Origin of the sequence: Pedobacter frigoris (assembly GCF_032678645.1) — a bacterium.
Classification (GTDB): domain Bacteria; phylum Bacteroidota; class Bacteroidia; order Sphingobacteriales; family Sphingobacteriaceae; genus Pedobacter; species Pedobacter frigoris_A.
Genome location: NZ_JAVTSP010000001.1, coordinates 173015 through 230685, shown reverse-complemented (window position 1 = coordinate 230685; position 57671 = coordinate 173015). Strand labels below are relative to the sequence as shown.

At 39.0% G+C, this 57671-nt stretch carries 50 protein-coding genes, 1 pseudogene and 1 riboswitch (1 of these 52 cut by a window edge); of the genes and pseudogenes, 17 read left to right on the top strand and 34 right to left on the bottom strand.

Annotation, left to right across the window (positions count from 1 at the left end; translation table 11 throughout):
- Positions 1 to 91: 91 nt before the first annotated feature.
- Together R2Q78_RS01105 and R2Q78_RS01100 are read right to left on the bottom strand one after the other, a co-directional pair.
- Positions 92 to 568 (bottom strand): YMGG-like glycine zipper-containing protein, encoded by a 477-nt coding sequence (locus R2Q78_RS01105; RefSeq protein WP_316788078.1) that lies wholly within the window; start codon positions 566 to 568, stop codon positions 92 to 94.
- Between the two features lie 53 nt (positions 569 to 621).
- Positions 622 to 834 carry a hypothetical protein gene (locus R2Q78_RS01100; RefSeq protein ID WP_316788076.1) on the bottom strand — a complete coding sequence of 71 codons (213 nt, stop codon included), beginning with the start codon at positions 832 to 834 and terminating at the stop codon, positions 622 to 624.
- Positions 835 to 1036: 202 nt separating this feature from the next.
- Here R2Q78_RS01100 and R2Q78_RS01095 point away from each other — a divergent pair, with 202 nt between their 5' ends.
- From R2Q78_RS01095 to R2Q78_RS01080, 4 genes are all read left to right on the top strand, one after another.
- Positions 1037 to 1243: a cold-shock protein gene (locus R2Q78_RS01095; protein WP_410478462.1), complete on the top strand. Its 207-nt coding sequence runs from the start codon at positions 1037 to 1039 to the stop codon at positions 1241 to 1243.
- Positions 1244 to 1311: 68 nt separating this feature from the next.
- A complete protein-coding gene (locus R2Q78_RS01090) occupies positions 1312 to 2130 on the top strand; it encodes an SDR family NAD(P)-dependent oxidoreductase (protein ID WP_410478461.1) in 819 nt (272 codons plus the stop codon).
- Positions 2131 to 2182: 52 nt separating this feature from the next.
- Positions 2183 to 3568 carry an MBL fold metallo-hydrolase gene (locus R2Q78_RS01085; RefSeq protein WP_316788072.1) on the top strand — a complete coding sequence of 462 codons (1386 nt, stop codon included), beginning with the start codon at positions 2183 to 2185 and terminating at the stop codon, positions 3566 to 3568.
- 230 nt (positions 3569 to 3798) lie between these two features.
- Complete coding sequence (locus R2Q78_RS01080; protein WP_316788070.1) at positions 3799 to 5115, top strand: OmpA family protein; 1317 nt, start codon at positions 3799 to 3801, stop codon at positions 5113 to 5115.
- 84 nt (positions 5116 to 5199) lie between these two features.
- On the opposite strand, the gene R2Q78_RS01075 is transcribed toward R2Q78_RS01080, so the two are convergent.
- From R2Q78_RS01075 to R2Q78_RS01025, 11 genes are all read right to left on the bottom strand, one after another.
- Complete coding sequence (locus tag R2Q78_RS01075; protein ID WP_316788068.1) at positions 5200 to 6192, bottom strand: TerC/Alx family metal homeostasis membrane protein; 993 nt, start codon at positions 6190 to 6192, stop codon at positions 5200 to 5202.
- A gap of 45 nt (positions 6193 to 6237) precedes the next feature.
- Positions 6238 to 7200 (bottom strand): hypothetical protein, encoded by a 963-nt coding sequence (locus tag R2Q78_RS01070; RefSeq protein WP_316788066.1) that lies wholly within the window; start codon positions 7198 to 7200, stop codon positions 6238 to 6240.
- A gap of 9 nt (positions 7201 to 7209) precedes the next feature.
- Positions 7210 to 8307 (bottom strand): toxic anion resistance protein, encoded by a 1098-nt coding sequence (locus tag R2Q78_RS01065; protein ID WP_316788064.1) that lies wholly within the window; start codon positions 8305 to 8307, stop codon positions 7210 to 7212.
- 20 nt (positions 8308 to 8327) lie between these two features.
- Positions 8328 to 8942 carry a TerD family protein gene (locus R2Q78_RS01060; protein WP_316788063.1) on the bottom strand — a complete coding sequence of 205 codons (615 nt, stop codon included), beginning with the start codon at positions 8940 to 8942 and terminating at the stop codon, positions 8328 to 8330.
- A 6-nt stretch (positions 8943 to 8948) separates the two neighbouring features.
- On the bottom strand, positions 8949 to 9503 hold the full coding sequence (locus R2Q78_RS01055) for a TerD family protein (protein ID WP_316788061.1): 555 nt from the start codon (positions 9501 to 9503) through the stop codon (positions 8949 to 8951).
- Between the two features lie 4 nt (positions 9504 to 9507).
- Positions 9508 to 10344, bottom strand: a complete 837-nt coding sequence (locus R2Q78_RS01050; protein ID WP_316788059.1) for a phosphoribosyltransferase family protein — start codon at positions 10342 to 10344, stop codon at positions 9508 to 9510.
- Positions 10341 to 11036: an HAD family hydrolase gene (locus R2Q78_RS01045; protein WP_316788058.1), complete on the bottom strand. Its 696-nt coding sequence runs from the start codon at positions 11034 to 11036 to the stop codon at positions 10341 to 10343. Before R2Q78_RS01045 ends, R2Q78_RS01050 begins: the two co-directional genes overlap by 4 nt.
- Before the next feature lie 62 nt (positions 11037 to 11098).
- Positions 11099 to 12637, bottom strand: a complete 1539-nt coding sequence (locus tag R2Q78_RS01040; protein WP_316788056.1) for a SulP family inorganic anion transporter — start codon at positions 12635 to 12637, stop codon at positions 11099 to 11101.
- Positions 12638 to 12661: 24 nt separating this feature from the next.
- Entirely contained in the window at positions 12662 to 13225 is a 564-nt protein-coding gene (locus R2Q78_RS01035) for a helix-turn-helix transcriptional regulator (protein ID WP_316788054.1), read from the bottom strand.
- A complete protein-coding gene (locus R2Q78_RS01030) occupies positions 13222 to 13434 on the bottom strand; it encodes a heavy-metal-associated domain-containing protein (protein ID WP_316788053.1) in 213 nt (70 codons plus the stop codon). The genes R2Q78_RS01035 and R2Q78_RS01030 overlap by 4 nt, the downstream gene beginning before the upstream one ends.
- A gap of 18 nt (positions 13435 to 13452) precedes the next feature.
- Positions 13453 to 15687: a heavy metal translocating P-type ATPase gene (locus tag R2Q78_RS01025; protein WP_316788051.1), complete on the bottom strand. Its 2235-nt coding sequence runs from the start codon at positions 15685 to 15687 to the stop codon at positions 13453 to 13455.
- Positions 15688 to 15887: 200 nt separating this feature from the next.
- Between R2Q78_RS01025 and R2Q78_RS01020 the strand changes: the two are divergent.
- From R2Q78_RS01020 to R2Q78_RS00995, 6 genes and pseudogenes are all read left to right on the top strand, one after another.
- Positions 15888 to 16985: pseudogene (locus R2Q78_RS01020) on the top strand (multidrug effflux MFS transporter); the annotation flags it as partial.
- Between the two features lie 44 nt (positions 16986 to 17029).
- Positions 17030 to 18058, top strand: a complete 1029-nt coding sequence (locus R2Q78_RS01015; protein WP_316788049.1) for a hypothetical protein — start codon at positions 17030 to 17032, stop codon at positions 18056 to 18058.
- Between the two features lie 44 nt (positions 18059 to 18102).
- The gene (locus R2Q78_RS01010) at positions 18103 to 18753 is read left to right on the top strand and encodes a head GIN domain-containing protein (RefSeq protein WP_316788047.1); all 651 of its coding nucleotides are present in this window, start codon (positions 18103 to 18105) and stop codon (positions 18751 to 18753) included.
- A gap of 53 nt (positions 18754 to 18806) precedes the next feature.
- The gene (locus tag R2Q78_RS01005) at positions 18807 to 19391 is read left to right on the top strand and encodes an RNA polymerase sigma-70 factor (RefSeq protein WP_316788045.1); all 585 of its coding nucleotides are present in this window, start codon (positions 18807 to 18809) and stop codon (positions 19389 to 19391) included.
- 8 nt (positions 19392 to 19399) lie between these two features.
- Positions 19400 to 20392: a FecR family protein gene (locus tag R2Q78_RS01000; protein WP_316788044.1), complete on the top strand. Its 993-nt coding sequence runs from the start codon at positions 19400 to 19402 to the stop codon at positions 20390 to 20392.
- A complete protein-coding gene (locus R2Q78_RS00995) occupies positions 20389 to 22125 on the top strand; it encodes an LA_2272 family surface repeat-containing protein (RefSeq protein ID WP_316788042.1) in 1737 nt (578 codons plus the stop codon). Before R2Q78_RS01000 ends, R2Q78_RS00995 begins: the two co-directional genes overlap by 4 nt.
- A 16-nt stretch (positions 22126 to 22141) precedes the next feature.
- Here the strand turns inward: R2Q78_RS00995 and R2Q78_RS00990 are convergent, their stop codons facing one another.
- The 9 genes from R2Q78_RS00990 to R2Q78_RS00950 all read right to left on the bottom strand — a co-directional run bounded on the left by R2Q78_RS00990 (position 22142) and on the right by R2Q78_RS00950 (position 32404).
- Complete coding sequence (locus R2Q78_RS00990) at positions 22142 to 22492, bottom strand: heavy-metal-associated domain-containing protein (protein WP_316788041.1); 351 nt, start codon at positions 22490 to 22492, stop codon at positions 22142 to 22144.
- A gap of 140 nt (positions 22493 to 22632) precedes the next feature.
- Positions 22633 to 23214, bottom strand: coding sequence for a DUF6580 family putative transport protein (locus tag R2Q78_RS00985; protein WP_316788039.1), 582 nt, complete (start codon positions 23212 to 23214; stop codon positions 22633 to 22635).
- A 78-nt stretch (positions 23215 to 23292) separates the two neighbouring features.
- The gene (locus tag R2Q78_RS00980; RefSeq protein ID WP_316788038.1) at positions 23293 to 24387 is read right to left on the bottom strand and encodes a cell surface protein; all 1095 of its coding nucleotides are present in this window, start codon (positions 24385 to 24387) and stop codon (positions 23293 to 23295) included.
- A 15-nt stretch (positions 24388 to 24402) separates the two neighbouring features.
- Positions 24403 to 25524: a YncE family protein gene (locus R2Q78_RS00975; protein WP_316788037.1), complete on the bottom strand. Its 1122-nt coding sequence runs from the start codon at positions 25522 to 25524 to the stop codon at positions 24403 to 24405.
- 59 nt (positions 25525 to 25583) lie between these two features.
- Positions 25584 to 26726 (bottom strand): DUF5074 domain-containing protein, encoded by a 1143-nt coding sequence (locus tag R2Q78_RS00970; protein ID WP_316788036.1) that lies wholly within the window; start codon positions 26724 to 26726, stop codon positions 25584 to 25586.
- A 32-nt stretch (positions 26727 to 26758) separates the two neighbouring features.
- Positions 26759 to 27742: a PKD domain-containing protein gene (locus tag R2Q78_RS00965; protein WP_316788035.1), complete on the bottom strand. Its 984-nt coding sequence runs from the start codon at positions 27740 to 27742 to the stop codon at positions 26759 to 26761.
- Positions 27743 to 27757: 15 nt separating this feature from the next.
- Positions 27758 to 28882, bottom strand: a complete 1125-nt coding sequence (locus R2Q78_RS00960) for a YncE family protein (RefSeq protein WP_316788033.1) — start codon at positions 28880 to 28882, stop codon at positions 27758 to 27760.
- A gap of 5 nt (positions 28883 to 28887) precedes the next feature.
- Entirely contained in the window at positions 28888 to 30948 is a 2061-nt protein-coding gene (locus R2Q78_RS00955) for a TonB-dependent receptor (protein WP_316788031.1), read from the bottom strand.
- A 96-nt stretch (positions 30949 to 31044) separates the two neighbouring features.
- A riboswitch (cobalamin riboswitch) is annotated at positions 31045 to 31245 on the bottom strand.
- A gap of 280 nt (positions 31246 to 31525) precedes the next feature.
- Entirely contained in the window at positions 31526 to 32404 is an 879-nt protein-coding gene (locus tag R2Q78_RS00950) for a polyphosphate kinase 2 family protein (protein ID WP_316788030.1), read from the bottom strand.
- A gap of 168 nt (positions 32405 to 32572) precedes the next feature.
- Here R2Q78_RS00950 and R2Q78_RS00945 point away from each other — a divergent pair, with 168 nt between their 5' ends.
- Together R2Q78_RS00945 and R2Q78_RS00940 are read left to right on the top strand one after the other, a co-directional pair.
- Positions 32573 to 35026, top strand: coding sequence for a transglycosylase domain-containing protein (locus R2Q78_RS00945; RefSeq protein ID WP_316788029.1), 2454 nt, complete (start codon positions 32573 to 32575; stop codon positions 35024 to 35026).
- A 105-nt stretch (positions 35027 to 35131) separates the two neighbouring features.
- Positions 35132 to 38260, top strand: coding sequence for a basic secretory protein-like protein (locus R2Q78_RS00940; protein ID WP_316788027.1), 3129 nt, complete (start codon positions 35132 to 35134; stop codon positions 38258 to 38260).
- Between the two features lie 52 nt (positions 38261 to 38312).
- Here the strand turns inward: R2Q78_RS00940 and R2Q78_RS00935 are convergent, their stop codons facing one another.
- The gene (locus tag R2Q78_RS00935; protein ID WP_316788025.1) at positions 38313 to 38663 is read right to left on the bottom strand and encodes a GIY-YIG nuclease family protein; all 351 of its coding nucleotides are present in this window, start codon (positions 38661 to 38663) and stop codon (positions 38313 to 38315) included.
- 135 nt (positions 38664 to 38798) lie between these two features.
- Here R2Q78_RS00935 and R2Q78_RS00930 point away from each other — a divergent pair, with 135 nt between their 5' ends.
- The 3 genes from R2Q78_RS00930 (at position 38799) to bioD (ending at position 41411) form a co-directional block, all read left to right on the top strand.
- Entirely contained in the window at positions 38799 to 39575 is a 777-nt protein-coding gene (locus tag R2Q78_RS00930; protein ID WP_136834693.1) for an XRE family transcriptional regulator, read from the top strand.
- A gap of 98 nt (positions 39576 to 39673) precedes the next feature.
- The gene (locus R2Q78_RS00925; protein WP_316788022.1) at positions 39674 to 40795 is read left to right on the top strand and encodes a pyridoxal phosphate-dependent aminotransferase family protein; all 1122 of its coding nucleotides are present in this window, start codon (positions 39674 to 39676) and stop codon (positions 40793 to 40795) included.
- A 4-nt stretch (positions 40796 to 40799) separates the two neighbouring features.
- Positions 40800 to 41411 (top strand): dethiobiotin synthase, encoded by a 612-nt coding sequence (bioD, locus tag R2Q78_RS00920; RefSeq protein WP_316788020.1) that lies wholly within the window; start codon positions 40800 to 40802, stop codon positions 41409 to 41411.
- 78 nt (positions 41412 to 41489) lie between these two features.
- Here bioD and rplT read toward each other — a convergent pair whose 3' ends face one another.
- The 8 genes from rplT to R2Q78_RS00880 all read right to left on the bottom strand — a co-directional run bounded on the left by rplT (position 41490) and on the right by R2Q78_RS00880 (position 49530).
- Positions 41490 to 41834, bottom strand: a complete 345-nt coding sequence (gene rplT, locus R2Q78_RS00915; RefSeq protein ID WP_008238152.1) for a 50S ribosomal protein L20 — start codon at positions 41832 to 41834, stop codon at positions 41490 to 41492.
- Between the two features lie 75 nt (positions 41835 to 41909).
- Complete coding sequence (gene rpmI / locus R2Q78_RS00910) at positions 41910 to 42110, bottom strand: 50S ribosomal protein L35 (RefSeq protein ID WP_048905002.1); 201 nt, start codon at positions 42108 to 42110, stop codon at positions 41910 to 41912.
- A 26-nt stretch (positions 42111 to 42136) separates the two neighbouring features.
- Entirely contained in the window at positions 42137 to 42706 is a 570-nt protein-coding gene (infC, locus tag R2Q78_RS00905; RefSeq protein WP_316788010.1) for a translation initiation factor IF-3, read from the bottom strand.
- Positions 42707 to 42719: 13 nt separating this feature from the next.
- Positions 42720 to 44645: a threonine--tRNA ligase gene (gene thrS, locus R2Q78_RS00900; RefSeq protein ID WP_316788008.1), complete on the bottom strand. Its 1926-nt coding sequence runs from the start codon at positions 44643 to 44645 to the stop codon at positions 42720 to 42722.
- 110 nt (positions 44646 to 44755) lie between these two features.
- Positions 44756 to 45493 carry a (Fe-S)-binding protein gene (locus R2Q78_RS00895; protein ID WP_316788006.1) on the bottom strand — a complete coding sequence of 246 codons (738 nt, stop codon included), beginning with the start codon at positions 45491 to 45493 and terminating at the stop codon, positions 44756 to 44758.
- A gap of 56 nt (positions 45494 to 45549) precedes the next feature.
- A complete protein-coding gene (locus R2Q78_RS00890; protein ID WP_316788004.1) occupies positions 45550 to 46857 on the bottom strand; it encodes an MFS transporter in 1308 nt (435 codons plus the stop codon).
- 45 nt (positions 46858 to 46902) lie between these two features.
- Positions 46903 to 47613, bottom strand: coding sequence for a head GIN domain-containing protein (locus tag R2Q78_RS00885; RefSeq protein WP_316788003.1), 711 nt, complete (start codon positions 47611 to 47613; stop codon positions 46903 to 46905).
- A gap of 24 nt (positions 47614 to 47637) precedes the next feature.
- Positions 47638 to 49530: an ATP-dependent DNA helicase RecQ gene (locus R2Q78_RS00880; protein ID WP_316788001.1), complete on the bottom strand. Its 1893-nt coding sequence runs from the start codon at positions 49528 to 49530 to the stop codon at positions 47638 to 47640.
- Between the two features lie 278 nt (positions 49531 to 49808).
- Between R2Q78_RS00880 and R2Q78_RS00875 the strand changes: the two genes are divergently transcribed.
- Positions 49809 to 53051: an amidohydrolase family protein gene (locus R2Q78_RS00875; protein ID WP_316788000.1), complete on the top strand. Its 3243-nt coding sequence runs from the start codon at positions 49809 to 49811 to the stop codon at positions 53049 to 53051.
- Positions 53052 to 53110: 59 nt separating this feature from the next.
- Here R2Q78_RS00875 and R2Q78_RS00870 read toward each other — a convergent pair whose 3' ends face one another.
- The 3 genes from R2Q78_RS00870 to R2Q78_RS00860 form a co-directional block, all read right to left on the bottom strand.
- The gene (locus R2Q78_RS00870; RefSeq protein WP_316787998.1) at positions 53111 to 54805 is read right to left on the bottom strand and encodes a hypothetical protein; all 1695 of its coding nucleotides are present in this window, start codon (positions 54803 to 54805) and stop codon (positions 53111 to 53113) included.
- Positions 54806 to 54819: 14 nt separating this feature from the next.
- Positions 54820 to 55599 (bottom strand): ABC transporter ATP-binding protein, encoded by a 780-nt coding sequence (locus tag R2Q78_RS00865; RefSeq protein WP_316787996.1) that lies wholly within the window; start codon positions 55597 to 55599, stop codon positions 54820 to 54822.
- Between the two features lie 296 nt (positions 55600 to 55895).
- On the bottom strand, positions 55896 to 57125 hold the full coding sequence (locus R2Q78_RS00860; RefSeq protein ID WP_316787994.1) for an aminoacetone oxidase family FAD-binding enzyme: 1230 nt from the start codon (positions 57123 to 57125) through the stop codon (positions 55896 to 55898).
- 17 nt (positions 57126 to 57142) lie between these two features.
- On the opposite strand from R2Q78_RS00860, the gene R2Q78_RS00855 reads away from it, so the two are divergent.
- Positions 57143 to 57671, top strand: the 5' end (the start) of a protein-coding gene (locus tag R2Q78_RS00855) for a 5-(carboxyamino)imidazole ribonucleotide synthase (protein WP_316787993.1). 611 nt of this gene lie beyond the right edge of the window; only the first 529 of its 1140 coding nucleotides appear in the window; its start codon is at positions 57143 to 57145; its stop codon lies beyond the right edge, outside the window.

Below are 57671 nucleotides of genomic sequence, written 5' to 3'. Positions count from 1 at the left end.
GCTAAAATCCCCAAAAAAAAACTGCAGCCAAACCCCATATATAAAAGTTTTGGCTGCAGTTTACCTTAAATTCCTAATTTACAATACCTAATTAATTTTTAGGTTGTACTCTACCAGATTTTTTGTCTTTATCTCTTCCGATCAAATAACCTGCACCCGCACCGACTACACCACCTATGATCGCTCCCCTGCCATCTTTTTTATCTATCAGCACACCACCTAAAGCACCTGCTCCTGCTCCAATAACTGCTCCCTTGGCAGCAGAACTCCATCCTTTTTTCTTGGTCTGAGTTTCGCTATACTGTCTTGGAGCTGGTGCCGCATCATTTTGCTCGGAAAGCAGTAAAGTTCTTTTCTCTTCTCTGGCCTGCGCAGCTAAACGTTCCTTTTCCTGCTGTTGCACCAAAACTGCCTTCTGTGTGGCTTCTGCTCTTTTAAAACTATCTAATTTCAGACTATCTTTTACAGCCGCGATAGCTTGCTGTTTTACTAGCTCTTGTTCTTTTGAACTATTGTTACAGGCAGATAAACCAATAACAACTGCCAATATTGAAAATACGTATTTCATAATCTTAGAATTAAGTTTAAAACATTACTATAGAAAAAATAGTGCCAAAGTAATTATTTATCATCAAGTGGACTATAACCTCCGGTCTGTTGCGTATCCTCTTCCCCATCTTTATTGGAGGAAATCCTGTCGTTATCGTTATTAAGCCCGGGATATAGTGTTGAATCTGAGGATGAGTGATCTGCATCTAACCCAGGATTATTCTTATCGTTCAATAAATCCTCCTTACTGACCTGATTTTTACCAGAATTGATTTTCCTTTTCATCGATTTACAATTAATTGTATTCAAATGGACTTCGACATCATTTGTCATTTATTTAACATTTACTGACGTTAACAACAAATAAACATCTTGCAGGTTTTCTGATTTAACCTAAATGCAACAATTTGATATTTTCACTTCAAAGCATACATTTTGATTTTACTGTTCAATTGCCTACTTTCACATTGAAATATATAATAATATTATGCGTACAACAGGAAAAGTTAAGTGGTTTAATTCTGCAAAAGGATTTGGATTTATAACTCCAGAAGATGGAGGAAAAGATATTTTCGTGCATTTTTCTGCTATTGCAGGCGATTCTTTCAGAGAACTTAGTGAAGGAGATAGTGTTGAATTTGAATTAAACGACGGTAAAAAAGGACCTGAAGCTTCAAATGTAACAGTTCTTTAATCGATCAATAAATTCTAAAAAGGGGGATTTGCCGCAGGCATGGCCCCCTTTTTATTTTACACAGAAAAATGATTAGCGTGAACACAACGATAAGCATCCTGGGATGTGGATGGTACGGACTACCCCTTGCAAAAAAGCTGGCGGAACTAAAATATAATGTAAAGGGATCGACGACTTCAGTTGAAAAACTACCTGTCCTTAAAGAATTAGGTATTATCCCGTATATAGTAGATTTTCAAGAAGAAAAGGAGAGCTTTGACACCGATTTTTTCGATACAGATTTACTGATCATCTGTATTCCTCCAAAAAGAAGCACTGCGGAACAGGGAAACTTCACAAAAAAGATAGGAAAAGTCATCAACGCTGCCGAACAAAAAGTAAAGAACATCATCTTTATTAGTTCAACTTCTGTTTATGGGGATCACAATACACACGTTAATGAATTTAGTATCCCAATGCCGGATACTATTTCGGGAAAAGTGATGTTAGCGGCAGAAACAATGCTCAACAACAACAACAACTTTAAAACAACAATCATTAGGTTTGCCGGATTGATTGGGCCGAACAGGGATCCAGGAAGATTTTTCGCCGGAAAAACAAATGTTCCCAATGGACTTGCCCCCATAAATCTCATCATACTTGAAGACTGCATCAATCTGACCATAAAAATAATTGAATTAAAGGCATTCGGAAACCTATATAATGCCTGCATTCCTGATCACCCAGCAAAACAATCCTTTTACATGAAAGCATCTGAAAATTCAGGCTTGACAATCCCCGGCTTTATAAACGAGCTTAACCAATGGAAGGTTGTAGATTCCCAAAATGTTCCTAAACTTTTGAATTATCAATATTCTATTTCGAAGTGGTCAGATTGGTTAACCTAATACATTTATTAATTCCCTTAAATTGTTAACTTACTCTCATTACTAAAAAAATATGAAACTTACTATCTGTGGAGCTGCACAACAGGTGACTGGAAGCATGCACTTACTACAATTGGCAGACTATAATATACTAATCGATTGCGGACTGGATTATGAAAAAGATACTTATCAGGAAGAAAATCAGTATTTCCCGTTTGATCCGGCATCCATTGATGTTGTCATACTCACACACGCACATATAGATCATTCAGGAAACCTCCCTACCCTTGTAAGGCTGGGGTTTCAGGGTCAGATATTATGTACACCACCGACTGCTGACTTAACCGAAATTCTCTTAATGGATTCCGTCAACATCTTTATCAGCAAACAGCACAAACATTCAAAAGGAAAAAGAGGCAGATCCGGGCCTAAGCCTCTCTACTTACAAAAACACGTAATGGATACTATGGACAGGATGGTGACTGTGAGTTTCCATAAAGCATTTTCCATAAATGAGAACGTAAGTATGACGTTTATTCCTGTAGGGCATTTATTAGGTGCTGCAGCAATTGTTTTAACAATAAAAGAAAATGGAATAGAAAAACGAATTGCTTTTACCGGTGATGTAGGCAGAAGTAACTACCCTGTTTTAGTTGATCCTGAAGAGCTACCACAAGTTGATTATCTCGTTTGCGAAGCAACATATGGGGGCAAATTTCATAGTACGGAGCGTACACTTGAGGACACACTTATAGAAACGATTAATGAGACCTGCATTAAATTTCCGGGAAGACTAATCATACCCGCTTTTAGCATCGGCAGAACACAGGCGTTAGTCTATACGCTTAATAAAATATTCAGCAGAGGATTACTCCCTCCGGTAAAAATATTTGTAGATAGCCCTCTTGCCAATTTTGCCACCGATGTGTATAAGAAACATCACCACCTCCTTAATTCGGAATCTCAGCAATTTTATAATACAGAAGGTGATGAATTTGAATTCGAAGAATTGTCATACGTACATGACAAAAAGGAAAGCATGTCTATTTCAAACTACCATGAACCATGCATTATCATTTCATCAGCAGGTATGCTTGAGGGAGGAAGAATACAGGACCATCTTTATTACAATATTCAAAACTATTATTGCACCATATTATTTATCGGATACTGTGCTAAAGGAACTCTGGGAGATAGATTGTTGAGAGGTGATCCCATCATAAGGCTAAGAAACCGTGATCTAATGGTATACGCAACTGTAAAAAAAACAGACTTGCTAAGCGGTCATGGAGACCATCACGACCTCATGAAGCTAATAAAACAGCAGAATGCAGGGAAACTAAAGAAAATATTCTTAGTCCATGGAGATTTAAACCGGATGAACAGCCTTAAAGAATCTGCACAAGAAGCAGGATATCAGGTTGAAACCCCATTTAAAGGAGAAACATTTATCCTGTAAGATCTCATTTTTTCCTGTAAAATGTAGTGTAAACTATACACAATTATTATCATTAAAACAGATTTTCGATTTTTAATATCAATTAAAGAAATATGATTAATTAACTGATTATTAAGAGATTCAAAATAAAAAATATGATAATAGGGCTTTGGCAGGATTATTACAATGGTATAGATATTCGGCATAAAATTAACCATGTTGAATCGAACGAATATCTAATTATAGAAAAAATGAAATCAAAAATTACAAAAGCAGCAATGATACTATCCTTGGTAGGATTATCATCGCAATTGTTCGCTCAGGATGCTGACTCTCAAACATCTGAATCGTTTTCTAAAAAGTATTTCCGTACATGGTCTATCGGACTTAATGGCGGTATGCTAACTCACTACACGCCATTCAACAATAAAAATCATGGAAACTTTAACACTCCTTACGAATCATGGGGTTACGGAGGTTATATCAAAAAACAAATTGTACCTGGGTTTGGTATACAGGCTGATTTCCTCGGTGGTAAAGTAAGAGGTGCTCAGGTCGCAGGTGGTACTAAGTCAACTTTTGAATCAAAAATCGACTGGTCAGCTGCTATCAGCGGTAACTTCACCATTGCAAACATGAGTTTAAACCAGAAACGTAATTTCCTTTCACCATATGCAACAATTGGTGCAGGTTATATGTCTTCAGCTGCCTCTACTGATCAAGTTGGTGGTGTCAACACCGGATATAAAGAAAACTGGTTTATCCCGGTTGGTGCAGGTTTCAAACTTGGTTTATCCAAAGGTGTAAATATCGACCTGGGTTATACCGTAAACTTCATGAAATCTACTGATTTTGATGGTGTAAGTATGGGTTCTAACGACAGGTTCTCTTATGCTCATGCAGGTTTAGAAATTGCCTTGGGTAGAAAAGGTACTTCTCAATTACAAAACTTCAGTCCTATCGCTGCCCTTCGCGAGGAAAGTGCTGCTGAAAGTGCTGCATTGAGAAAAGCATTATCATCATCAGAAGAGAATGCAAGAAGAGAAAGAGAAGCTTTAGCTGCGAAATATGCTCAGGAAATGGGTGATGATGACGGAGACGGTGTAGCTAATAAATTCGACAAATGCCCTGGTACTGCTGCTAACACAGTTGTAGATGGCGCTGGATGTGCATTGAAAACTCCTGCTCCTGTTATCCAGGAAAAAGTAATCATTACTGAAGCAGATCGTAGAGTAGTTGATGAAGCGATTAAAAATCTTGAATTTGATTTAGGTAAATCAACTATCAGAGAGAAATCTTATGCTACTTTAAATAGAGTTGCTGCGCTATTGGTAGAGAAAAACTTTAGCTTGAAATTGGCAGGTCACACTGATAACACTGGTTCAATGGCTTTAAACTTACGTTTGTCTAAAGACAGGGCTGAATCAATTAAATCTTACCTTGTTGGTCAGGGAGCTAACCCATCACGCATCGAAGCAACAGGTTACGGTCCAAACCAACCTATTGCATCTAACAAAACTGCAGATGGTCGTCAGAAAAACCGTAGGGTAGAATTCACATTATACTAGTCGTAAACTGACTAATATAAAAAAGTCCCGATAATTTATCGGGACTTTTTTTATGCTATCAGCAAAAGTTATTTATTTCTATATCTAATGATCAGATTTACTGTCTTTGGGCACAAATAACAATGAAGCAACAACGGACAAAATCAAGACACCTCCTACAATAGATAAAGATAAAGGAGATGAAATGTGGTAAATTGGCGCGATTACCATCTTAATACCAATGAATGAAAGGATGATAGCCAATCCATATTTCAGCAAGCTAAACATATGTATAAAGTTGGCCAGAAGGAAATAAAGTGCTCTTAAACCCAAGATTGCAAATATATTCGAAGTGTAAAGAATCAAAGGATCATCTGGAGCAATTGCAAAAATTGCAGGAATGGAGTCTACTGCAAACAGAACATCTGTAAACTCAATAACAGCAACTACTACCAATAAAGGTGTTGCTACTTTTATACCATTTTCCACTGTAAAAAACTTACCTCCATCAAACTCCTTGCTTACTTTAAAGAATTTGTAGATCAGGCGTGCTCCTGCACTTTTGCTGAAATCCTTTTCCTCATCGTCATCATCGCTACTAATTCCCGATTTAATACCAGCATAAACCAGAAATAAACCAAAAATTAACAATACAATATTGATACGGACTTCATGTCCAAAAAGTGTCATCTCTGGCAAATAAGTAAGATTGATCAACCCTACTCCCGCAAAAATAAATATCGCACGGAATATCAATGCACCAATAATCCCCCAAAACAGCACTTTATGATGTAGCTCTTTAGGTACATTAAAAAATCCGAATACCAGGATAAATACGAAGAGATTATCGACGGAAAGCGCTTTTTCGATCCAGTAGGCTGACTGAAACTGGGTAAATTTCTCGAATCCCGAAACATAATAGATTACCCCGCTAAAAATCATAGATAAGGAAATCCATACAACCGACCATATCGCAGCCTCCTTACTGCTTACAGCGTGTACCTTCTTATTAAATACGCCAAGATCCAATAGTAGCATTACAACTACCAGAACAGCAAAACCAACTATTACAGCTGGGTGATTGATCAGATTATCCATTTCTATTTTTTGTTTTTTATGTGTTCGATATGATGATTTTATGTGTTAAAAAAGATCTGTCTTGAGCATGGCTTTTAAAATGTTAGCCTGCACATCGAAATTATTTAAATGATTTAAGAAGTTGATGTCAGATATTTTAATGTAATTTTCTTCAAGCAAATCAACGATCTCTTTTGGAATATAGATTTTCAAAGCGGAAGCACTACTTTCCAATTTGTCATTTTTATATTCCAGTTCTTGAATTATCCTGCCTTTTTCAGATAAATCATTTGTCCAGTCTATCCCTTCCAATTCTGCAATTTCAAAGAAAAGAAAAAGATTTCTGCTTGGAAAGAAAAGAAAATATCGGTCAATATCCAGGAATTTGTACAGTTCTATGATCAGCTGGCCTGATTTCAATCCGAAAAAAAAGGAAGTTCTAAAGTCATGCTTGCAAAGAAGTCCCATTAGTTTTTTTTCTATGCTTGCGTGCACATCTGAATACATATCCTTCGGATCAAACTCGATTAATTTACCAAGCTGCTCCGCCGTAATGTCATAGAAAAAATCCTTGGAATATCTGGAACTGAAGTTATTTATTCCTTTAGCAAATGGAAATTCCTCAATATGATCTGAAAGCAACTCAAATAGTTTTCTTAGCGATTGGTTAATCTTAAGAGACTGCCGTTGCTTATCCAGATTAAAATTCTTCTCAGAAAATACAGTATCACTCATTTGTCTGATCATCTCTTTATTAAGGAGAACTTCATCATAGATAAGTGTTACATTCTTTTCATTACTCTTTTTGATCTTTCTTAATAATTCGATCAGGCTGGCTGTGAACTGAACATGAAAAAGCTCAAGTTTATCGATATCCAGCTCCTCATTATTTTCAAACAGCTGGTGGATTACCTGACTTCTTAAATATATTTTGTAGAGAGCGTCTTCCGCAAAAAATGCAGAGAGCAGTTGTAAACGGCTGATCTCTGCACGGGACTCCCTTAATATATCTATACGTCGTTCATCCATCTGTTAAAATTAACTAACCCGGGTAACATTCTTTTTCAGCTCAGCTTCCAAAGTTTTAAGTTCCCCATCAAGTACTCTTCTGCTCTGAGCACCCTGTTCATGAATCTGCTTAACCTCATTTAAGGTTTCGATTAAAGATGAAGTTGTCATTTTTAAAGTTTCAAGCGACACAACTGTTTTCTCATTTTCCTTAGCTACATCAATGCTGTTTTGTTTAAGCATCTGAGCATTTTTTTGCAAGATGGTGTTGGTAGTATCTGACACCTTTTTCTGCATCTCAACGTTAGCTTTTTGCCTTTGTAGTGCAACAGCAATCGTTAATTGATTCTTCCATACCGGAATAGTAGTAGAAATAATAGATTGCGCTTTTTCAGCAATGGATGTATTATTGTTCTGTACTACCCTAATCTGAGCCAGTGATTGAAGCATGATAAAGCGCACGATCTTCATATCTGCCAGTCTCTTATCCAGTCTGCTCACGAAATCTCTTAAATCTGCAATCTCGTAATCCTGATAATCCGCTGGCCTGCCTTCCATTTCAGCAAGCTTCAGACTCAGTTCATTGTATTTCAATTGTCCGGATATGATCAGTTCTTCCATTTGATGAATGTAACCAACATTGCTGTCAAACATTGTCTGAAGAGAACTATTGTCTTTAATTGAATTTAAGCGTCCAGCCTTAATCTTATTGGTAATCTTATCAACGTTATTGACTACTACATCATATTTCTGGAACAGTTTCTTTGCATCAACTATGAGTTTCTTGAGAAAAGGAATCTTAGAGATAAATGATTTAAATCCACTTTGCTCCAGCTCATTAACATCAATATAATTAAGTTCAGTAAGCAATTCGTTGATCAAACCTCCAACTTCACCGCTGTCATAGGTACGTACAGACGATAAAAAATCGTTACTGTATTTTTCCATTGAATTCTGTGCTTCTGATCCATAGTTAAGGATAGAATTTACATCAGACGGCTCTAATGATTTGGCAATCTCCTTATATTTCGTTTCATCTTCAGCAGATAAAACCGTAAGGTCTACATTGCCATCCTTGTCTATTTTTGCTGGCGCAAGACTCTGAGCAGCATTTTCGTTTGTTTCCATAATTTTATTTCTATAAAAACCTATAGATAACTCATTGTTACTGTTTTAACAGTTTCTTCCAGTTTTTTATCTTTAGTTGGTTCGCCAATGGCATTGAATTTCCAGTCGCCATTTTTCTTGTAAAAAACGCCCATTACCATAGATACGTGGCCGGCAAATCCAGGACCATTTGCAATATCGTACTTGGCAAATACCTCAGTTACTCTCTTTGGAGTACCTTCATAAATGCGGATTGAAGCAAATGGAATCGTTCCGAAATCATGACCTCTGAAGCTGTTTAAAACAAACGCAACATAATTTACGGCTGGATTAAGACGAGAAAAATCGAGGGTAATCACCTCGTTGTCCAATCCATCATCACCGCCCATATCACCGGTCAAATCATCACCGCTATGTCGTACCGCGCCGTCTTTGGAACCCAGGTTTCCAAAATACACCACCTCAGTCAGCTGCTTTTGTTCATTATACAATGCACAACTGCCATCCAGATCCACGGCTTCTTTGGTTTTACCGAAACCAAACATCCCCTTTTTCTCTATCGCGCCCCAGTTGATGCCAACACAAACGCTCTCCAGCTTACTTCCGTTACTTTTTTCAAGACTGATGCGCTGTCCTTTTTGAAGATTAATTGCCATAATTTCTTATTGATATTTATTTAAATAATCCTGCAGACCACCCTTCATTCCCATTCCAACTGCTTCAAACTTCCATTTATTATCGCGTTTATAAATTCTACCGAATTCAATCGCTGTTTCTATAGAAAAATCCTCTTCCAATTCATATTTCAACACTACCTCGTTCGTTACAGCATCAAAAATACGGATAAAAGAGTTTCTCACCTGACCAAAATTTTGTCTCCTGTTTTCTGCGTCATGTATAGTAACAACAATACAAATCTCAGATACTTTAGATCCCGCTTTTGTAAGGTCTACTTTAATCTGCTCATCATCACCATCGCCATCACCAGTAAGGTTATCTCCGGTGTGCTCAACTGCCTCGTCCGGTGACTTTAAATTGTTATAAAAAACCAAATGCTCATCTGAAACCAACTTTTTGTTCTCATCAAGCATAAACACAGAAGCATCTAAGTCAAACGAAGTTCCGGTGGTGGAGCTATTTGTATCCCAACCCAAACCAATAGTAAATTTCGGGGCATCGATATTCTCTCTCTGTCCTTTTTGTAAGTTAATGGCCATAATATTAAATCAATTTATAGTTTTTATTTTTTAAGTAGTTCTTTATATAATTCAGGTTCTTCGAATAGCATTCAATGGTGTGGTAGCTGTTGCCCAATGACAAGTTGTACAAGCTTGTGATGAAATCATCAGTTTGCCGCTCCAGAAATATAGAAAAGCTATTGAAATCGCAATTTAGGATATATTTAACAATCCTCGTATTAAAACAGAAATTACCGCTTTTTATGATCTCATCCAGATCAAATATTGATTTTACCTGATGGTAATTTAGAAAGTTCTCAATATTAGGGTGGATATCGTGATTAACCAGTTCTGCATAATAAAGCATAAAAATATCGTTCTTCAGCCCATAGTCCTTCACCATTTTCATGATCATTTTTTCATGACTCCCGGTAATCTTAATGTCGTCGAGAAAAAACAATACCTTATCTTTTAGAAAATCCTTATCGATGTGAAAAGAATCATTGCCAATCAGTTTCATTCTTTCCTCCGCGCTTAATGCACCGTAGTCGTCCTTATAGGTAATGGTTCTGTGGACTTTCGCTTCTTGCACCACCATTCTATCATTTTCCACCAGCCAGTGATTCAACTCGTACACAAAGTAGCTCTTCATCGCAAAAGTAGCCGTTGGTATAAAACAATACGGGCTTGATATGACAACAATTTGCTCTCCCTCAAGATTATCTTCCAGAAAATCTTTGATAAAGCCCTGCGCAAGGTCCTTTCCAAATTTCTTAGCGACCAGGTCATCTCCGAACTTGAAACGACTGTAGTCATCCGGATGAAAACCAAAGCTGCTGGAATGTTGTATTTTATGTAGTGAATAGGTATATGGGATCATAGTAATAATTCAGAGATAGTTATATGATTCGAATTAATTAGTAAACTTTTTATACCGATAGATTCGGCGCCTTTTACATCAGCCAAAGGATTATCACCAACATGAATAATTTCATGCAGCCCCAGTTCGGGATGTTTTTCTTTATCTATCGTGTCCAACATGAGTTGAAAAAACTGAAGATTAGGCTTCGACATTCTCACCTCATCTGAGTACAGCTGAAAATCCAACAGTACATCCAGCTCAAGATGATTCAACACCTTCTTCAGCGTTTTCCCTCTAATAAATCCTGTATTACTTAATAAACTTATAGTGCAGTGTCCGGAGTCCTTCAACTGATATAAAACATCAAGGCTATTTGAACAATACACCACTGGCATATAATTGAACACCAATTCTTCCATTTCGTTATACAGACCTTCTATATCAATGTCCTGAAAAGCTGTAGAATAGTTATTGATGATACTGATGACCATCAAGTACATCTCGTCAGCATCTATATTTTTTCCAGTTCTTTCATTGATACTATTGACCATCAGATCTACCTGCCGGAAGATCACAGAGACCTCTTCTAAACTTTTGCCTGCCGAATTAAAATTTGCATGAAAGTACTTAGCCCTTTCCGCTTTAAATGCGGGATTGGATTTAATGAGAGTTAACCAGAGATCAAAAGAATAATGTTTATAATTGGGCATCTGAGCGCTTCGTTTTTATATAAATAGGATTAAATTAGTCCCCTAATGTTACAAAAAATCTATTAATTTTTATCAGTGGCTACCCTATATAGCGGATCCTCAAGTATATTAACTTCAATAATATCTGCCGCATTATCCAGTAGTTTTCTGCAATCGGCACTCAGATGTTTTAAGTGTAACACCTTGCCTGCTACATGATAACGTGCAGTTAACTTATTTAGTGCTTCTATTCCTGACATATCAGCTACTCGACATTCTTTAAAATCAATGACTACTTTTTGCGGGTCGCCCTGCACATCAAATTTTTCATTAAAAGCAGCGATTGAACCAAAAAAAAGCGGTCCAAAGATTTCATAATGTTTTACGCCTTCGGCATCGATATATTTTTTTGCCCTGATGCGTTTAGCACTCTCCCAGGCAAATACCAATGCTGACAAAATCACTCCTATCAATACAGCCAGAGCTAGATTGTGAAGCCAAACAGTAATTACAGCGACCAATATTCCTACAAAAACATCCTTTTTAGGCATTTTATTGATTACCCTGAGACTCATCCATTCAAAAGTTCCAATCGCAACCATAATCATTACTCCTGTAAGCGCTGCCATAGGCACCTTTTCTATTATTGGGGCCCCCACCAGAATAATAAACAGAATGGTCATTGATGCTATTATACCCGACAAACGTGCTCTTGCTCCTGCTGATAGATTGACTAGCGTTTGCGCAATCATGGGACATCCACCCATTCCTAAAAAGAAGCCATTTAATATGTTGGCACTTCCCTGCGCAATGCATTCTTTATTTCCTCTTCCTTTTGTTTCCGTGATCTCATCCACAAGATTGAGCGTCAAAAGGCCTTCTGTAAGACCTACGGATGCCATAATCAGCGCATAAGGAAATATCACCTTCAGCATTTCCAGATCAAAAGGAACTGCTGGGATGTGAAACGGTGGAAGACTGCCTTTAACAGATGCTATGTCTTTAACTGTCTTTGTATCAATACCAAAACCGAGCACAACAAAAAAGACCACAATAATAGCTACCAACGAAGCAGGTACTGCCTTAGTTATTTTCGGAAGGATTAATACGATCAAAATGGTGAGTAATACCAAGCCTGCCATGACAAACAGCGCAGTACCTGAGAGCCAGGTCACCTGGCCATTAACAACCGTTTTAAATTGTTCCAGCTGAGCCATAAATATAACTATAGCCAGACCATTTACAAATCCAAACATAACAGGCTGAGGCACTAGTCTGATAAATTTTCCCCAACGGAACAGGCCTACCATAATTTGGAACATACCAGCCAGTATCACCGCAGCAAATACATACTCTATACCATGAGATTTCATCAATGCTATAAGTACAATCACAGTTGCCCCTGCCCCTCCGGAAATAAGCCCTGGTCTGCCACCAAAAACAGCTGTAACCAATCCCATGATAAATGCGGCATAAAGACCAGTTAATGGTGGCAATCCTGCTAAAATCGCAAAAGACAGAGACTCTGGCATCATCGTCATGGCTACCGTGAGCCCTGCGAGGATTTCAGTTTTATAGTTAATTTTAGCGGAGAAGTCAAACAAATAGCCCTGGGGTTTCATACCCGGCAAATGTAAACAATAAGCTTATATTTTATCGAGGGGTTTGCGCGCTTTATCAGATGAAATCTTGTATTTACTTGGTGCCATTCCGGTCACAGACTTAAACTGTGCCGACAAATGTGCACTGCTGCTGTAACCCATTTTGTAAGAAATCTCATTTAGGTTCAGTTCGCCATATTCCAGAAGTTCCTTTACTTTTTCTATCTTCTGCTGAATAATGTATTTCTCAATTGTAATTCCTTCGGCATCTGAAAATGATCTGCTCAGATACGCGTAGTCTCTATTCATCTTACCGGCAATCAAATGCATCAGGCTTTGATTGATTTCATTCAGATCAGAATAATGCACCAGGTTAATCACCTCCGTTTTTATACTTTCAATTAACTGGTCTTTTTCTTTGTCGATCAGTTCAAATCCCAATACCTGAAAAGCTGACGATATATCCTGCAATTGTGATGCGATAGGCTCTGGTTCTATTTCAACCTTGCCCAATGCAATTTCTTTGACATCAAAGCCCTGGTTTTGTAATTGTTGCCTGACAATTAGTATGCAACGGTCACAAACCATATTTTTCACAAATAAGATCATATTTTTTCAGCTTTATAACCAGCCTTCTCCAGTGTCTCTATAACCTTTTCAGCATCCAGGGAATCAGTTCCGCTTACTTCCAATACCTTATCGGGATTTTCGGTATCTACCTTCCAATCGTCTATTTCGGTCTGTGCATTAAGATATGGTGTTACGGTAGCGATACAACCACCACATTTGATATTTGTTTTAAATTTTAGAGTCTGCATAATGATGTAAATTAAAAATTAGTTAAGCTTTGCGAATTTTAAACGTAAACTATTGCTTACCACTGACACTGAACTCAGTGCCATGGCTGCTCCGGCAATCATTGGATTCAACAAAAACCCGTTAAAAGGATATAATATGCCTGCTGCAATTGGAATACCGATTAAATTATAAATGAATGCCCAAAATAAATTCTGGCGTATTGTTTTTACCGTCAGCCTGGAAAGCTGCAATGCTTTCGGAACTTGCAGCAGATCAGAAGAAACTAACGTAATCTTAGCTACGTCAATTGCAATATCTGAACCTTTTCCCATTGCAATTGAAACATTAGATTGAGCCAGGGCCTGGCTATCGTTGATACCATCACCAATCATGGCAACAACCTTTCCTTCATCTTGTAATTTCTTAATAAAGTCTGCCTTATCTGATGGCAAAACCTCTGCTTTAAAATGTTCGATACCAGTCTCCCTAGCCACGGCTGAAGCCGTTTCTTCATTATCTCCGGTAAGCATATATACCTCAATGCCAAGTGATTTCAATTCAGTTATTGCAGCCTTAGATGAGCTCCTCACCTGATCAGCGATAGCTACAACGGCGAGAACGGATTGCTGGTCGGCAAAATAAATGACGGTTTGTGCATGGGCCTGTAGTGTTTTAGCATGCTGCATTAAATCATCTGAAATGGCCTGTTTATTGTCCTTTAATATTTTATGACTACCCGCCCAATACATCTTGTCATTATATTTTGCAGAAACACCTTTTCCTGTCAGGCTTTCAAAATCAATGACAGATAAAGGTTCTACTCCATATTGTTTAAAATCTCTATATATAGCCTCCGCCAGTGGATGTTCAGAATTCTGCTCCATTGCCGCAAAAATCTGCTCCAGTAAAACCTGATCTTCAGTAAGTTGCTTAGCCCATTTTATAGTGGTTACTTTAGGCTTTCCTTCGGTAATGGTGCCTGTTTTATCCAGTACAATTGCATTTACTTTATAGGCTTGTTCTAGTGCTTCTGCATCTTTAATCAGTATTCCACTTTCGGCACCTTTACCAATCCCAACCATAATAGCAGTTGGAGTTGCTAATCCCAGCGCACATGGACATGCGATCACCAAAACAGTTACCATCGCAAGCAAGCCTTGCGTAAAAGCATGTTCACCGCCAAATAACATCCAGACACCCAGGGTAATTATGGCAATCAGCATAACGACAGGAACAAATATACCTGCTATCTTATCTACTAATTTTTGCACGGGAGCCTTTGATCCCTGGGCATCCTGCACAAGCTGGATGATCTGAGCAAGCATGGTCTCCCCGCCTACTTTCTCAGCTACGAAGCGAAAGCTACCCTTCTGGTTGATGGTTCCTGCAAAAACAGCATCATCCTTTTGCTTAGCCACAGCCACAGGTTCTCCCGTGATCATACTTTCATCTACAAAAGAGCTACCTTCATAAACCCTTCCGTCTACGGGAATTTTATCACCGGATCTAACCAACAACCTATCTCCCTTTTTCACCTCGGTAATTGCGATCTCCTGCTCTCCGTCGTCTGCAATTCTGACTACCGTTTTCGGCTGTAAACCAATCAGTTTCTTTATCGCAGATGAAGTATTTGATTTTGCCCGCTCCTCCAGTAATTTACCAAGCATGATAAATACAATTACCACCGCTGCAGCTTCATAGTATACATGAGGATGCAATCCTCTCCTATGCCAGAATTCAGGATAAAAAGTATTGAACAAACTAAAAACAAAGGCTATTCCGGTACTGAGTGCCACCAATGTATCCATATTGGCTTTATTGTGTCTCGCCTGTTTAAACGCATTGACAAAGAAATTCTTTCCAAAATAGAATACAACAGGAGCTGTCAATAACATCATGATATAGTTACCATAAGGCATATCCATAAAAAACATCCCAATAACTACTACTGGAATGGTTAATACAGCAGCAGATAAAATTCTATTTTTTAATGATTTACAATTATTTTCCTGAACCTCTTTTTGTTTTTCATCTCCTTTCTCCGTATCGATGATCAAATCATAACCTATGCCCTGGACAGCTTTCTGCATCTCCTCAGTACTGATGGCTTTTGGATCATACACCACCTTTACTTTTTGCGTAGCATAATTAACTTCTGCCTGAACCACTCCTTCCTGCGCGCCGATCATAGATTCAACACTAACAGCACATCCGGCACAGGTCATGCCCAATACCGGCAATGAAATCGTTTCTATATTTTCTTGTGAAGACATCTTGTATATAATTTACTCCACAAAAATACGGCCTGTACAAAGCCATTTGCTTATATAATCTGGTTTAAATCTTATATAATTTTGATAAAGCTTACCTTTGTCACTGAATGACAAAAAAGAAATATTTTACATTAATCCTGATTCTGGGATCACTGACTGCATTAGGCCCATTTTCAATAGACATGTAGCTACCCGGATTTCAGGCCATAGCAAAGGATCTCAATACCGATAAAGTTGCACTTTCCCTCTCCAGTTTCTTTATAGGTATATCGGCAGGACAACTGCTATACGGTCCGTTACTGGACCGTTTCGGAAGAAAAAAACCACTTTACATAGGTCTTTCTGTTTATATATTGGCATCATTGGGTTGTGCTTTAGCAACAGACATAGATACCTTTATTGTTTTAAGATTTGTACAGGCAATCGGCAGTTGCGCCGCTGGTGTGGCATCGGTAGCCATGGTCAGGGACTTATTTCCTGTCCATGAAAATGCAAAAGTCTTCGCTCTACTGATGCTGGTACTGGGTGTTTCACCTATGGTAGCACCTGCTGTAGGTGGTTATGTTACCGTTGCTTTTGGATGGCATAGCGTCTTTATTATATTAATGATTATAGGTCTTTTTAATCTCATGGCCAGCTGGCTATGGTTGCCAAATAGTTTTAAAGCAGACCATGAAATGTCTTTAAAGCCTAAACCAATTATAAACGGTTTTCTTAACGTAATTAAAGTTCCCCAGTTTTACACTTATGCTTTTACCGGTGCCACCGCATTTGCAGGTTTATTTGCCTACGTATCCGGATCTCCTTTACTTTTCATGGATATTTTTAAGGTAAAAGAAGAAACCTACGGATGGATATTTGCCTTTCTATCTATCGGACTAATTGGTGCGAGTAACATGAATACCTTATTGCTCAAAAAATTCCGGAGCGAGCAGATTATAGTAATAGCCAGTTTTGCCCAAATGATCGTTACTTTATGTTTCCTTATTGGCGGTATTAACGGATGGTATGGATTAGGAACCACAATATTTTTGCTATTTCTTTTCTTATGCTGCCTCGGCTTTGTCAGCCCCAATGCTTCGGCGCTAACCTTATCTCCTTTTACGCGGAATGCAGGAACAGCATCGGCATTAATGGGTGCCATTCAAATGGGCATAGGCGCATTGGCCTCAATTGGAGTGGGTATATTTAATGTAGAATCTATGGTACCCATGACAGGAATTATGGCATTAACCTCTGTTCTTGCATTTGTTATACTCATAGTGGGGAGAAAAAAAATAAATTTCATACCCACGTAGGGGTACATTTTAATCTTGTTGTCTTACTCTAAAATAAGACAACAATGAGATCAATAATTACTTCTATTCTATTAGCAGCTGGCTTAACCGCTACTGCACAAAACAAAATGCCCGGGAAGGTGCATTTAGGACTTATTTATCCGATAAGCTCGAATGGTACACACGCTCCTTTAGATACCAACAATCTTTCCATTAATCTTCTCGGAGGTATCTCCGCTGAGGAAAAAGGGCTATCCTTTGCAGGCATTTCCAATGTAGTAAAGGGTAATACCCATGGTGCGCAGTTCGCAGGTTTTTCCAATCATATATTAAAAAAAGCTTCTGGTGCCCAGTTTGCTGGATTTATGAATACTTACGGAGAGGGCGATGGATTTGCATTTGCCGGATTCACAAACATCGCTTCCGGCAATGTTAAAGGGGGACAGTTTGCAGGATTTGCAAATATTGCAAGAGATATTAGCGCATCTCAACTTGCAGGCTTCATCAACACGGCAAAGGATGTGAAAGGTTCACAGCTAGCCGGATTCATCAATGTGGCACGTAAAGTCAAAGGCGTTCAGATCGCGGGTTTCATCAATGTGGCCGATAGCAGCGACCATCCGATCGGACTGATCAACATCATAAAAAATGGAGAGAAAAGTATTGGCCTTAGTATGGATGAAACCCAAAATGCTATGCTCACTTTCAGATCTGGAGGCAAAGTCTTGTACGGAATCCTTGGAATAGGCTATAATTTTAAAAATAAAGATGAAGTTTACGCTATTGAAGCAGGATTTGGCGCTCATTTCTTCCAATCTAAGTCATTCCGGTTAAATGCGGAAGCAACTGCCCTTTCCCTTGAAGATTTCAAAAAAGGTGAATATTTCAAAACAACATTAAGAGTATTGCCTGCATTCAAGATCACTCCTTTTCTGGAGATATTTGCCGGCCCTTCCATTAATTATGTAAATACCAATACACTGGAAGGACGTAAGCTTACCAAAAAATACCTGCATCAATGGGAAAACAAATGGGGCGACAATCTTCAGGGCTTATATGCCGGGTATACTGGTGGAATCCACGTCGTATTCTGATAAATACCATTAATCTATAATTCAATACAAATAAGAACAACATCATGAAACATTTTATTCTTTTGGCATGTGCCGCAATAGTTTTTACCTCATGCAGCAAAGACAGGATCACTGCAAGTGGCGACAAAATCACAGAGACCCGTAACCCTGGAAATTTCACAGGGGTAAATGGAAGTGGGTCCAGCGATATCCATGTCAGTTATGGTTCCGAATACAAAGTGGTTTTAAAGGGCTCAGACAATTTGGTTCCCCGTTTCAAAACAGAGGTAATGAATGATATTTTATACCTCAAATACGAACACGTAAATGTACATAGGGACGATATCGAGATTTTTGTAACCCTCCCACTCATCAACTATGTGTCATTAAGTGGAAGTGGCGAGATCGATATCAAGGGTGCATTTCCTGCTACCAATTCTTTTAAAGCGAACATCAGCGGATCAGGTGAAGTAGATGTAGAGGATAGCTTTTCTGCTGATGAGGTTTTCGTTAACATCAGCGGATCTGGAGAAGCTGATCTGGAAAAACTGGAGGCAAAAAAAGCAGATGTTGATATCTCAGGCAGCGGCGATGCCAAGATCAAAGTTTTAGATAACCTAAAAGCGAGAATAAGTGGAAGCGGTAAAATCTATTACCTGGGAAGCCCTGCGATAGATTCCAAAATCAGCGGATCAGGAAAAGTAATAAAACTATAATGCAGCCTTTGGCAATTTTATCTAAGTTTGAGTCAGATTATAAACCAATAAATTTGACTCAAACTTCATCTCCACCAATAGAGCAGACATTTGATGACACTGCCTTTGAGCGACTCTTTAAGGCGCACTACAGGGAGCTTCATGCCTATGCTGGAGTAATGCTGAGAGATGAAGACATGGCAGAAGAGATTGTTCAGGGTATGTTCCTCAAGTTCTGGGAAAAACGTGAATTACTGAACATACAATCTTCCATAAAGGCCTATTTATATAAATGCACCTATAACGATTGTCTGAATTATATTAAACATCAAAAAATAAAGACAAAGTATCAGGATTTTGCGATGTATACGATGAATGATCAGCATGAACCAGCTTCCTCAAAAGCAGAACTAACTGAACTTGAACAAAAGTTACAGGAAGCCCTTAATGAGCTCCCAGAACATTGCAGGACTGTATTCCAAATGAGCAGATTTGAAGAACTAAAATATAGAGAGATCGCCGATCAGCTGGGTATATCCATAAAGACTGTGGAAAACCAAATGGGAAAGGCCTTAAAGATATTAAGAATAAAGCTTGCCGACTTTATTACCCTCATCATACCCGGCATAATTATGTTTTACAAGGATTTTTTTAATTAAGAGAAACGATGAAGGATGAACTATTGATAAAGTTTCTTTTAAAGGAAGCAAACGAACAGGAAAAAGCAGAAGTTCAGCAATGGATCGCAGCGGATGCCGACCACAAAACCTATTTTGCCCAGTTTGAGAAAATCTGGTTAGCAAGCAAGACACTTTCTCCAAATGGAAAAGCCGATGAGGAACAAGCCTGGATCAGGTTTAAAGCAAGGGTTGCTGCAAACCAATCTGCTAAAGATTCCCATTCACCTGTAGCACACAATTCGGCAATCAAATCTCTAAATGTTAACTATACCTGGCTTAAAGTTGCTGCTTCATTAGTTTTGATTGCAGGAATCTGGTTTGCTTACAATTTTTTCGGTGATCAAAAATATACAGATCTGTTAGCAGGGAATCAGGTGATTAAAGAAATACTTCCAGACGGATCAGAAATCACGATGAACAAAAATTCAGTCATCAGCTATGCTACGGACTTTAAGGAGGAAAGAAGTATTCATTTGAAACAAGGCGATGTATTTTTCGATGTGGCACATGATAAAAGCCATCCTTTTGTAATTGAAATTGATCAGGTCTCTGTAACCGTAGTCGGAACTTCTTTCAACATCAGACACATTAAAGATGAAACAGAAGTTGTAGTTGAAACAGGTATCGTTAAAGTAGCATCCGGGAATGACGTCATCGAGCTGAGACAGGGTGAAAAAGTATCCATAAAACCTTCCTCTCCTCAACTGATCAAAGAAACAAACAAAGATCAGCTGTACAACTATTACCGCAGCAATTACTTCTTGGCCAACAATATACCATTGATCAAATTGACAATGGCTTTAAATGAAGCATATGATACACAAATCGTTATCAATGAGCCCTCCACTGCGAATGAACCCATCAATACGACCCTTAAGAGATCGGATTCCTTTGACTCAAACCTTGCTAAAATTTGCAGGACCATGGATTTAAAAATAACCCGTAACGGAGCGCAGATTTTATTGTCTAAAAACAAATGAAATTAAAGATCATATTGCTGCTGGTTAGCCTATCATTATGGTGCAAGGCACAAAATAATACGGATGACTATAGGCGCAATCTAGATAAACTGGTAAAGCTGGACGTAAAAGCAAAACCTGTATCCGAAGTACTTGACAAACTAAGCAAAACCGGCGGCTTCTTTTTCTCTTACAGCGGTGCCCTTTTTAATCAGGATAGTATTGTGAATGTAAATGCTTCAAATATACCGGTGAGGGATGTCCTTGACCGCATATTCGAAGGAAAAGTCGCCTATAAAGAGATGGGTGAGCATGTCATTCTAAGGTATGCTGCCAATCAACTGACCATAGAACCTGAAAACATCAGCAGTAGTGAAAAATCATACCAAATCAGTGGTTATGTAATAGATAAAACAACGGGTCAAGCAGTCAAAAAGGCCAGCGTATATGAAAAAAGAACTTTAGATGGTGACCTTACCGACGACAAAGGACATTTCAAAATACGCATCAAGGGAGATCATAAAATGATCATACTTACCGCCAGTAAAGAAATGTACCGTGATACTTCCCTGGTCTTTCTATCTGACATCAAGATAAAGCCAGAGGGTTATCGGGATAAGGACGACGAAAAGGGAAGCTTCTTTTTTAATACCATAGAAAAATCAGGCATCAGTCGGTTCTTCTTATCGTCAAAACAAAAATTCCAGAGCATGAACATCTCTGGTTTTTTGGCGAACAGTCCTTTCCAGGCTTCCTTCACACCAGGCTTAAGTTCGCATGGCATCATGAGTTCACAGGTAATTAATAAAGCTTCTTTAAACGTAATCGGAGGCTATACGGCAGGAATTAACGGGGTGGAAATTGCCGGACTTTTTAACATCACCAAAGGAAATGTAATCAAACTGCAGATCGCAGGAGGTTTTAATGGTGTAGGTGGTTCGGTAGAAGGTGTGCAAGTGGCCGGACTCTTAAACGACGTAAGAACAGGTGTGAAAGGCGTTCAGGTCGCCGGTGTTTTAAATCATGTAAAAGAAGATGCCGAAGGTGTACAGATTGCCGGGATAACCAATATCACATTCAAAGGGTTCAGAGGCACCCAGATAGCAGGTGTGGCTAATATATCACCCGAAAAAACCAAGGGCACTCAGATCGCCGGAGTGTTCAATTACACAGCAAAGGAAATTGATGGGGCGCAGATTGCAGGTATATTCAATTATGCGAAACAAATGAAGGGGCTTCAGATCGGATTGGTCAACATTTCTGATTATAACGATGGGTACAGCATCGGCTTAGTTAATTATGTCCATCATGGCTATCATAAGATCAGCATTTCAACCAATGAAACCGTCAATGCAAACGTCGCGCTGAAAACAGGCAATGCCAAGCTCTACAACATCATTTTTGCCGGAAAAAATTATGGTGATTCTGCCAGAATACTTACTGCAGGCCTCGGTTTCGGACATGACTTTATTTTCAACAATAAATTATCCGTAGCCGCTGAGCTCACAGGTCAATACCTATACCTGGGCAATTGGGATCACACCAATTTCATGAACAAGTTTCAGGCTAACCTTCAATATCAGGTTTTCAAAGGAATTACACTGTTTGCCGGACCAGCCTATTCAACATATAGCGGAACTGAAGGTACAGCTGAGAAAGGATACCAGCAAAGAGTTGCCCCACAAAGGGCTCATAAAATCAGTTTGGGAACAAAAGGATGGATGGGATGGAATGCAGGAATTACATTAATGTAACTCCTGCAAGTTTAGATTAATGTGAAGTTTGTTCTTTGCCTGTACGATCATATTGACAGCAATCATCCAGTTTTAAATAAGATTCCTTTGTCGCTTTATACTTTGGTGTATCATAACCTGCATCCGCAACTTTTTGCTGCACCTGATCCAATGTCACTTTCGAAGGATCGTAGCTTACTTTAAGCACCTTCGTTTTTACATTCCAATTTGCGGTGCTTACGCCTTTTACCTTTAAAGCAGTTTCGATGTGTTTTTTACACATACCACAATTACCCAATACTTTGAGGCTATCTGTTTTAGACTGTGCGGATGCTGCTCCACCTACGAAAGCTAATAAGGCAATCGCCAAAAACTTTAATGATTTCATAATAATTGTATTTAAAAAAATGGTGTTCACACAAATATCAAAAATCTACGGTGATAAGTTTTATATAATTCCGAGGATTTTTTACAGGCATAAAAAAACCGTCTCCAGTAGAGACGGCTTTTTCGTATGACTTTAGAATCTTAAGCTACTGTATTTTTGCTTAAACTAAGATATGGATATTTCGCTCTAAGCAATTCAAACGAACCAAACATCAACACTCCATATATCAGAGATCCGTAAACAAAATTAAGTTCGTAAGGAATAGCTGCTACTAAACACGCCCAGTATCCTGCTAACGTTGGTTCGTATAAGCCTGGTATATACATTGCACTAATGTCGGATACGATCCAATGAATCAATACCATTACAATAGTTGACAATACCAGATTCTGTACATTTATTTTATTCAGCATTACTTTACCCACAACTACCATAAGGATAAATGCAATATAAGTCCAATACCACCCGCCATAAAAGAAGCCGTAACCTGATATATTGGCAATGAATATATCACTCAGTAACAGAATAAGCAAAGGAAAACCAAAAGCCTTTATGTTATTGCTAAAATAAGCACCACCAAATAAAGCGATAGCCCCTACTCCGGAGAAATTGGCTATTTCTTTGAAATTATCAGAAAGCGCCGCTGCAACGCGTATGATGCTAACCAATACGATGATCAATAAAAGTATTGCGGTACGAGGGTTAAATTTCGAGTCAGACATGTTTTTAAATTATAGATCAAAGTTATGTTATTTCTACCGATAATAAAACAGCTTGCATTCTTCTTATATCGACTTCCATTATTTGATCATACCGAGATCAAGTACGCCCAGTAGTTCAGTAGAGAGTTCACCCAATATGCCCAGATTAGCCTGAATACCTGTTTGGATCTTTATAAAATCAATTCCTGCAAGGGCAACTGGCTTACCGTCAGCATCCACGGCATTGGCGATGTCGATTTTATCCCCATTGGCCAGGTTATCCGCATAGCCAAAAGCAAATGGTGTGCTGGTGATCTGTGCACCAGGTTTAATATTGGTTGAGGGAAGCAGCGAACCTTTCAGTGTGTATTCGTTTCCGGAAATCCATGATGGATATCCCTCTACCTTACTACCCATATTCACTGTACCGCTGTTTCCCTTGTTATCTCTCCAGGCTACCGGCCCACCTGCGGCAGGTTTAGTATAAGTTACTTCATAATTACGAATATAACCTGGCTGACCATATTCACTGCCTTTAACTTCATACCAGGTATCATCAGGTTTACCATTTCCATTTGCATCTTTCATAACCCATACAATTCCGGGTTCAGCAAAATTAGCAAGCGGATTGCCGTAAATCACCAGGTCGTCCTTGTTGCCTTCATTGATCACAGTATGGTCAAAGCCAAGTACGATGTAACCTCCCCAGGCTCCGAGTGATACAAGACCCTGCTTCCCTTCCAGACTTTTTGCTGCAGTAAGTGTTCCGAGTGTCCGATTAGTATTTTGTCCGGGGCCTGGTAAAAACTCAAATACGGTTTTAACATAAGCGCTACTGCCGGGCGTCACCGGAATGTTGGGCAAACCTACGTTGACAGTGTAACTGCGCGAAAATACACCACCCTCATTCGTAGCGGTATATTCTATTGTATAAATTCCGGATTGAATGGCTGTAAATTCGTAGCTGGAAGTATTACTGGTTACTTCCCCGTCCAGCTTCCACTCCTGTTCATAACCCCTTCTATTTATATTTATGGCTGAAAAAGAAATCGTTTCATTTACCTTTATATTCAACACAGTCCCTTCAATGCCCATCTGCACCACGGGTGGTTCCAGCATTTCTTTATCTTTCTTACATGCACCAAGCAGAATAAAACTAAGCAAGAGCATCGATAAGGACTGTCTGATTTTCATATCGGTTTTTTTAAATTATTTATAGCTGTATTTGAAAACAATACTTTGCGGCATACCACCTGTAGCAAAGACGAATCTCTTTTTGCCATCTGCACTAAAGCAGAACATTTTACCTTCGGTTCCATAATCATTGGCATCGGCCACAAAAACGTTATTGTCCAGGTTATTCACTGTAACTGCATAAGGGGTTACAAGCGGCGTCTGATCGGTAACAAAATCACTTCCCACTGCACCTGTTGCAACATTAAAAACTTTCAAAGTATTAGGGGCCGGCCATGCGCCCTCAACTATACCATAACCTTTTCCCTGGGTAATATTAAGAGCAAACAGGTTAATCGCCGTACTTTGTGTTTTTGTGTCAGTCACGCTGTTCAGTTTATCCACCGTAGGCAAAATATCGCCATAGTTACCTTTTGTAACCACAAACAATTCACCATTGGCCATGGCTGCTATTTTAATCGGATTAACGTTCACGGTAATGTCTTTTACTTTTGCAAAAGTATTCAAATCTACCACAGAAACCGACGAATTGTTATCTGTACCAAACTGAAAATGCGCTGAGTTGGTTACGTACAATTTATTGTTTACAATATCCAGCTGTTCCATAGCTCCCCCTACCTTCAATCTTGCCTCTATACTTAAACTTGCTGTATCTACTTTACTGATATAACCATCGAAACCCGATATGTAGGCTTTTCCTTTATGAAAAGCTATATAGCGCGGCAGGAAACCAGCCGTACCATCAGAAAAGGGAATTCTTTTTAAAGATTTACCAGTGGCAATGTTCATTACCTCTAAGTAAGAATCTTTATTAGCAGCCTTAGTACCTGTAATTACACAATACATCTTGCTGCCATATTGTTTCAGATCATTGGCATTTGTTCCCAGCTCTACACCGTTTTGTCTCTTGAAGTAATCTTTTTCCGGAATAGATGTTGAAAGATCAAAATAAGTGATGGAACTATTGTTCACACCGGCTGTTTCTGTAAAAGCCCCCTCACACAGCACATAAATCCCTGTTGTAGCACTTGGCTGAGGGGCAATTGGCGGTAACCTATCTTTTCTACAGGCAGTCAGCGCCAGAACTGCGAATGTTGCTGTAAATAAGAGTTGCTTAAAATGTAGTTTGTTCATCATGTTTGCTTTTTAGCTAGACAAAGTTCTGTAAAATAACTCTGTCTGGCGGTTTTTATTATCTATTTATAGTTATATACAAAAACAGCCTGTTGTGGCACACCTGCTGTTTCAAAATCAAATTTCCTTTTACCATTAGTACCAAAACAATAAGCATGGCCGCTATTGCCACTAAAATTATTGGCATCTGTGATCAGTACATTGTTATTAAATGTATTTACGGTAACACCGTACATCGTGTTTATGGAAGTACCATCCTTAATAAAATTACCTCCAACCGTTCCGGCTGCCACATCAAAAGTCTTGATACTGCTATTCCAGTCGGTAATCAGGTATGCATTATTTTTATGGATGGCAAGAGGCCCTACGTTTTCGTTGTAAGTCCCTGTAACCACATCAGTAACACTACTGATCCTTCTCAGGTCGGGTTGCTGATCCGCATAATTGCCCCATGAAACCACCAACAGATCACCATTGGCAGCCGCCGCAATCTTAACTGGGTTAAACCCAACCGTAATGTCTTTTACTTTTGTGAATTTTTCAAGGTCAATTACAGTTACCTTATCTTTCAGACCAGCCGGATAATAAGGATGACTTGAATTGGTTACATATAGTTTTCCATTTGCTACGGCCAGGCCTTCCTGTCCGCCAGCCTTATCCGCTCCATTCGTCAGCTGAAGTTCGCCATCAATAGCCATAGTTGCCGTATCCACTCTGCTAATCTTACCGTCATATCGTGAGACATAGGCCTTGTTTTTATAAAAAGCAACATAGCGCGGCATATACCCATCGGTTTCAGAATTAAAGGATATAGTTTTCAGCGATTTACCTGTTGCAATGTCGATGATCTCCAGAAAGGACTGCTTCTTGCCCTGAATACCAGAAATGACGCAATACATTTTACTACCATAGGCTTTCAGGTCGTTCGCTGTTTCACCCAAAGCCCGGCCGTTTATTTTCTTAAAATAATCTTTTTCTGAATCCCCGCTTTCTATATCATAATAGGATATGGTACTGTTGTTGTCGCCCATCAAACCTTCGCACAATACGTAAACACCCCTGGTGGCGGTAGCAATCGGCTCTGGTTTTTCAGGCAAAACAGGTGTTTCAGGATCTGTGTCTTTTGAACAGGATGTGACCAGTAAAGCACCTGCAAGCATAACTGCAAAACTCAGGCAGTTAAATTTATTGTAGTTGTATTTCATATTTATAATTGTATGGATTGAGTAAGCATTAATTATTTCTTTAAGTGTAATTTGACATCTATGGCTCCGCCTATCTCGGTAGAAACCTCACCCAAAAATCTTGATCTTGGATTTGTGGTATCCGGCTCATAAGGATTCCCATTTGAATTTTGTGCTGTGTAAACTTTAACAAAATCAATATGCTTTAACTGCACTTTATTCCCTTTATCGTCAACTGCCCAGGAAATATCGAAGGAATTGTAAGCCGCACCGGTACTTTCCATCAAAGCTTTGAAATCTTCAGAGCCATTATCGGCATATCCCCATTCAAGAGGTTTATTGGTAATGATGTTTCCGTCAGACAAGTTGTTTTTTAGCAATGTTCCTGTAAAAGAAACCTTGTCCTGGTCTTTGATCCACAAAGGATAATAGGCTTTACGATGGAAGTTATTTCTTAAAATATAGCCCTCCTTACCCTGGCTATCAGTCCACCTGATGTCATCTGTCGTGTTTTTAGGATTATAATAAGTAATCTTATAATTTTTTATCGTCTCTGGCTTATGGTATTCACTACCTGCAAGCTCAAACCAGGAACCATCATCTGGTAAACCGTTGCCATTCAAATCCTGCATTACCAGTACAATTGCAGGCTCAGACCACTCCATAGCTACACCAGTTAAAGGATTGCCGTAAATCCCAATGTCTGCACCCTCCATATTTTCAATGGAGTGGTCAAAACCAAACACCAGATAACCGCCATAACCACCTAAAGACACAAGCCCTTCACGAGCTTTGCCAACAAGTGCTTCTGCCGCTTCAGGGCTACCCAGTCCTTCATTGATGAACTGCCCCGGCGCGGGCATGTACTCATATATTTTACTGATGTATTTCGAACTGTTCTCTGTAACAGGTCTTGGATCGTAAACTTCCGCGTCGGGCTCATTTTTTTTACAGGCAGTTAAACACAATTGAGAAACAGCAATCACCATCAATGCCGACTTTAAATTCCAAAGCGGGTTGTCTTTCTTAAAACTCATTTTAATATATAGGGTCTAATAAATAAATGCAAAGTGTGCGGGGATGTCGCCTGTGGTCACCGACCATTTCTTTTGTCCGGCCGTGTTAAAGCAGTACAATTTGCCTGGCGACACGTAATTTTTGGCGTCGGTTACAAAAACCTCTTTGGTAATGGGATGAACGGCGATTCCGTAAGGTATGGTGATCGACTTATCTGTGCCGTCTGAAATAAATCCCCTGTCCATCAACGTCTCGTTCTTCACGTTCAGCATCCCATAAGTTACAGTAAATTTTGCCTCATCATAACTCCATTCCGATCCATAATAATACGCTATATCGCCATCTATGGCCAGGTTGCTGACGGCAATATCAAATGCCTTTTTTACCTGGTCTGTCTTGGTATCTATCACAAACATTTTAGAAGGAATGTCGTAATAATCCCCTCTCGAGGTTACATACAAATCACCATATTGGTCTGCTTTTAACCTGTGCAGGTTTACGGCCACATCAATATTTTTAATTACAGCAAAAGAATTCAGGTCAATCACAGAAACGGTTCTTTCGTATGCATTCGGACTATACCCCCCTGAATTGGCCACATATAGTTTTTGTCCCACAATAGCCATCTCTTCCGGTTGCCTGCCTACGTCAACTCTTTTCACTTCGGTTAGCGAAGCTGTATCTATTTGCACAACAATTCCATTAGGTGCTTTAGGGTCACCCACTTTACCCAGGTAGGCGCTTACATAAGCCTTTCCGTCCTTAAAGGTGATATACCTGCAGTTGTTAATGTTGATCTGGGTAATGCGTTTACCGGTTTTAACATCTAAAACCTCTACTTTATTGGAAATGTTGACCACTATATATAACTTGGAACCATAAACTCCTATGTCGTTTGCCACATCCCCCAGCCCTTTTACTACCGAAGGATTAACCTCGTTGTAAATGTTTTTGCGGTAAATACCTTTGGTGTAATCCATGTAATCCAATGAAGCCTTGTTCATATTCATATTGCCCTCATTTACCAGGTAAAAACCCTTCACTGTACTTAGCGGATCAGGAGGTAAAACTTGTTGTTGCTCTTCAGGAATTGGCTTTAGGTCTTTACGACAGGATGTCATAAGTATTGAAAAAACAATCAGTACAATTAAATTTTTCATGACGACTAATAGTTATAAGTTAATCCAAAACGATAATGACGACCCGGCATCGGGAAATTCTCTATTACCGCATAATCCTGGTTCAGCAGGTTATTGATCTCTGCAGTGATCCGTATCTCTCTTTTATTCAAACGGGTATTGTAGTGTACCGCCGCGTCGTGCGTATACCATGGTCTTACATAGTTATATATGTTATTGGTGCTTTGATTGTAACGCTCACCGGTATAAATGAAACTATAGTTTACTGAGAAATGTTTATAGGCAGCACTTGCCAAAAATGACCCGCTGTGCACCGGAACATAGGTAATCTGGTCTTTATAACTTGGCGAGCTGGGTGCTGCATCAATCGCTTGCTGATAAGTGTAGGTGAGACCAGCTGTGAGACTTAGATCAGGGGTCAGCTGCCAGGCCGATTGTATATTTACATCCAATCCCTTAATTTCTACCAGCCCCAGGTTTACCATACTCCACCTTGCCTGGTTATTACTTGGTACTGCGACTATTTTGTCTTTAATTCTGTTGTAATAAGCATCGGCCTGTATGGAGAACTGACTCAATAGCTTACTTTCATAAGCTTTAAGATAGGTAAAGCCCAGATCATATTGTTTGGTATACTCCGGTTTCAAAACAACAAATCCGTAAGGCGTATAATAGAGATCGTTGAATGTTGGCATCCTGAAAATGCTTTTGAAAAATGACCGCAACCTGAACTCCTTTTGGTTAAAGGGTTGCCAGGACACCAATACTGTAGGTGTAAGTTCACTTCTATCAGGATCTTCAGGTCCACGCTTTGTCCTGTCGTATTTAATTGTACTCAACAAACTGGCCTGGACGTCCAGCCTTTCAAAGTGGAGCTGTGTAGCCAAAGCAGTTAATATCGTGTTCCTTACCGGATATGAAAAGCGGTACAGATCAGCATTCAACTTATTCCATTGGTAATCGGCTGACAATACCACGTCCCAATATTTGGTCAGTTCCAATTTATTGGCCAGAGAAACGTATACTTCCTGCTGGTAATAATTGTTTTCCTGCAAACCATCCACAGTGACAATATCCGGATTTAAATAACGCTGGTAATCGTTAGCATACTTTGCTGTTGCCAGTAAACTGTATTTACCAACAGTTTTTTCATAGGCCGACTGCGCAAAAAGATTCCTGTTCCACATCCTTTGCGAAAAGGCAAATACATTGTTTACCACCGCACCCGGCAGTCCCTGGTTATCTTTATAACCATACAGCTTAACCCTCCATTTACTGCTATCAGGCAATACCCCATTTAGGCCCAGTTCCAAACGCATGGTCTCAATATCCCCGTCCGTCCTTACTGCTGTAGTATCGTATACGCCATTGGTAGCACGAAACTTGTAACGGCCGTTTGCATTTTTATATTCTGCACTAACTGAGCTATAAATAGTATTGCTGATTTTACTTTGCCACAATAAAGATGGATTAATCAATCCAAATGATCCCCCCTTCATGGCTGCGCGGATTTTTTGTGTCCTGCCGTCCGAAAAGTCGGGTTGTTTGGATTTAAGATACAGGGAACTTCCTGAGGCAAAACCTCTGGCTGATTGAAAGATAGCGCTCTTCTGACCGTTATACAGTTCTATCTCCTCAATATTGTCGAGAGAAAATTTGCCCAGGTCTACCTGCCCGTTCTGAGCATTACCCAATTGCACGCCGTCATAAAACACTGCTGTATGATTGGTACCCATACTGCGAACATTGATGGTCTTTAATCCGCCAATGCCACCGTAATCTTTCAATTGTACACCCGAAAAGAAACGCACGGCATCAGCAACAGATAAACTGTTCAGTTTTTGAAGCTCCTCGCCTGATAATATCTGTAGAGGAGTAGATGAAGTCTGTCTCCTGCTGATTTTTATTTTCCTGATATTGACTTCATTCAGCTGATTTATCTTATTCAATGAATCAGCAGTTATGTCCTTAGAAGTATTGACTTGGGCAGATGAATTCAACGGCACAAAAATGCAACATCCTATCATGGATGCGGCAACTAAAAAAACATAATTTAATGCCTTTAAGACACTTTTGTTTCTTATCATTTTGATGTGAGTTGATTACCCACAGCAAACAGTTAGATCAAGGAAATGAAATACAATAAACAAGCACTCACTCCAAGCTTCAATCCCCGAAAGCTATGAAATATTACCACTTTTGGCAGGTCTTCTGACTTACTCCCGGTATCCTGCCTTCCCAATCGCCTCCAAAAGGATCGCAAAAAGTGGCTTCGATTAGAACACCGTTATAGAGCTTACAGCTGCGGGACAGTTACGGAATTACACCGTATTCCCTTTTAATCCTGAACAAACTGGCCAGGAACCTAAAGCGACGCAAAGATACTCAATATTTCAGCCGGGAACAAACTTTATAGTCTTTGTTTATTATAGCTTCCTGCACTAGTTTACTATAAACATATATAAGCTTCATAGTAGTTACATATAAACAACGTAATTACAGAGTCGTTAAACTATCCTTGGACTATGGTTGGGATATCCTGGGATATAGCAAGGATAGTCCAACCATAGTCCAAGGATATAGAAAGGATAGTTCAACTCTGTTGTTTATATGTAGGTATACAGCAGGCAATACGTTTTATTATCAGACCTGCTTGGTGGAATGTTATTCGTTGAGCAGTTGCTGTTTGATTGCTTCAAGCTTCTTGCTTTCTTCTTCGGCCAATACAGGAAATTTTAGGTCAAGTTTTTCAAAAGCATCGCTTAATATTTTACTGATTGCCAGCCTGGTATACCACTTCTGATCTGCTGGAACTATATACCACGGACATTGTTCGGTAGAAGTTTCTTCAATAGCGTCTTCATAGGCCTTCATATAATCGTCCCACAGCTGACGCTCCGCAATGTCCGCCGAAGAAAATTTCCAGTTTTTGGAGGGATCGTTTATCCTATCCAGAAATCGTTCCTTCTGCTCTTGTTTTGAAACATATAAAAAGATCTTTATAATTACCGTACCATTAGCACTGATGTGGCTTTCAAAGTTGCGGATGCTTTCGTAGCGCTGCTTCCAGAATTTCTTATCAATCTGCTTTACATCACTATATCCGGGAATATTTTCATTTAAAATATATTCCGGATGCACTTTACAAACCAAAACATTTTCATAATGAGAACGGTTGTGAATGCCTATCCTTCCTCTTTCAGGCAACGCCTTATAGTGTCGCCATAAAAAGTCGTGCTCATACTCTTCCGAATTTGGGGTTTTGAAACTATAAACCTGGCATCCCTGCGGGTTTAAACCCGACATCACATGCTCAATTGCACTATCCTTTCCTGCAGCATCCATGGCCTGAAAAATGATCAGAATGGAATGTGAATTGGCCGCATAGAGGGTTTCCTGAAAATTACTTAACTGCTCCTTTATTTCTTCTAAAAGGTCTTTACCATCGTCTTTGACCAGCTCTCCTTTATAACTGGTATTATAATCTTTTAGTGATACCTTTTTACCAGGTGTAGCAAAATATTGTTTGATCTCGTCTTTCATATCAGGTTATGTTTTGATTTAAATATAGAATAAAAAGTTTTATGTGCCTTCTGCTATTAAAAAATAGACTGGCAGAGGAAATTTAAGTAAATTAATTACGTTAATTTGTACTGCAAGTTTTAACACTATTTAACATTAACAGTTTTACGTTTTTTTGATCTTTATCACATGTTTAAAGAAATCCGCAATAAGTACATACGTTATTCAAGCATAGTCCTTTTTTGTATCATCATCTTCTTTTGTGCGTTGCAGCTAAACTTTTTATGGTTATTCGGCTATTCCCCTTCATATAAAGACATTAAGGTTCCTACATTAAGAGTAGGATCTGAATTATACACGGCAGACGGCAAATTAATCGGCAGGTATTTTAAAGAAAACAGGACACCGGTAAACTTCAACGAAATTGCTCCAAGCATCATCAACGCGTTGGTAGCAACTGAGGATGTGCGCTTTTATAAACACATGGGGATCGATTTCCGTTCGCTTTTATCAAGCGGTATATCGACAGCTACAGGCGATAAAAGAGGCGCGAGTACGATTACTCAGCAGCTTGCAAAAAACTTATACAGAACCAGGTATAATAAATCACAAGGGTTCCTGAGCCGCATACCATTGGTACGTACCATTGTTGCCAAACTTAAAGAATGGCTGACGGCTGTAAAACTGGAATCTAATTATTCAAAGAACGACATCATCACGATGTACCTGAATACGGTCTCATTTGGAAACAATACTTATGGGATCAAAACAGCTTCAAGAATTTATTTTGACAAGCAAGCAAATGAACTTGACGTACCAGAATCGGCACTTTTAGTAGGAATGCTAAAAGGTACTACGATGTATAACCCGATTAAAAATCCGCAGAGGTCGCTCGAGAGAAGAAATGTGGCGCTGTCGCAAATGAATAAATATGGTTATATCAATAGCCAGCAATTGAATGAATTCAAAGCAGTCCCACTGAAACTTAAGGAAGGTAGGGTTGACGAAGGAAGTGACGGTGATTCTTATTTAAGAGCTGCTGTGGATAAATATCTTGAAAAGTGGTGTAAGGATAACAATTACGACTTATATGAAGATGGGTTAAAAATATATACCACCATAGATTCAAAACTGCAGGGATATGCAGAAGAAGCTGTCAAGGAACAGATGAAAGTCATCCAGAAGAGATTTTACAATGTATGGGGCAATGAAGATCCCTGGGAAGATTCTGAAAAACAAAAAGTAGATTATCCAAACAGGGCAATGAAAAATCTTCCTATCTATGCCATGCTTCAGAAGCGATATAAAGATACCCCCGACTCTGTGGAAGCTTACTTCAACAAAAAGAAAAAGATGAAAATCTTTACCTGGAAGGGTGACAGAGATACATTGTTCTCTACCATGGACTCTATAAAATATTATGGAAAAATCATGAATACAGGCATGATGACCATGGATCCGTTTAATGGAAAAATTAAAGTCTGGGTAGGTGGTGTTGACCATAAATTCTTTAAATACGACCATGTGAAACAGGCAAAAAGGCAAGCTGGATCTACCTTTAAGCCTTTTGCATATCTTGCCGCACTTGAAAGCGGAATGAGCCCATGTGATAAATTCACAGATAAACCTGTAAGAATCGCTTATCAGGAAAATGGTAAGACTGAATATTGGGAACCAAGAAATGCAGACTGGAGCAATAGTTACAGGGAAATGTCCCTCAGATGGGCTATGGCAAAATCTGTGAACACCATTACAGCGCAGGTTACGGAAAAAGTAGGTGCAGAAAATGTAGTAAAATGGGCACATGAATGCGGAATAGAAAGTCCTCTGGCCTCTGTTCCTTCTGTCAGCCTAGGTCCTAATGACGTATCCGTATATGAAATGGTAAGGGCATATGGCACATTCCTTAATGAAGGTGTAAGAACAGATCCGATTTTGGTAGAAAAAATCACCGACCAGGACGACAATATTATTGAAGAATTTAAGGCCAAGACCAAAAGGGTGCTTTCTGAAGAAATCGCATGGCTCATGCTTTATATGTTCAGAGGTGGTATGGAAGAACCAGGAGGAACATCTCAGGCACTTTGGGAATGGGACTTGTGGAAAAACAACAATCAAATCGGTGGTAAAACAGGTACATCCTCGGATTATGTAGATGCCTGGTACATGGGCATCACTAAAGATCTGGTTACCGGGGTTTGGGTAGGCTGTGATGAACGTACAGCACATTTTAAAAACGGTGAAACCGGTGAAGGGTCTAGAACTGCTTTACCAATATTTGCCAAATTCATGGAAAAGGTTTACAAGGATAAGTCTACCGGATATACTGAAGGACCTTTTCCTAAATGGAAAGGAAAACTGGACAGAGAAATCAACTGCCCTACTCCAAGATATCAGGCAGATACCTCGAGCACAGATAGTCTTGCTGTAGATTCAACAGATTTTGAAGTACCTGCGGTGGAGCCACCTCCTGTTCCTGTACAGGAAAACCCGGTGAAACCTGTAGAAACCAAAACTCCAGAAGCGGCGAAACAACCTGCAGCAGAGCCGCCGTTGACTAAAAAGGAAGAGCGTCAGTTGAAAAGAAAGCAACGTCAGGAAGAAAAAGAGAAAGAAAAGCAACAAAAAAATAACGGTCAGTAAACCAATATTTTATAGTATAATCAGTTCAATAATTCCTAAAACTATTTTGGTGAATTTTGCGTAAATTTAAAAGGACAACAACTAAACTAAAATCATAATATGATCATGAACTCTACATTTCTGAGAAGGCTAATCCCACTGTTAATCATCATCATGATATCTGTCGCTTCTGTTCATGCACAATATTTTGGGCAAAATAAAGTGAGGTATAAAAATGAAAAGTTTAAAGTGCTTCAAACTCCGCATTTTGAGATCTACTACTATCTGAAAAATGAAAAAATGATTGAGAAGTTTGCGCAGGACGCTGAAACCTGGTACAAAATGCACCAGGAGATATTCAGGGATACTTTCCTCAAAAAAAATCCGATCATACTTTACAACAACCACCCTGATTTTCAACAGACTACAGCACTGCAAGGGGAAATAGGCATAGGTACCGGCGGTGTTACTGAAGCTCTTAAAAATAGGGTAATCATGCCTGTAATGGAACTAAACAACCAAACCAGACACGTTTTAGGTCACGAGCTGGTCCATGCCTTCCAATACCATATTCTTCTAGAAAAAGATTCTGTAAGTATGGAAGGTGTAAGTCAGATCCCTCTCTGGATGATCGAAGGTATGGCGGAATACCTGTCTGTTGGAAAAACTGATGCATTTACCTCTATGTGGATGAGAGATGCGCTTTTAAACAGGGATATTCCATCTCTGAAAGACCTTACCAATTCTAACAAATACTTTCCTTATCGTTATGGTCAGGCATTCTGGACCTTTATTGGCTCAGTTTATGGAGATACAACCATTGTCCCTTTATTTAAAGCAACAGCAAGATTTGGTTATGAAAATGGCTTGAAATATACATTTGGATATGATGACAATACCCTTTCCGGGTTATGGAAAAATGCCATAGAAAAACATTACCGTCCGATGCTAAGGTCAGACAGTTCCCAGATCAAAATCAGCGGAGCTAAAATCGTTGACAACAAAAATGGCGGAAATATGAATGTCGCTCCTGCCCTAAGTCCCGATGGCAAATACCTTGCTTTTATGTCAGAAAAAGATCTTTTTGGAATAGATTTATTCTTAGCTGATGCAAAAACAGGCAAAATACTTAGAAAACTAAGTAGTCAGATATCCAACTCCCATATTGACGATTTCAATTTCATAGAGTCTGCAGGTGCATGGTCTCCTGATGGTAAGCAGTTTGCTTTTAGTATTTTCAGTAAAGGTAAAAACCACCTGATGATTGTAAATGTAGACAATGGTAGCGTTGCACTTCGTGCAGACATGTCGCATGTGGAACAATTTGGCAACATTACCTGGTCTCCAAATGGTGATGATTTAGCTTTTTCAGGTATGGTTGAGGGTCAAAGTGATATTTTCTGTTACAACCTTAAAACCAAAAAGATTACGCAGATCACCAATGATGCATATTCTGACTATGCTCCAAGTTATTCTCCTGATGGAAAGAAACTTGTTTTCTCTTCAGATAGAGCTTCTTTGCTAAAAGGCGGCAATAACGCGGTCCACCCTATTAATCTCACTGTCTACGATATAGAAAGTAAATCTCTATCTGACATCCCTGTTTTCCCGGGTGCCAACAATTTAAATGCGCAGTTTTCAGGAGATAGCAAAAGACTGTTCTTTTTGTCAAACCGAGATGGTTTCAGAAATCTTTATGAATACAGTTTGACAGATAACTCTGTAAAGCAACTGACTGATTACTTTACCGGGATTAGTGGTATCACTGAGTTCTCCCCTGCGATATCAGTATCAAGAAATGACGACATTGTTTATAGCTATTATCGTTTTCAGCGTTATACGTTATATAACTCGCCACTAAGCAATTTCAAATCAAAACCTGTTGACGCCAATGCCGTAAACTTTGATGCTGCGATATTGCCTCCAATGGAAAGCAATGGAGTGGATATTGTCAATTCAAATCTTGGCAATTTTGAAAGATTTGAAAAAACAATAACTGATTCAATGAAGTTGGTTCCTTACAAACCAAAATTCAAATTAGATTATCTGGCGAATAGTGGAGTTGGTGTTTCTACCAGCCGTTTTGGAACTGGTGTTCAAGGTGGTATTGTAGGAATGTTTAGCGATATCATCGGCAGGAATCAAATCATTGCAAACCTTTCTATCAACGGAGAAATCTATGACTTTGGAGGCCTGGTAGGTTACATCAATCAACAAAGTAGAATCAATTGGGGTGTTGCCCTATCTCATATTCCATATATCACCGGATTTAGAGAAATCGTTCCTGACAAAATTGACAGAGGAGACGGCACCATGATTGATGTTTACAGTGATAGAACTAACTTAATCAGGACCTTTGAAGATCAGGCTCAGCTTTTCGCAGCATACCCTTTCAATAAAGTCCACAGATTCGAAGCAGGCGGTGCGTTTTCCCGTTACAGTTATCGAATTGACAGGATCAGTAACTATTACGAAGATTTAGGCGGTGGGGCAATTGGTTACTATATAGGTTCGGAAAAATCAAAAGTACCTTCAAGCCAGGCATCACAAGAACTAGGTGTACCATTTAATTCATTCTCTATCTTTCAGCTCAATGCTTCTTTTGTTGGCGACAACTCTATATCTGGTATTACTTCGCCATTGGACGGATTCAGGTACAGACTTGGCGCTGAAAGATATTTTGGAGATTACAGTTTCTCTGCATTTACAGTAGATGTAAGAAAATATATACGCCTAAAACCGATTACATTAGCAGCCAGAACATATAACTATATAAGGGTTGGACGAGATGGCGAAAACCTATACCCTCTATACGCAGGGTATTCTTATCTTATAAGAGGTTATGAAGCTAATTCTTTCTATAGAAGCAATAACGCAAACCCAGGAACGTTTGATATTAATCAATTATCTGGAAGTAAAATAGCCGTTGTAAACCTGGAAGTACGTTTACCATTTACAGGTCCTAAAAAGCTTTCTGCGATTCCATCCAAGTTTTTATTCACAGATCTAAACCTATTTTTTGATGCCGGAGTAGCATGGGATGAAGATTCTAAAGTTGCTTTCAAAGACCAGCCAAATGGTGTGCTTCTTCCTAATGGTAAACCTGCAGAAAGAGTTCCTGCATTGAGTGCAGGTATCTCACTTAGAGTAAATGTATTCGGTTATTTTGTTCTGGAACCTTATTATGCTTTCCCTTTCCAGCGTAAAGATGTATCTGCGGGAGTATTCGGACTTACATTCGCACCAGGCTGGTAAAGGTAACAGTCATTTTCAAACAAGACATATATTATATGTCTTGTTTGAAAACTTAAGAAAGCATCCCAAATGGCAAATTAACCTGGTTAATCAATTTCTTACTGGAGATGATATGTTCAAAATCTAATCCAATAGTTAAATCAACCCAATCAGGATTACAAGAGCGAACCACTCGCTCCTTTTGCATTCTTGTAAACCTGCTCATCAGTTTAAATCTACTCAACGCCTGAGCTTCAGTTCTGAATTCTTCGAAATACACCAGACGCGTCAGCTGTTGCGCATTATCAAAAAACAAACTTGGCATTTGCTTATAAAAATCCAATGTTTTAATCAAATCAGAGCTCATTCCTACGTGTAAGCTGGTGCGGTTTCTGTCTGTCACAATGTATACGAATTTTTTCATGGCCTTAGGCTTTAATATTTACAAACTAATTTAATTAGTACTCTTATTGGATATTCAAATTAATATTACTAACTTTATTGGCACAATAATACTAACTATTTTAGTAAAAACAAATAAATATTAAATTTTTATTTTATGTCAAATATTTCATCGAACCTTAAGTACTTAAGAAAGAAAAAAGGCCATACACAACAGCAATTCGCTGATGCAATGGGTATTAAGCGATCACTCATCGGAGCCTATGAAGAAGACAGAGCGGAACCAAAATACGATTTACTAAAAAAAATAGCAGAGTATTTTGAACTTACTATTGATGAGTTCATTAATGAAAATATAAACGAGGATTGGAAACCAAAGCCTAAAAGCCAAGGCTCCAACTTAAGAGTCCTTAGCATTTCGGTTGATAAAGACGATAATGAAAATATAGAAATGGTTCCCGTAAAAGCAAGTGCCGGATACCTAAATGGTTTTTCAGATCCGCAATACATTAAAGACCTGCCTAAATTTCAGTTGCCCCTTCCTTTTCTTAGACAGGGAACTTTCCGCGCATTTGAAATCATGGGTGACTCTATGCTTCCAATACAACCAGGCAGTATCATTCTTGCAGAATACCTCGACAATTGGAATGATGTAAAAACTGGCGAAACTTATATCATCATTAGCAAAAATGAAGGGGTTGTATACAAAAGGGCAGGCAATCGGTTCAAAGAGAACAAAGATTTAAAATTAATATCAGACAATAAAGTATATGATCCTTATACCATATCTGCGGATGATATTCTTGAGATCTGGAAAGCAAAAGCCTATATATCTTCCACCCTTCCAGACCCTACTCCTGAACCTACTATAGAAACCTTGACAAATATGATGTCTCAAATGCAGAAATCTATTTCTCAATTAAATAAAAACTAGGTTTTATGCTTGTCATGCTTAAATAAAATGAACGATAGTGACTTAAAAATTTAACATGACAAGCATACTTTATTCTGCTTTCTTTATTTTTGAAACAAATGGATAAAGCCGAGCAATTTATAAAAGACAGGTTAAAAGCCAGAATAGAACACGGCTCATTAAGAAAACTCAGTACAAAATCACTTGCTGTGGATTTCTCTTCCAATGACTACCTTGGGTTTGCAAGATCTTCTAGGCTCAAAAATCTAATTGAAGATAACTTATCACAGATACCTCAGTACAAAAATGGTTCAGGAGGCTCACGTTTGCTCAGTGGAAACCATATATTTACTGAACAAACCGAATCATTTATTGCCAAATTCCATTCCGCCGAAAGTGGTTTGATTTTTAATTCAGGATATGATGCCAATCTTGGTCTGCTATCATCTCTTGCTCAACGGGGAGACACCATAGTTTCCGATGAATTTATCCACGCAAGCTTAATCGATGGTGCAAGATTAACTCATGCAAACCGGTATACCTTCAAGCATAATAATGTTTTTGATCTTGAAGCTAAGTTAAGCTTAGCAAAAGGTAATATCTATGTAGTCGTGGAAAGTGTATATTCTATGGATGGCGATCTTGCCCCGTTGAAAGAGATCAGTGATCTATGTGAAAAATATCATGCAGCACTAATTGTAGATGAAGCTCATGCATTAGGTGTTTTCGGCGATCACGGAAATGGACTGGTTCAGCACCTGAAACTCGAAAATAATGTATTTGCCAGAATCGTTACTTTTGGCAAAGCTCTGGGTGTACACGGAGCGATTGTATTGGGCAGTAGAACTTTAAGAGAATACCTCCTCAATTTTTCCAGATCATTTATCTACACTACAGCTGCTCCACTACACAATATTGCCGCAATAAAAAGTGGTTATGATATGCTGACTGACATAGATTATAGCATACAAATTCAAAATAGGATAAAATACTATAGTGAGATGATCAATAGTTCACACATACCCGTAATTGCCGGTAAAAGTGCTATTCAAACGATTCTTTACCATAACAATTCAGAGGCAAAACATGCTGCAGAATTACTTCAGTCAAGAGGTCTAGATGTGCGTGCTATATTAAGCCCAACTGTTCCTGAAGGAAAAGAACGCATAAGAATTTGCCTCCATACATTCAATGATGATGAGGAAATAACAACATTGGTAGACACATTATCTTCTATATAAAAACATGAGTAATATTTATTTCATAACAGGAATAGGCACAGGAATTGGAAAAACAATTGTCAGTGCAATTCTCACTGAGAAGCTAAACGCTGATTATTGGAAGCCAATTCAATCGGGAGACCTGGATATTAGCGACAGTCTGCTGATTAAGCATTTGGTAAGTAATAAAAAAACAATCATACATCCTGAAAGATACCGACTTGGCCAGCCTTTGTCGCCACACCTATCAGCAAAAATTGACGGCGTAGAAATAGCTACAAGTAATATTAACCTCCCGCAAACTACAAATGACCTGGTTATTGAAGGCGCAGGAGGATTAATGGTACCGCTCAATGATGAGGAGCTTATCCTAGACCTGATTAAAAAGCTAAAAGCTAAAGTTATCGTCGTTAGTCAAAACTACCTGGGTAGTATTAATCATACCTTACTTACATTAGAGGTACTCAAGTCAAACAATATTGAAATTGAAGGCTTAATTTTTAATGGGACAGCCAATCAGGCAAGTGAAGACTACATCAGTAATTATAGCAATGTAAATATTCTTGGAAAAATACCAAAACTAAGCATCATAGACAGTGAAAGCATTTCGAATTCCGGTCAATACATTTCCATATAAATTAGCTGTTAAAAAGTATCAGCAACAAAAAAAGGGAGCTATAATTGCTCCCTTTTTTATTATAACTTAAAGTTATATCTATTTTACTGCATCAATTACAGCTTTAAAAGCCTCTGGATGGTTCATTGCTAAGTCTGCTAAAACTTTACGGTTCAAACCGATGTTTTTGCTAGCCAATTTACCAATTAATTGAGAGTAAGATATACCGTGTTGACGTGCACCAGCATTAATACGCTGAATCCACAATCCACGAAATTCTCTTTTCTTAACTTTACGGTCACGGTATGCATATTGCAAACCTTTTTCTACCGTATTTTTAGCAATGGTGAAAACCTTGCTTCTTGATCCCCAATAGCCTTTGGCTAAATTTAAGACCTTTTTCCTTCTTCTTCTCGAAGCTACTGCGTTTACCGAACGTGGCATGTTTTAATTGTTTTTGATAAACGGTGTTGCGTTTTACAGCAAACTTATCTACCGGTTACCTGGTTTAAAATTTAATTATTTACCGATTGCAAGCATACGTTTAACGTTGCCCATGTCAGCATCAGACACCATTGAAGTCTGACCTAAGTTACGCTTACGTTTAGTCGACATCTTTGTTAAGATGTGGCTTTTGTAGGCATTCTTCCTTGCGATTTTACCTGTTCCAGTAAGCGAAAAACGCTTTTTAGCACTGGAATTGGTTTTCATTTTTGGCATAACCTGTGTTTATTTATGTAATTTATTTATTTTTTAGCAACTTTTGGTGCAAGTGTCAGAAACATACGCTTTCCTTCCAATTTAGGTAGTAACTCTACTTTACCTATATCTTCCAGGGCCTGCGCAAATTTCAAAAGCAAAATCTCTCCTTGCTCTTTGTAAACAATTGCCCTTCCTTTAAAGTGAACATACGCCCTAACTTTCTCACCATTCTCAAGAAAACTAATTGCGTGTTTTAGTTTAAATTGAAAATCGTGATCATTGGTGTTAGGACCGAATCTAATCTCTTTAATAACAGTTTGTTTAGCGTTAGCCTTAATCTCTTTCTGCTTTTTCTTTTGTTCGTAAACAAACTTGCTGTAATCGATTATTCTACAAACAGGGGGAACAGCATTCGGAGAGATCTCCACTAAATCCAATTCCAATTCATCTGCAATGGCCAAAGCTTTTGCCAAAGGATAAATCCCCGGTTCAACATTATCCCCAGCTAATCTTACCTCTTGTGCCCTGATAAACTGATTAATATTATGTTCTGCTTCTTTTTTCTTAAAAGGAGGACGTGGTCCCCTATTAAATCCTGGTCTGCCTAATGCCAAATTTGTATCTTATTTAAACTGTTATTTCTTTAATTAATAATTCACTAAACTCCTGCAGTGTCATTTCTCCTAAATCTCCCTCACCATGCTTCCTCACTGATACCTTTCCTTCCGCCATTTCCTTATCACCTATAATCAGCATATAAGGTATCTTTTTAACCTCTGCGTCTCTGATTTTTCTTCCAATTTTCTCATCACGAAAGTCAATCAGCCCGCGAATATCGGAATTATTTAGTTCATCTGAAACTTTTTTTGCATATTCTTCATACTTTTCAGAGATAGGAAGAATAATAAATTGTTCAGGAGAGAGCCATAATGGAAAATTACCAGCACAATGTTCTATTAAAACCGCAATGAAACGCTCCAGAGATCCAAAAGGAGCTCTATGAATCATTACTGGCCTGTGTTTCATATTGTCGCTGCCTGTATACTCCAGTTCAAAACGTTCAGGCAAATTATAATCAACCTGAATAGTACCCAGCTGCCATTTTCTACCCAAAGCATCTTTCACCATAAAATCCAGTTTTGGACCATAGAATGCCGCTTCTCCATACTCTACTACTGTTGGCAAACCTTTCTCAGAGGCAGCTTCAATGATTGCATTTTCTGCCAGGTGCCAATTTTCATCACTTCCAATGTACTTAGCTCTGTTTTCAGGGTCTCTCAAAGAAACCTGAGCTATATAGTCGTTAAACCCTAGAGATTTAAATACATAAAGCACAAGGTCTATCACCTTTTTAAATTCTTCCTTTACCTGATCAGGTCTGCAGAATAAATGCGCATCATCCTGAGTAAAACCACGAACACGTGTCAAGCCATGCAGCTCGCCGCTTTGCTCATATCTGTATACTGTACCAAACTCAGCAAAACGCAAAGGAAGATCCTTATAAGAACGTGGCTTTGTTTTATAAATCTCACAGTGGTGTGGGCAATTCATTGGCTTCAGGAAAAACTCTTCTCCCTCTTGCGGAGTTTTGATAGGCTGAAAAGCATCTTTTCCATACTTTTCATAATGTCCCGAAGTGATATACAGGTTTTTATGTCCAATATGTGGAGTTACCACCTGCTCATATCCTGCCTTACCCTGTGCTTTAGTCAAAAACTGAACTAAACGTTCACGCAAAGCGGCTCCTTTAGGTAACCATAATGGCAATCCCATTCCTACTTTTTCAGAGAAAGCAAATAATTCCAGTTCCTTGCCCAATTTTCTGTGATCACGTTTCTTAGCCTCCTCGATCATTTGAAGGTATTCAGTTAGCTCACTTGCTTTAGGGAAAGTAACACCATAAATACGTGTCAGCTGTTTCCTGTTTTCATCTCCTCTCCAATAAGCACCTGCAACATTCATCAATTTAACCGCTTTAATAAAGCCAGTATTTGGAATATGTGGACCGCGACATAAGTCGGTGAACTCACCTTGTGTATAAAAAGTGATCTTTCCATCTTCCAGTCCTTCTAAAAGGTCTAGTTTGTACTCGTCACCCTTTTCATTAAAATAAGCAACGGCGTCAGCTTTAGAAACAGATTTCCTTTCAAATACTTCTTTTTGCTTTGCGAGCTCCAGCATTTTGGTCTCTATCGCCTTAAAATCATCAGAAGAAAACTCCCTGTCACCAAAATCTACGTCATAATAAAATCCTGTCTCTATCGCCGGACCAATACCAAACTTAGTTCCCGGATACAAAGCTTCCAAAGCCTCAGCCATAATGTGGGCTGACGAATGCCAGAAAGTAGCTTTACCTGCAGTATCATTCCATGTCAATAGCTTTAATGAAGAATCAGTTAGAATAGGTCTTGAAGAGTCCCATACTTCTCCGTTTACTTCTGCTGCTAAAACATTGCGGGCTAAGCCCTCTGAAATGGATAATGCAATTTGATGGGCAGTTGTGCCCTTTTCGTACTGACGGCTTGACCCGTCAGGTAATGTAATGTTAATCATCTACAACTATGATTTAAAAATTAATAAAAAATGTATATTCTCAATCACCTACAAAGTGATCCTTAGTTATTGCAAAGATAACAAAACAAGCTGGTACCTTGATCAAAAAATTAATACTCCGTACTCTCCAGCCATCCATTAGCCAAAACATCGGCTAAATGCATGGTTTTAAGTGGTATATTATTCTTATCAATATATCCTTGCAACTGCATTAGACATGACAGATCTGTAGATATGATGTATTCCGCATCCTGCTCCAGTGCATTATTCACTTTCTGCTCCGCCATAGCGGAAGAAATCGCATCAAACTTAACGGCAAAAGTCCCCCCAAATCCACAGCACATATCGGTATCCTTCATCTCCACCATTTCCAGTCCGTGCACCTTAGACAGCAGCAAGCGCGGTTCTTCTTTGATTTTACATTCTCTTAATCCACTGCAGGAATCATGATAAACAGCCCTCCCATCGAGTTCAGCTCCAAAATAATCTCTTTTTAAAACATTTATTAAAAAGTCCGAAAGTTCAAAAATATTAGACTGAATATTTCTGCATTTATTGTGCACTATTGTATTGGTAAACAAATCACTATATCCCTTTTTGACCATGCCTACACATGATGCGGAAGGAGCCACTATATAATCTGTTTCTGAAAAATCATTTAAAAATTTATTTCCTATTTCCTTGGCTTGCTCCCAATAGCCCGCATTATATGCTGGCTGACCACAACAGGTTTGCGCCGAGTTGAAAAACACTTCACAACCGCATTTTTCCAATAATTTAACTGTATTAAATGCAGTTTCGGGATATAACTGGTCTACAAAACAAGGAACAAACAATTCTACTCTCATCTATAATAATTCTCTTTATTTAGCCATTTGACATCATCAGCCATACCAAACTAGTCTTAAATATCTTTTTCCAATTTTCGCTCAACTCGCCTCAATAGCAGTAAAAATACCAAACCTATAACAAAAAATGATGTCAAAGCTATAATCGAATTTCTCATGCTACCGGTTACTTCTTCAATAAAAGCAAAGCTAAACAATCCAATTACAATGGCCATTTTCTCTGTAACGTCATAAAAACTAAAGAACGATGCTGTGTCCGGCGTGTTTTCAGGCAAAAACTTAGAATAAGTAGATCTCGATAATGATTGAATACCTCCCATAATTAATCCAACAACTGCGGCCAGTGCATAAAACTGATACTCATTACTTACAAAATAAGCGCACAAGCAGGCAAAAATCCATATAATCACTACGAAGATCAATACTCTTATGTTCCCTAATTTCTTTGCAAACTTCGACATCAATACCGCTCCTGCAATGGCTACCAACTGTATAATTAAAATTACGGCAATAAGTTTAGCTGTACCTAAATGTAATACCTTCTCTCCAAAACCTGCCGCAGCCAGCATTATCGTTTGCACGCCCATAGAGTAGAAGAAGAAAGCAGGCAAAAACCGTTTTAAAATTTCCATATGCTTCAGCTGTTTCCAAACCTTAGCCAGTTCCTGAAACCCGTTATTGACCACTTTCTTGTTGATCGCCGCATAATTGGGGCTACTAGCGGGTAGTTTACGGAAAGGAATCTGCGCAAAACCAATCCACCACAATCCTACCAACAAAAAAGACAACCTTGGAGGAAAAGAAAGATCAGTGATACCAAATAGTTCAGGTTTCAATACGAATACAAAACAAATGATTTGCAGCAGTACGCTACCGATATACCCAAATGCATACCCCTTGGCACTGACGCGATCCTGTTGATCAGGTGTAGCGATCTCCGGCAGGTAAGAATTATTAAACATTACACCTCCCACATATCCCATTGCGGCAATGGAAAAACAGATTATCCCAAATTCCAGAGTATCCAGTTTAAAAAAATAAAGACCTATACAAGCTATTCCACCCATATAGGTAAATAGTTTCATAAAAAATTTCTTATTTCCCCTATAATCCGCAATTGAAGACAGGATTGGCAATAAAATAACCATAATTAAATAAGCTACTGAAAGCGCATAATTAGACAATGCCGTATTGGTGAATGTTCTTCCAAAAAAAGTAACCTTATCGCCATATTCCTGAGTAGTAGTGATAATGGTATAATAAGCTGGAAATATAGTAGATGTAATGACCAAATTATAAGCAGAATTCGCCCAGTCAAAGAATGCCCATGACCGAATGGTCTTTTTGTTGTTTTTTTGTTCCATGTATCAATTAAGCGGACTAAAGTAGCTAAAAAACCAGAATCACCACTAATTTACTTTTTCAAGCTTTGTAGCGCCCGATTTTTTCTCATCCACTTTTTTGGGATTTCCCTTGTAATAGATTTCACTTGAACCCGACGTTCTGACTTTAAGTTCATTCAGAACATTAATATTTGCCTTACCAATACCATCTACATCAATATCATACACACCTGAAACAAAATCAAAAGCATTTACCTTAGCTGTTCCCTTGGTATCCAGATCATGTACTCCAGATTGCCCCCTCAAGGTCAACAATCCATTTCCGTCTATTTTAGTAACTAGCTTGGCAACACTCAGGTCCAGATTTACATCAGATGTTCCTGCAAATTTAAAATCCACATCATTTCCATAAATCCTTCCATCTCCAACAATCTTTACAGCACCATCTGCATTTATTTTCTTCAGCTCCCCGATTCCCGCGTATACTACTATAGAATCAGATCCGCAATACTTACTATCATCCAGTTTCACTTTCAGTTCCTTCCCACTCACATCTGCAGTAATGTGTTTCATAATATTTGAGTCTGCTTCTATTCTAATAGAATAGGTACTATCCTGTTTGAGCACCAATTTAATTGCACCTTCAACTTTTATCTGATCAAAGTTTTTTACAACACTTTCAATATGTATATTTTTACCGGAGTCTTCAATACATTCCGATGTACATGCAGCCGCGAAAACCGGCAGGGCAAGAGCTATAATCGATATTTTTTTCATTAGGGCAGTATTATTTAAATAAGTTTAAAGATAGTAATTTTTACCGTCTGTTTTGATTTTACTGGCATCCAGCAAGTCTCTGATCCGATTGATGCGATCAATTTCATCTCCGGTCTTAATTGCATTCACCAGTTCAGATAGGCCATAAGGTTGGATTTGAAGCAGGGTAGCAATCTCAAAATCAATTTTATCACCCAGATGGTCATCATCATCTGCCTTTTTCTCTGACAAACAAACATCGCAAACTCCACATTTATCCCCGTCTGGCTCATCAAAATAACGGAGCAGCTGTACACTCCGGCATTCTTTTTTTATAGTGTAAGACAGTACAGCATTGACCTGGTCTGTCTGGATCTTTTTTCTGAGTTCTATATACTTTACATCAATATCAAGATGTAACAAATCTAGCCTCGGCCGTACATACTGCAGCTGAGGCTGATCTGTCTGCTGCAAATAAGACAATAAGCCCTGTTCCTCTAAAAATCTCAACTGCTTAACTATCTCATTAAAAGACGTCGACATCTTTTTCGCAATATCCGATTCCTGAATTTTGATGTAATGCTCAAATGCGCCGCCATAGGAACGCAATATGGTTTTAATCAATCGGTCGTAACCGGCATTTTCTATTTGAAAACGGTAAACATCTTCATGTCCAACAATAAAAAGCAGTCTGGAGGGCAAAAATATATTCTCAGACAACGTAATATATCCATCGTGCTCCAGGAACTTTAAAGCAGACAATGCTTTAATTACACCTATGTTAAACCGCTTACAGAAATCTGCAATATCAAAACCAAAACTCAGTCCTTCTCCGCTGCCAAAGGCCAGTTGAAAATAATTACCCAGATAATGGTATACTTTTTTGATCTCATCAGATGAAGGAAAACTATTTTTATATTTCCCCTCCAATGTCAACTGGTCACTTTTATTGGCCAGTAACACGCCATAAGACCTCTTTCTGTCTCTGCCTGCTCTTCCCGCTTCCTGATAATAAGCTTCCAGACTATCAGGCAAATCCAGATGAACCACAAAACGTACATCAGGTTTATCTATTCCCATTCCAAAAGCATTTGTAGCCACCATTACCCTTATGCGGTTTTGTTTCCAGTCCTCCTGCCTTTTAAACCGCTCTTCCTTTTCTACTCCTGCATGATAAAAATCGGAAGTAATGCCATTTCGTTGAAGAAATAATGCAATTTCGGAAGTCTCCCGCCTATTCCTGACATAGACCAATCCACTACCTTTTACATTTTTCACTATACTGAGAAGTTTCCTGTGCTTGTCCTCATCAGCTGAAACCACATAACTGAGGTTTTTCCTGGCAAAACTCTGTACAAATATTTTATGGTTTTTAAGGGCCAGCTTCTCTACGATATCATTTCTTACAAATTGAGTTGCCGTTGCAGTGAGTGCGAGCACTGGTACATCAGGAATAACTGTTCTCAAAGCATTCACCTGTAAATAAGGGGGTCTGAAATCGTATCCCCATTGAGAAACACAATGTGCCTCATCCACTGCAATCAGATTTACATTCATATACGAAATACGCTCCCTTACGAGTTCCGAAAGTAGGCGTTCTGGCGACAGGTATAAAAACTTGATCTTACCGTAAATGCAATTATCGAGTAAAATATCAATCTCGCGCTTGCCCATACCGGCATATATTGCTACCGCATTGATACCTTTGTTTTTTAAATTTTCAACCTGATCTTTCATCAATGCGACCAGTGGGGAAATCACTATACAGATCCCTTCCATCACCATAGCAGGTACCTGGAAACACAACGATTTCCCACCACCTGTGGGCATTAACGCAAGGGTATCATGGCCATCTAAAACTGATTTAATAATCTCATCCTGCAAAGGCCTGAAACTGTCAAATCCCCAATATCTCTTTAATATCTCCGCTTCGTTCATCTAATTGTGTTACTTCATTCTATCATTTACCGACATTCATCCTGAATCCGTCGTCGTCCTGAATTTCTTTTGCTCCACAGCTCCTTCGAGGTCAAGATTCCGAATTAGAAATGCGGTCTTGCAGGTGCGGGATCCTGAAATAAATTCAGGATGACGACATGGTTATAACATAACGTTCAGAAACATCCTCATTTTCTTGACCACAAAAAACATGACTTGTAAAACTATAAAAATGAACTGATATTATTAAATTGCGGGCTAATTAACCACCGCAGCGTATGAGATTATCATTTTTACTACTATGTTTCCTTGCTATAACCTATTTTTCTCATGCTCAGGAAAAAAAATGGGACATAGAAAAGTATCAGGGAACGACTAAAACGTTTTCAATTAATACAGATGAAGGTACATGGATGAACCTTGATGTCAGCTCAGATGGAAAAGACATCGTCTTTGATTTACTTGGCGACATATACATTATGCCCATCTCAGGTGGAACAACGACATTGCTCAGCGGTGGTATCGCATGGGACATTCAACCGAGATTTAGTCCCAATGGAAAATACATATCATATACAAGCGATAAAAGCGGGGCCGACAATATATGGATCATGAACCGTGATGGTTCTAATAAAAGGCAGGTTACTAAAGAAACTTTCCGTTTGCTGAACAATGCAACATGGACACCAAACAGTGAATACCTTATTGCACGCAAACACTTTACCGGATCACGTTCACTAGGTGCCGGAGAAATGTGGATGTATAACATATACGGAGGCGATGGTATCCAGCTCACCAAGAGAAAAAATGACCAGCAGGATGCCGGCGAACCAAATGTGGATCCTAACGGACGTTATCTTTATTTCAGTGAAGATGTTTCACCTGGTCCTAATTTCGAATACAGCAAAGATCCCAACGGATTAATCTATGCGATCAGACAGTTGGACATGACGACCGGAAAACTAAGCAATCTTATTGCTCAGGCCGGTGGTGCCGCACGTCCCCAAATCTCTCCTGATGGGAAACTGATGGCTTATGTAAAAAGGGTAAGATTGAAATCAGTTCTGTTTGTACAAAATCTAAAGACAGGCGAAGAATGGCCGCTGACAGAAGATCTATCTCATGACCAGCAGGAGACATGGGCAATATTTGGTGTGTATCCCAACTTCGCATGGACACCAGATGCCAAAAACATAGTTTTCTACGCCAGGGGGAAAATTAAAAAAATTGAACTGGCTTCGCTTATAACGGCGGATATTCCATTTCAGGTTACCAGTAACCAAACTGTGCAGGAGGCCCTGCATTTCCCTCAACAGGTATTTAACCCTGAGTTTACCTCAAAAATGATCCGTCAGCTGACCACCTCTCCTGATGGTAAATTCGTCATTTTCAATGCTGCCGGCTTTCTATATAAGAAAGACATTCCTAATGGAAATCCTGAAAGGATTACAGATGGTATAGACTTTGAATTTGAGCCCGAAATCAGTCCTGACGGTAAAACTGTGATTTATACCACATGGAGCGACGAATTTAAAGGTGCAATCAAAAAAACGGACATCAAGTCTGGAAAAACAGTAGCGCTTACAGACGAAAAAGGCTTTTATTATTCTCCTAACTTTTCAAACAAAGGCGATAAAATTGTATTCAGAAAGGGAATTGGCAACGATGTATTAGGCTATGCTTACGGTCGTGGGACGGGTATTTTTATCATGCCTACAAATGGAGGCACAAAAACCTTAGTATCTGAAAGTGGCATCAAACCCCAGTTCAGTACAGATGACAGCAGGATTTATTTTCAGGGAAATGAAGGTGGCAAAAAGGCATTAAAAAGTATCGACCTTAATGGGGCCAATGAACGCACGCATTATACTTCTACTTACGTCACACAGTTTTCTCCTAGTCCGGATGGAAAATGGCTGGCCTTTACAGAACTGTTCAATGTGTACATTACCCCGATGGTAACCATCGGCTCCCCACTGGAACTGTCTTCTTCCAACAAAAATATACCACTTACCAGGGTAACCAAAGATGCAGGGACTTATTTGCACTGGAGCCATGACAGTCAGAAGTTATTGTGGACATTGGGGGATCAATATTACAGCCGTGAAATTAAAAACACATTTAGTTTTATAGATGGAGCACCTCAAAACTTACCTAAACCAGACAGTACAGGTATTGCCATTAATTTAAAGCTGAAAAGTGATATCCCAACTGGTCTTACTGCATTAAAAGGAGCCCGAATCATTACCATGAAAGGCGATGAAGTTATTGAGGAAGGAACCATCCTGATTGAAAACAACAAAATCATTTCCATGGGAAAAGCGACTGAACTGGTTATCCCGGATGCGGCAAAAGTTATAGATGTAACTGGAAAAACCATCATGCCAGGTATCATTGATGTACATGCACACCTTCGTACAAGCCCTGATGGTATTAGTCCTACAAACGACTGGTCTTACTTAGCCAATCTCACTTTTGGTGTAACCACGTCTCATGATCCTTCCAGCAATACAGAAATGGTATTTAGCCAGTCAGAAATGATCAAAGCTGGCAGAATGGTCGGCCCCCGTTTGTACTCAACAGGATCTATCCTTTATGGTGCTGATGGAGATTTCAAGGTAGTTATCAATAGTTTAGATGATGCCCTGTCTCACTTACGCAGACTAAAGGCTGTGGGTGCCTTTTCAGTAAAATCTTATAACCAGCCACGCAGGGATCAACGCCAGCAGATTCTGGAAGCAGCCAGACAACTGAAAATGGAGGTTGTTCCTGAAGGAGGATCTACATTCTTCACCAATATGAATATGGTAGCCGATGGCCACACAGGTATTGAACACAGCATACCGGTAGCACCTGTCTACAAAGATGTTGTCTCGTTCTGGAACAACACTAAGGTTGCCTACACCCCTACTTTAATTGTTAGCTATGGAAGTCAATGGGGAGAGAATTACTGGTATGACCGTACAAATGTCTGGGAAAATGAAAGGCTGCTTAATTTTACACCAAGAGCTATTATTGATTCCAGAGCAAGAAGGAGAACGACCTCAGAATACGGAGATTATGGCCATATTGAAGTGTCTAAAGCAACCAAACAAATTGCCGATGGCGGCAATACTAAGGTAAACCTGGGTGCTCATGGACAAATTCAAGGTCTTGGTGCGCATTGGGAACTTTGGATGCTGGTGCAAGGAGGAATGACCCCTCTCCAGGCCATCAGATGCGCAACTATAAACGGTGCCTCATATCTAGGTATGAATCGTGAAATTGGTTCCCTGGAGGTAGGAAAGCTAGCAGATATGGTTATCATGGATGCCAATCCACTCGATGACATAAGAAACTCTGAAAAGATAAAATATGTGATGATCAATGGAAGAATTTATGACAGTCTATCTATGAATGAAATTGGTGGACACGAGAAATTACGCGGCAAACTATGGTTTGAAATGGGTAAAGGAATGGTTTATAGCTTCCCTACAGGAATTGCAGAAACCTGGACTTTTACCATTCCTAACTGCGAATAAGCGGCTACACATCTCTTGAATAATAAAGAAAACAGTTCACTCTTCGTTTTCTTTATTATTCATATCTCGTTAATTTCTATATTTCCCCAGGTCTGGCGTGTATAATAACGCATCATGAGCAAGTAAACTACAAGTGCCAGCAAAATACAAACCCAGATCACCATCTCCCACCTTGCCAAAAAATACTGACCGTAACCAATTATACCTACAAACACCAATATCATGAGCGAAGTCACGATACGCCCCCCAGATTGCTTGATCAGCACGGGCTTGGAAAACGGTAAACCTTTCACCATAAACAAAGCCATCACGATCCCATAGATCATTCCTACTATGGTTGCCAGTACTACATCATTGATCACTTGCGGACCCCAAACAAGTATACTGATTATTCCGATCAGCACACAATATGGCAAATAATATAGAATCATCACCACTTTGTACATACCAGATAATATTTTACCAGGTTCCGTAATCGGCAGGGCATAGTAAATCCAGGCAGGTTTATATTTTTCTGAAAAAGAAATGTGCTGCAATACCGCTGACATCACAAAAGTACAAAGATAGATCAGGAAAATATAACCCTTACCACTTTGTATTCCGGCTAATCGTTCAGAAACAGAACCACTTCCTGTCAACGTAAAATACAAGAAAAATATAGGTACATAAGCAAACGCCGGATATACCTTGATCTTAAATTCACGAGTTCTAGCTGCCAGTTTCCAGGTGATGCGAAAACCCGCATTCTCCACAGGACCAGATGTAAACAGATTAGAAAGACGTGCAACAATATCAGTATTTGGCTGATCCAGCTCTCCTTTAATTATACGAGTTGTACCTTCTGAAGTTGCCGATTCTGCCAGACTTTTATTGAAACCGGGAGCAAATACTTTTGCTACCAACCATAATCCGAGAAGAGGCGCCGCTAGTCCCAATATAGCCATCCCGGTGGTCAATACAGTCGCTCTTCCCGGGTGCATTACTACTTCACTCAAAGCTGCAATCCAGACAGGCGGTAAAAAGTACGCCCAATTGTAATGCAGGATGTTAAATTTTTCCAGCACTGCGCTATTGATTAGCCTGGGTAGTAATTGATATGCACCAAAAATCAAGATAGAAAACGCAATTTGGAAATAGCTTATGATATCTTTAAACTTTTGCGGAGAGACTACTTTCATCAAGAGCAGGTACATGACATTGACTAATAAAATACTGAGAAAGGAAGCCTGTATGATCTGCAACAAGAAGACGGGTACAGCCAGCAGCCCCTCAGTAAACCCAATGACTACAAGTCCTCCGAGTCCTTGCAAAAACGCGAGTCTGAATACGTAAATACTGATGTGCATAATACGGGATACGGCAAGAGTCCGGTCATTGACAGGCCTCGGCAACAAAATATACTGATCTCTGACATCTAACAACACTGTAGTAAAATCGGTGATCAGCGTAAGCGACATCATCACCATAAAGGCGCTGAAATATACCGTTTGTCCCAACATAGGTACATTGAAAAGCAGTAAAGTCAGGCCTATAAAGATACCCATCAAAACCGTAACCAATGACACAGCCAAGGAGCTACCGACCTTGCCATTACTTACCGATGCCTTGCGTCGACCACTCATCAACACATGCGGTCTCCTACCATCCATCAGCAACTTTAATTTTAAGATATGGTAAAGCTGATCCGTATTTACTCCAGTTTTTGCCAGCAAAGGCATCAATAGGCTGACCAGCTTAAGTAGTATTTTATCCATTCTGTATCCAATATTTAATTAAATGCATCAATGATCGCATCTGTTTCATTACCCGTCTCATCTCGCCCGGTAAGTTTAGCAAACACATGTTCCAGGGTATCAGCATGGTTTTGTTTGAGTGAATCGAATGTACCATCAGCAATAATTTCTCCTTTATTGATGAGCAGTATACGATCTGACACCTTTTCCACTACATCCATCATGTGGGAACAGTAGAATATTGTTTTCCCTTCTTTAGAAAGGCGCATGATCAGTTCTTTGATCATGATCACTGCATTAGCATCCAATCCAGACAAAGGCTCATCCAGAACAACAATCTGTGGATTGTGTATAATTCCCGAGATCAACAATACCTTCTGCTTCATACCTTTAGAGAAGGTATCCATCCGATCATGCAAGTTATTTCCGAGTCCAAAGGCATTCAGGAGTTTAGTACTCCTGGTCTTGAGGATCTCTTCATCTATTCCATGCAGCTTGCCCACAAAATCCAGATACTCCATTGGGGTCAGCACATCATAGAGCTCAGCATTTTCGGGGACATATCCTATTCTTTTTTTGATCTCCTGAGGATTTTCCTGCATACTGATTCCATCTACCAGTACCTCCCCTGAAAACTCTGGGATCAGCCCGGTTAAAATTTTAACTGTTGTAGATTTCCCTGCGCCGTTGGGTCCAATATATCCAATCACCTGTCCGGGATAAATATCCAGGGACAGATTTTTAAGAGCCACTTTGGAACCATAAGCTTTAGATAGGTTTCGGATTTGTATAATAGGGGTTTTTTCAGTCATCATTAAAGCATTAAAAAGATCTGCATGCAAGTATATGGTTAATTTGCGAATTCTTATCTTGTATCAATTAACATGTTTTTACGACACTCAATTGCGCATAAATGGCGCAGGAAGATTTTCATTAAGAGAAAAACAGAGACAATCCGCTCTTGTTCTCAATAATTGTTGAATTCATAAATTTTTAACAGATAGATAGTAGGGACATAACAGGGAGATATACAAAGTACTACGACAATGTACCTTAATTTAATTCATCAGAAATTTAAGTTTAAAATAGAGAAAATAAGAACAAGCAATAACTACAGGTTTTGTGCGATTACAAAACCACTGGCCCAGGCCCATTGAAAATTGTATCCCCCCAGCCAGCCAGTAACATCTACGCATTCACCGCCGAAAAATAAGCTCGGTATTTTTTTACATTCCAGAGTCTTTGATGAAAGTGCACTGGTGTCAATACCGCCCCTCATCACTTCGGCTTTATCATATCCTTTATCACCCGCCGGTTTTACTTTAAACAAATGAATGGTTTTATGAATAGATTCAAGTTCTACCTTTGTTAAAGAAGCCACCTGTTTGTCTATAGGAAGGAACTTACCTAGTGCTTCAGTAAATTTTTTAGGATAAATTCTATTGAGAAAAGTTGACAGTATTAATTTACCATTTTCTTTTCTTTCCTGCTCTATTAAATCAGTTATATTTTGTCTGGGCAATAAATCAATGTTGATTTGCTCTCCTCTTCTCCAATAAGAGGAAATCTGCAGAATAGCAGGCCCACTTAGTCCCCAGTGTGTAAAGAGGATGTTCTCTTCAAAAGATATTTGATCGTTACTGACTTCACAAAAAATGGAATTACCGGACAATTGTGCATACCATTCTTCATCTTTTCCCGTAATAGTCAGCGGTACCAGAGCAGGAGCTGTTTCAATGATATTTAGGTCATGTTTCCTGGCAAAACGCAAAGCAAAATCGGTTGCCCCCATCTTTGGAATAGGTAAGCCTCCGGTAGCAATAACCAGCTTAGGCGCCTTCAGCGCTTTTAAATTACCTTCCTTCAAGTATTTAACAGTAAAGCCCTCCTCCAAATGTTCAATATCTGTAACTGCTGCATCGCAGATGATCCGCTGGCCGAAGTCATTACATATTTCCGTAAACACAGCCACTACATCCTTTGCATTTTTGCCATCCGGAAAAAGCTGTCCCAATGTCTTTTCTTTACCCATGATGCCATAGGTCTCAAAAAAATTCACAGTATCATCAACGGTCCACTGTGTAAAAGCCGATTTAATAAAATGTTTATTATTAGATATAAACTGCTCATCATTGGCAAACAGATTTGTATAATTACAACGGCCGCCACCTGATATTAGAATCTTTGCACCTGGTTTATCGCTCTTTTCCAACAATATAACTTTTTTTCCAAGGTAGCCAGCTTGTACCGCACACATCAAACCGCAAGCTCCCGCACCAATAATTATAGCATCTGCATCCATCAATCCGTTTATATTGTTATTTTTGTGCAAAATAAGCATAACTTTTTCATATAGATATGGCAAAACAAATAAGTGATTTAAAATTAGGCATATTAGGTGGCGGTCAACTGGGCAGAATGCTGATCCAGGAAGCTATCAACTACAACCTGACTACTTTAATTTTAGATCCAGATACTGATGCTCCTTGTAAACACATCGCTAATTACTTCGAATGTGGCTCTATTACAGATTTTGATACGGTTTATAACTTTGGTAGAAAAGCAGATATCATTACCATTGAAATAGAGAAAGTAAATATTGAGGCACTTGAACAACTTGAAAAAGAAGGCAAACACGTATATCCTCAAGCCAGGGTAATACGCCTGATCCAGGATAAAGGTATACAGAAACAGTTCTTTAAAGAAAATGACATTCCTACAGCTCCTTTTCAGCTGGTAAATACGAAAGAAGACATTTTAAACAGCGACTTTGCGTTTCCTTATATTTTGAAGCAGCGCCGCGATGGTTATGATGGTAAAGGTGTAATGAAAATCAACAGCATAGCTGAAGTTGACAATGCTTTTGACGCACCTTGCCTGATTGAGC

Excerpts from the sequence above, each read along its gene's own strand:
- R2Q78_RS01065 (WP_316788064.1), bottom strand. The coding sequence starts at position 8,307 with ATGGAAACAAACGAAAATGCTGCTCAGAGTCTTGCGCCAGCAAAAATA.
- R2Q78_RS00970 (WP_316788036.1), bottom strand. The coding sequence starts at position 26,726 with ATGAAATACAACTACAATAAATTTAACTGCCTGAGTTTTGCAGTTATG.
- R2Q78_RS00940 (WP_316788027.1), top strand. The coding sequence starts at position 35,132 with ATGAACTCTACATTTCTGAGAAGGCTAATCCCACTGTTAATCATCATC.
- R2Q78_RS00870 (WP_316787998.1), bottom strand. The coding sequence starts at position 54,805 with ATGGATAAAATACTACTTAAGCTGGTCAGCCTATTGATGCCTTTGCTG.
- bioD (WP_316788020.1), top strand. The coding sequence starts at position 40,800 with ATGAGTAATATTTATTTCATAACAGGAATAGGCACAGGAATTGGAAAA.
- R2Q78_RS00995 (WP_316788042.1), top strand. The coding sequence starts at position 20,389 with ATGAAATTAAAGATCATATTGCTGCTGGTTAGCCTATCATTATGGTGC.
- R2Q78_RS01095 (WP_410478462.1), top strand. The coding sequence starts at position 1,037 with ATGCGTACAACAGGAAAAGTTAAGTGGTTTAATTCTGCAAAAGGATTT.
- R2Q78_RS01060 (WP_316788063.1), bottom strand. The coding sequence starts at position 8,942 with ATGGCAATTAATCTTCAAAAAGGACAGCGCATCAGTCTTGAAAAAAGT.
- R2Q78_RS01075 (WP_316788068.1), bottom strand. The coding sequence starts at position 6,192 with ATGGATAATCTGATCAATCACCCAGCTGTAATAGTTGGTTTTGCTGTT.
- R2Q78_RS00890 (WP_316788004.1), bottom strand. The coding sequence starts at position 46,857 with ATGGAACAAAAAAACAACAAAAAGACCATTCGGTCATGGGCATTCTTT.
- thrS (WP_316788008.1), bottom strand. The coding sequence starts at position 44,645 with ATGATTAACATTACATTACCTGACGGGTCAAGCCGTCAGTACGAAAAG.
- R2Q78_RS01085 (WP_316788072.1), top strand. The coding sequence starts at position 2,183 with ATGAAACTTACTATCTGTGGAGCTGCACAACAGGTGACTGGAAGCATG.
- R2Q78_RS01035 (WP_316788054.1), bottom strand. The coding sequence starts at position 13,225 with ATGATCTTATTTGTGAAAAATATGGTTTGTGACCGTTGCATACTAATT.
- R2Q78_RS00895 (WP_316788006.1), bottom strand. The coding sequence starts at position 45,493 with ATGAGAGTAGAATTGTTTGTTCCTTGTTTTGTAGACCAGTTATATCCC.
- R2Q78_RS00990 (WP_316788041.1), bottom strand. The coding sequence starts at position 22,492 with ATGAAATCATTAAAGTTTTTGGCGATTGCCTTATTAGCTTTCGTAGGT.
- R2Q78_RS01055 (WP_316788061.1), bottom strand. The coding sequence starts at position 9,503 with ATGGCCATTAACTTACAAAAAGGACAGAGAGAGAATATCGATGCCCCG.
- R2Q78_RS01030 (WP_316788053.1), bottom strand. The coding sequence starts at position 13,434 with ATGCAGACTCTAAAATTTAAAACAAATATCAAATGTGGTGGTTGTATC.
- R2Q78_RS00930 (WP_136834693.1), top strand. The coding sequence starts at position 38,799 with ATGTCAAATATTTCATCGAACCTTAAGTACTTAAGAAAGAAAAAAGGC.
- R2Q78_RS00955 (WP_316788031.1), bottom strand. The coding sequence starts at position 30,948 with ATGATAAGAAACAAAAGTGTCTTAAAGGCATTAAATTATGTTTTTTTA.
- R2Q78_RS00925 (WP_316788022.1), top strand. The coding sequence starts at position 39,674 with ATGGATAAAGCCGAGCAATTTATAAAAGACAGGTTAAAAGCCAGAATA.
- R2Q78_RS01100 (WP_316788076.1), bottom strand. The coding sequence starts at position 834 with ATGAAAAGGAAAATCAATTCTGGTAAAAATCAGGTCAGTAAGGAGGAT.
- R2Q78_RS01040 (WP_316788056.1), bottom strand. The coding sequence starts at position 12,637 with ATGAAACCCCAGGGCTATTTGTTTGACTTCTCCGCTAAAATTAACTAT.
- R2Q78_RS00945 (WP_316788029.1), top strand. The coding sequence starts at position 32,573 with ATGTTTAAAGAAATCCGCAATAAGTACATACGTTATTCAAGCATAGTC.
- R2Q78_RS01080 (WP_316788070.1), top strand. The coding sequence starts at position 3,799 with ATGAAATCAAAAATTACAAAAGCAGCAATGATACTATCCTTGGTAGGA.
- R2Q78_RS00965 (WP_316788035.1), bottom strand. The coding sequence starts at position 27,742 with ATGAGTTTTAAGAAAGACAACCCGCTTTGGAATTTAAAGTCGGCATTG.
- R2Q78_RS00935 (WP_316788025.1), bottom strand. The coding sequence starts at position 38,663 with ATGAAAAAATTCGTATACATTGTGACAGACAGAAACCGCACCAGCTTA.
- R2Q78_RS00960 (WP_316788033.1), bottom strand. The coding sequence starts at position 28,882 with ATGAAAAATTTAATTGTACTGATTGTTTTTTCAATACTTATGACATCC.
- R2Q78_RS00985 (WP_316788039.1), bottom strand. The coding sequence starts at position 23,214 with ATGTCTGACTCGAAATTTAACCCTCGTACCGCAATACTTTTATTGATC.
- R2Q78_RS01045 (WP_316788058.1), bottom strand. The coding sequence starts at position 11,036 with ATGCCCAATTATAAACATTATTCTTTTGATCTCTGGTTAACTCTCATT.
- rplT (WP_008238152.1), bottom strand. The coding sequence starts at position 41,834 with ATGCCACGTTCGGTAAACGCAGTAGCTTCGAGAAGAAGAAGGAAAAAG.
- R2Q78_RS01105 (WP_316788078.1), bottom strand. The coding sequence starts at position 568 with ATGAAATACGTATTTTCAATATTGGCAGTTGTTATTGGTTTATCTGCC.
- R2Q78_RS01025 (WP_316788051.1), bottom strand. The coding sequence starts at position 15,687 with ATGTCTTCACAAGAAAATATAGAAACGATTTCATTGCCGGTATTGGGC.
- R2Q78_RS01015 (WP_316788049.1), top strand. The coding sequence starts at position 17,030 with ATGAGATCAATAATTACTTCTATTCTATTAGCAGCTGGCTTAACCGCT.
- R2Q78_RS01090 (WP_410478461.1), top strand. The coding sequence starts at position 1,312 with ATGATTAGCGTGAACACAACGATAAGCATCCTGGGATGTGGATGGTAC.
- R2Q78_RS01070 (WP_316788066.1), bottom strand. The coding sequence starts at position 7,200 with ATGGATGAACGACGTATAGATATATTAAGGGAGTCCCGTGCAGAGATC.
- R2Q78_RS01050 (WP_316788059.1), bottom strand. The coding sequence starts at position 10,344 with ATGATCCCATATACCTATTCACTACATAAAATACAACATTCCAGCAGC.
- R2Q78_RS00950 (WP_316788030.1), bottom strand. The coding sequence starts at position 32,404 with ATGAAAGACGAGATCAAACAATATTTTGCTACACCTGGTAAAAAGGTA.
- R2Q78_RS00975 (WP_316788037.1), bottom strand. The coding sequence starts at position 25,524 with ATGATGAACAAACTACATTTTAAGCAACTCTTATTTACAGCAACATTC.
- R2Q78_RS01000 (WP_316788044.1), top strand. The coding sequence starts at position 19,400 with ATGAAGGATGAACTATTGATAAAGTTTCTTTTAAAGGAAGCAAACGAA.
- R2Q78_RS00860 (WP_316787994.1), bottom strand. The coding sequence starts at position 57,125 with ATGCTTATTTTGCACAAAAATAACAATATAAACGGATTGATGGATGCA.
- R2Q78_RS00885 (WP_316788003.1), bottom strand. The coding sequence starts at position 47,613 with ATGAAAAAAATATCGATTATAGCTCTTGCCCTGCCGGTTTTCGCGGCT.
- R2Q78_RS01010 (WP_316788047.1), top strand. The coding sequence starts at position 18,103 with ATGAAACATTTTATTCTTTTGGCATGTGCCGCAATAGTTTTTACCTCA.
- R2Q78_RS00980 (WP_316788038.1), bottom strand. The coding sequence starts at position 24,387 with ATGAAAATCAGACAGTCCTTATCGATGCTCTTGCTTAGTTTTATTCTG.
- R2Q78_RS00875 (WP_316788000.1), top strand. The coding sequence starts at position 49,809 with ATGAGATTATCATTTTTACTACTATGTTTCCTTGCTATAACCTATTTT.
- rpmI (WP_048905002.1), bottom strand. The coding sequence starts at position 42,110 with ATGCCAAAAATGAAAACCAATTCCAGTGCTAAAAAGCGTTTTTCGCTT.
- R2Q78_RS00865 (WP_316787996.1), bottom strand. The coding sequence starts at position 55,599 with ATGATGACTGAAAAAACCCCTATTATACAAATCCGAAACCTATCTAAA.
- R2Q78_RS00880 (WP_316788001.1), bottom strand. The coding sequence starts at position 49,530 with ATGAACGAAGCGGAGATATTAAAGAGATATTGGGGATTTGACAGTTTC.